This window comes from Streptomyces sp. NPDC002787 (assembly GCF_053592095.1).
This window is the reverse complement of record NZ_JBSFVC010000019.1, coordinates 1-57,671: the sequence shown is the minus strand read 5'-3', so window position 1 is coordinate 57,671 and position 57,671 is coordinate 1. Positions and strand designations below refer to the sequence as shown.

General features: G+C 70.9%; 45 protein-coding genes and 2 tRNA genes (1 of these 47 running past the window's edge). 38 read left to right on the top strand and 9 right to left on the bottom strand.

The genetic code is table 11. The features are described 5' to 3' along the window. From ACWD26_RS26060 to obgE, 4 genes are all read left to right on the top strand, one after another. Nucleotides 1-1,191 carry the 3' portion of a phospholipase D-like domain-containing protein gene (locus tag ACWD26_RS26060; RefSeq protein ID WP_451274017.1) on the top strand. It extends 111 nt beyond the left edge of the window, so the window shows 1,191 of its 1,302 coding nt (coding positions 112-1,302); its start codon lies beyond the left edge, outside the window; the stop codon is at nucleotides 1,189-1,191. Between the two features lie 212 nt (nucleotides 1,192-1,403). Then, nucleotides 1,404-1,724, top strand: coding sequence for a 50S ribosomal protein L21 (rplU, locus tag ACWD26_RS26055; RefSeq protein WP_007449531.1), 321 nt, complete (start codon nucleotides 1,404-1,406; stop codon nucleotides 1,722-1,724). Between the two features lie 14 nt (nucleotides 1,725-1,738). Then, nucleotides 1,739-1,993, top strand: a complete 255-nt coding sequence (rpmA, locus tag ACWD26_RS26050) for a 50S ribosomal protein L27 (RefSeq protein ID WP_033525817.1) — start codon at nucleotides 1,739-1,741, stop codon at nucleotides 1,991-1,993. 118 nt (nucleotides 1,994-2,111) lie between these two features. Further along, nucleotides 2,112-3,548, top strand: a complete 1,437-nt coding sequence (gene obgE, locus ACWD26_RS26045; protein ID WP_451274015.1) for a GTPase ObgE — start codon at nucleotides 2,112-2,114, stop codon at nucleotides 3,546-3,548. Between the two features lie 166 nt (nucleotides 3,549-3,714). Here obgE and ACWD26_RS26040 read toward each other — a convergent pair whose 3' ends face one another. Then, nucleotides 3,715-5,775 (bottom strand): hypothetical protein, encoded by a 2,061-nt coding sequence (locus ACWD26_RS26040; protein WP_451274013.1) that lies wholly within the window; start codon nucleotides 5,773-5,775, stop codon nucleotides 3,715-3,717. A gap of 325 nt (nucleotides 5,776-6,100) precedes the next feature. On the opposite strand from ACWD26_RS26040, the gene proB reads away from it, so the two are divergent. The 5 genes from proB (at nucleotide 6,101) to ACWD26_RS26015 (ending at nucleotide 11,107) form a co-directional block, all read left to right on the top strand. Further along, nucleotides 6,101-7,207, top strand: coding sequence for a glutamate 5-kinase (gene proB, locus ACWD26_RS26035; RefSeq protein WP_451274011.1), 1,107 nt, complete (start codon nucleotides 6,101-6,103; stop codon nucleotides 7,205-7,207). 159 nt (nucleotides 7,208-7,366) lie between these two features. After that, nucleotides 7,367-7,834: a hypothetical protein gene (locus ACWD26_RS26030; protein WP_451274221.1), complete on the top strand. Its 468-nt coding sequence runs from the start codon at nucleotides 7,367-7,369 to the stop codon at nucleotides 7,832-7,834. Nucleotides 7,835-7,900: 66 nt separating this feature from the next. Further along, nucleotides 7,901-9,187 carry a glutamate-5-semialdehyde dehydrogenase gene (locus ACWD26_RS26025; RefSeq protein ID WP_451274009.1) on the top strand — a complete coding sequence of 429 codons (1,287 nt, stop codon included), beginning with the start codon at nucleotides 7,901-7,903 and terminating at the stop codon, nucleotides 9,185-9,187. Between the two features lie 121 nt (nucleotides 9,188-9,308). Further along, entirely contained in the window at nucleotides 9,309-9,911 is a 603-nt protein-coding gene (locus tag ACWD26_RS26020; protein WP_451274007.1) for an SCO2584 family spore wall biosynthesis protein, read from the top strand. Nucleotides 9,912-10,033: 122 nt separating this feature from the next. Beyond that, nucleotides 10,034-11,107 carry an SCO2583 family membrane protein gene (locus ACWD26_RS26015; protein WP_451274005.1) on the top strand — a complete coding sequence of 358 codons (1,074 nt, stop codon included), beginning with the start codon at nucleotides 10,034-10,036 and terminating at the stop codon, nucleotides 11,105-11,107. 111 nt (nucleotides 11,108-11,218) lie between these two features. Here ACWD26_RS26015 and ACWD26_RS26010 read toward each other — a convergent pair whose 3' ends face one another. Then, on the bottom strand, nucleotides 11,219-12,340 hold the full coding sequence (locus tag ACWD26_RS26010; RefSeq protein WP_451274003.1) for a M48 family metallopeptidase: 1,122 nt from the start codon (nucleotides 12,338-12,340) through the stop codon (nucleotides 11,219-11,221). A gap of 99 nt (nucleotides 12,341-12,439) precedes the next feature. Here ACWD26_RS26010 and ACWD26_RS26005 point away from each other — a divergent pair, with 99 nt between their 5' ends. The 10 genes from ACWD26_RS26005 to ACWD26_RS25960 all read left to right on the top strand — a co-directional run bounded on the left by ACWD26_RS26005 (nucleotide 12,440) and on the right by ACWD26_RS25960 (nucleotide 17,997). Next, complete coding sequence (locus ACWD26_RS26005) at nucleotides 12,440-12,610, top strand: hypothetical protein (protein WP_451274002.1); 171 nt, start codon at nucleotides 12,440-12,442, stop codon at nucleotides 12,608-12,610. Nucleotides 12,611-12,788: 178 nt separating this feature from the next. Beyond that, nucleotides 12,789-12,956: a hypothetical protein gene (locus ACWD26_RS26000; RefSeq protein WP_451274000.1), complete on the top strand. Its 168-nt coding sequence runs from the start codon at nucleotides 12,789-12,791 to the stop codon at nucleotides 12,954-12,956. 83 nt (nucleotides 12,957-13,039) lie between these two features. Next, entirely contained in the window at nucleotides 13,040-13,750 is a 711-nt protein-coding gene (gene nadD / locus ACWD26_RS25995) for a nicotinate-nucleotide adenylyltransferase (protein WP_451273998.1), read from the top strand. A 16-nt stretch (nucleotides 13,751-13,766) separates the two neighbouring features. After that, on the top strand, nucleotides 13,767-15,512 hold the full coding sequence (locus ACWD26_RS25990) for a LytR C-terminal domain-containing protein (protein WP_451273996.1): 1,746 nt from the start codon (nucleotides 13,767-13,769) through the stop codon (nucleotides 15,510-15,512). Nucleotides 15,513-15,664: 152 nt separating this feature from the next. Next, a complete protein-coding gene (rsfS, locus tag ACWD26_RS25985; protein WP_451273994.1) occupies nucleotides 15,665-16,111 on the top strand; it encodes a ribosome silencing factor in 447 nt (148 codons plus the stop codon). Beyond that, the gene (locus ACWD26_RS25980) at nucleotides 16,108-16,776 is read left to right on the top strand and encodes a histidine phosphatase family protein (protein ID WP_451273992.1); all 669 of its coding nucleotides are present in this window, start codon (nucleotides 16,108-16,110) and stop codon (nucleotides 16,774-16,776) included. The genes rsfS and ACWD26_RS25980 overlap by 4 nt, the downstream gene beginning before the upstream one ends. Before the next feature lie 131 nt (nucleotides 16,777-16,907). Continuing rightward, nucleotides 16,908-16,980, top strand: a tRNA-Ala gene (locus ACWD26_RS25975). A gap of 225 nt (nucleotides 16,981-17,205) precedes the next feature. Then, entirely contained in the window at nucleotides 17,206-17,376 is a 171-nt protein-coding gene (locus ACWD26_RS25970; RefSeq protein ID WP_451273990.1) for a hypothetical protein, read from the top strand. 3 nt (nucleotides 17,377-17,379) lie between these two features. Continuing rightward, nucleotides 17,380-17,613 (top strand): hypothetical protein, encoded by a 234-nt coding sequence (locus tag ACWD26_RS25965; RefSeq protein WP_005479297.1) that lies wholly within the window; start codon nucleotides 17,380-17,382, stop codon nucleotides 17,611-17,613. A gap of 311 nt (nucleotides 17,614-17,924) precedes the next feature. Continuing rightward, a tRNA-Ala gene (locus ACWD26_RS25960) sits at nucleotides 17,925-17,997 on the top strand. 150 nt (nucleotides 17,998-18,147) lie between these two features. Here ACWD26_RS25960 and ACWD26_RS25955 read toward each other — a convergent pair. Both ACWD26_RS25955 and ACWD26_RS25950 read right to left on the bottom strand, forming a co-directional pair. Continuing rightward, a complete protein-coding gene (locus ACWD26_RS25955) occupies nucleotides 18,148-19,764 on the bottom strand; it encodes an NADH-ubiquinone oxidoreductase-F iron-sulfur binding region domain-containing protein (protein ID WP_451273988.1) in 1,617 nt (538 codons plus the stop codon). Then, entirely contained in the window at nucleotides 19,761-21,101 is a 1,341-nt protein-coding gene (locus tag ACWD26_RS25950) for a cytochrome b/b6 domain-containing protein (protein ID WP_451273986.1), read from the bottom strand. The genes ACWD26_RS25955 and ACWD26_RS25950 overlap by 4 nt, the downstream gene beginning before the upstream one ends. A 516-nt stretch (nucleotides 21,102-21,617) precedes the next feature. Between ACWD26_RS25950 and leuS the strand changes: the two genes are divergently transcribed. The 8 genes from leuS to holA all read left to right on the top strand — a co-directional run bounded on the left by leuS (nucleotide 21,618) and on the right by holA (nucleotide 33,120). Then, the gene (leuS, locus tag ACWD26_RS25945; RefSeq protein ID WP_451273984.1) at nucleotides 21,618-24,488 is read left to right on the top strand and encodes a leucine--tRNA ligase; all 2,871 of its coding nucleotides are present in this window, start codon (nucleotides 21,618-21,620) and stop codon (nucleotides 24,486-24,488) included. Nucleotides 24,489-24,721: 233 nt separating this feature from the next. Next, nucleotides 24,722-25,498 (top strand): hypothetical protein, encoded by a 777-nt coding sequence (locus tag ACWD26_RS25940; RefSeq protein ID WP_451273982.1) that lies wholly within the window; start codon nucleotides 24,722-24,724, stop codon nucleotides 25,496-25,498. 96 nt (nucleotides 25,499-25,594) lie between these two features. Next, nucleotides 25,595-26,440: a DegV family protein gene (locus ACWD26_RS25935; protein ID WP_451273980.1), complete on the top strand. Its 846-nt coding sequence runs from the start codon at nucleotides 25,595-25,597 to the stop codon at nucleotides 26,438-26,440. Between the two features lie 480 nt (nucleotides 26,441-26,920). Further along, the gene (locus ACWD26_RS25930) at nucleotides 26,921-27,976 is read left to right on the top strand and encodes a helix-hairpin-helix domain-containing protein (RefSeq protein ID WP_451274219.1); all 1,056 of its coding nucleotides are present in this window, start codon (nucleotides 26,921-26,923) and stop codon (nucleotides 27,974-27,976) included. Between the two features lie 86 nt (nucleotides 27,977-28,062). Further along, on the top strand, nucleotides 28,063-30,714 hold the full coding sequence (locus tag ACWD26_RS25925; RefSeq protein WP_451273978.1) for a ComEC/Rec2 family competence protein: 2,652 nt from the start codon (nucleotides 28,063-28,065) through the stop codon (nucleotides 30,712-30,714). 4 nt (nucleotides 30,715-30,718) lie between these two features. Then, entirely contained in the window at nucleotides 30,719-31,540 is an 822-nt protein-coding gene (locus tag ACWD26_RS25920; protein WP_451273976.1) for an arylamine N-acetyltransferase family protein, read from the top strand. 182 nt (nucleotides 31,541-31,722) lie between these two features. Next, on the top strand, nucleotides 31,723-31,968 hold the full coding sequence (locus tag ACWD26_RS25915; protein ID WP_451273974.1) for a hypothetical protein: 246 nt from the start codon (nucleotides 31,723-31,725) through the stop codon (nucleotides 31,966-31,968). A gap of 165 nt (nucleotides 31,969-32,133) precedes the next feature. After that, complete coding sequence (gene holA, locus ACWD26_RS25910; protein WP_451273972.1) at nucleotides 32,134-33,120, top strand: DNA polymerase III subunit delta; 987 nt, start codon at nucleotides 32,134-32,136, stop codon at nucleotides 33,118-33,120. Nucleotides 33,121-33,503: 383 nt separating this feature from the next. Here the strand turns inward: holA and rpsT are convergent, their stop codons facing one another. After that, on the bottom strand, nucleotides 33,504-33,770 hold the full coding sequence (rpsT, locus tag ACWD26_RS25905; protein WP_326582844.1) for a 30S ribosomal protein S20: 267 nt from the start codon (nucleotides 33,768-33,770) through the stop codon (nucleotides 33,504-33,506). A gap of 263 nt (nucleotides 33,771-34,033) precedes the next feature. Here rpsT and lepA point away from each other — a divergent pair, with 263 nt between their 5' ends. After that, entirely contained in the window at nucleotides 34,034-35,902 is a 1,869-nt protein-coding gene (gene lepA, locus ACWD26_RS25900; RefSeq protein ID WP_451273969.1) for a translation elongation factor 4, read from the top strand. A 300-nt stretch (nucleotides 35,903-36,202) separates the two neighbouring features. Then, the gene (locus tag ACWD26_RS25895) at nucleotides 36,203-38,080 is read left to right on the top strand and encodes an AMP-dependent synthetase/ligase (RefSeq protein ID WP_451273967.1); all 1,878 of its coding nucleotides are present in this window, start codon (nucleotides 36,203-36,205) and stop codon (nucleotides 38,078-38,080) included. 83 nt (nucleotides 38,081-38,163) lie between these two features. Here the strand turns inward: ACWD26_RS25895 and ACWD26_RS25890 are convergent, their stop codons facing one another. Both ACWD26_RS25890 and ACWD26_RS25885 read right to left on the bottom strand, forming a co-directional pair. Continuing rightward, the gene (locus tag ACWD26_RS25890) at nucleotides 38,164-38,736 is read right to left on the bottom strand and encodes a response regulator (RefSeq protein WP_451273965.1); all 573 of its coding nucleotides are present in this window, start codon (nucleotides 38,734-38,736) and stop codon (nucleotides 38,164-38,166) included. Beyond that, on the bottom strand, nucleotides 38,733-42,902 hold the full coding sequence (locus tag ACWD26_RS25885; RefSeq protein WP_451273963.1) for a HAMP domain-containing protein: 4,170 nt from the start codon (nucleotides 42,900-42,902) through the stop codon (nucleotides 38,733-38,735). Before ACWD26_RS25885 ends, ACWD26_RS25890 begins: the two co-directional genes overlap by 4 nt. A gap of 103 nt (nucleotides 42,903-43,005) precedes the next feature. Here ACWD26_RS25885 and ACWD26_RS25880 point away from each other — a divergent pair, with 103 nt between their 5' ends. From ACWD26_RS25880 to ACWD26_RS25870, 3 genes are all read left to right on the top strand, one after another. Beyond that, complete coding sequence (locus tag ACWD26_RS25880) at nucleotides 43,006-45,255, top strand: SpoIIE family protein phosphatase (protein WP_451273961.1); 2,250 nt, start codon at nucleotides 43,006-43,008, stop codon at nucleotides 45,253-45,255. Nucleotides 45,256-45,308: 53 nt separating this feature from the next. After that, complete coding sequence (hemW, locus tag ACWD26_RS25875; protein ID WP_451273959.1) at nucleotides 45,309-46,541, top strand: radical SAM family heme chaperone HemW; 1,233 nt, start codon at nucleotides 45,309-45,311, stop codon at nucleotides 46,539-46,541. A 104-nt stretch (nucleotides 46,542-46,645) separates the two neighbouring features. Next, a complete protein-coding gene (locus ACWD26_RS25870; RefSeq protein ID WP_451273957.1) occupies nucleotides 46,646-47,236 on the top strand; it encodes a Uma2 family endonuclease in 591 nt (196 codons plus the stop codon). On the opposite strand, the gene ACWD26_RS25865 is transcribed toward ACWD26_RS25870, so the two are convergent. Continuing rightward, nucleotides 47,214-48,029, bottom strand: coding sequence for a DUF3097 domain-containing protein (locus tag ACWD26_RS25865; RefSeq protein WP_451273955.1), 816 nt, complete (start codon nucleotides 48,027-48,029; stop codon nucleotides 47,214-47,216). The two genes, ACWD26_RS25870 and ACWD26_RS25865, sit on opposite strands and share 23 nt — an antisense overlap. Nucleotides 48,030-48,071: 42 nt before the next feature. Next, the gene (locus ACWD26_RS25860; protein WP_451273953.1) at nucleotides 48,072-48,848 is read right to left on the bottom strand and encodes an MBL fold metallo-hydrolase; all 777 of its coding nucleotides are present in this window, start codon (nucleotides 48,846-48,848) and stop codon (nucleotides 48,072-48,074) included. 308 nt (nucleotides 48,849-49,156) lie between these two features. On the opposite strand from ACWD26_RS25860, the gene hrcA reads away from it, so the two are divergent. The 6 genes from hrcA to ACWD26_RS25830 all read left to right on the top strand — a co-directional run bounded on the left by hrcA (nucleotide 49,157) and on the right by ACWD26_RS25830 (nucleotide 57,453). Further along, nucleotides 49,157-50,173, top strand: a complete 1,017-nt coding sequence (gene hrcA / locus ACWD26_RS25855; RefSeq protein WP_451274218.1) for a heat-inducible transcriptional repressor HrcA — start codon at nucleotides 49,157-49,159, stop codon at nucleotides 50,171-50,173. Next, the gene (gene dnaJ, locus ACWD26_RS25850; protein WP_319099581.1) at nucleotides 50,174-51,310 is read left to right on the top strand and encodes a molecular chaperone DnaJ; all 1,137 of its coding nucleotides are present in this window, start codon (nucleotides 50,174-50,176) and stop codon (nucleotides 51,308-51,310) included. Between the two features lie 289 nt (nucleotides 51,311-51,599). Next, the gene (locus ACWD26_RS25845; protein WP_451273951.1) at nucleotides 51,600-52,709 is read left to right on the top strand and encodes a nitronate monooxygenase; all 1,110 of its coding nucleotides are present in this window, start codon (nucleotides 51,600-51,602) and stop codon (nucleotides 52,707-52,709) included. After that, entirely contained in the window at nucleotides 52,706-53,455 is a 750-nt protein-coding gene (locus ACWD26_RS25840) for a 16S rRNA (uracil(1498)-N(3))-methyltransferase (protein ID WP_451273950.1), read from the top strand. Before ACWD26_RS25845 ends, ACWD26_RS25840 begins: the two co-directional genes overlap by 4 nt. A 134-nt stretch (nucleotides 53,456-53,589) precedes the next feature. Then, entirely contained in the window at nucleotides 53,590-54,159 is a 570-nt protein-coding gene (locus ACWD26_RS25835; protein WP_451273948.1) for a hypothetical protein, read from the top strand. A 66-nt stretch (nucleotides 54,160-54,225) separates the two neighbouring features. Then, nucleotides 54,226-57,453 (top strand): S41 family peptidase, encoded by a 3,228-nt coding sequence (locus ACWD26_RS25830; RefSeq protein ID WP_451273946.1) that lies wholly within the window; start codon nucleotides 54,226-54,228, stop codon nucleotides 57,451-57,453. Nucleotides 57,454-57,671 lie beyond the last annotated feature (218 nt).

Here is a 57,671-nt window from a genome sequence, read left to right as displayed (position 1 = left end):
GAAGGCCCCATCTTCAACGACCCGTTGGGCGAGGAGAGCGCGCAGCTCGCGATACGCACCCGGCTGATCGAGCTGACGGCCGCCGCACTGCCCGGCTCCACCATCAAGGTCGCCGTCTACCACGTGTGGGAGGCGTCCGTCGTCAACGCCCTGGTCGCCGCCAAGGACCGGGGCGTGAACGTCCGGATCCTGCTGGACGAGTCGAGCATCAGCGACCGCCCGACCAACACCGCGTACGGCACGCTCGCCGCCGCGCTCGGCACCGACCGTACGAAGGGCTCGTACATAGCGACCTGCCCCGTCGACAGGTCCTGCCTCGGCGACCCGAAGTACGGGCAGTCGATCATGCACAACAAGTTCTGGCTGTTCTCGGCGGTCGAGGGCGCCACGAACGTGGTCGTGCAGACGACGTCGAACTCGACGCCGTCGGCGCACACCAAGTTCTTCAACGACGCGCTGCTGCTGCCGAACAACCCGACGATGTACGACGCGTACGCGGACTACTTCGACACGATGGTCGCCCGGGACTGGGCGTCCTGGGAGTACCGGACCGTCAGCAACGGCCTCTACAAGGCGTACCTCTTCCCCCGGGCCGGCAACACGCGGGCCACCGACACCGTGTACTCGGTGCTCAACAACGTGCAGTGCTCGTACGAGGACGGCGCGGGCGGGACGCGGAAGACCTGGGTGCGGGTCGCGATCTTCAAGATCACACGGCTGGCGATCGCCGAGAAGCTGGTCGCGTTGAAGAAGTCCGGCTGCAACGTGAGCATCGTGTACGCCGAGTCCGACAGCGCCAAGAGCAGCGGCGGGACCAAGGGGACGTGGGAGAAGATGCACACGTCCGGCGGGCCGACGGTCCGCTGCTACAACGACGACCGGGACCCGCTGAACCCCGGGCAGAAGCTGACCACGCCGTACATCATCCACACCAAGTACATCCTCGTCGACGGCAGGTACGACGGGGTGCGCAACAAGATCAGCTTCACCGGCTCGGGCAACTACACCGGCCCCGCGCTGCGCGAGAACGACGAGTCGATCGTCAAGGTCGACGACGACGCCGTGCACGACATGTACCGGGCACACTTCGACAAGGTGATCGCCGTCGCCCATCCGGGCAAGGCGGACACCACGGACCTTTGCAAGGGCGTGAAGCCGCTGCCGGCGGACGGCGAGAAGCCGACCACCTAGCGGGCGAGGGGCTCGGTTTGACCCTTTCGGGCGTGGCCCCGTAACCTTGACCGTCGGCGTGTCCATAGGTATCCGTCCGGATGCCGCCTCGGACGCGCCACATCCCCGTAAACCTCATCCTTCCGGGCGCCGGGCGCCGTGGAAGAGGCCGTTCGCGTGTCGGGCGGCTGGACTGCGGGGGTGCCGTTCCCGAGCGAGAGAGTGAGATCCGCGTGTACGCCATCGTGCGCAGCGGTGGTCGCCAGCACAAGGTTGCTGTCGGCGACATCGTTGAGGTTGACAAGATTTCCACTGCCCAGGTTGGCGACACGGTCGAGCTCTCGACCCTGCTCGTTGTCGACGGCGACGCTGTGACCAGTGACCCGTGGGTGCTGGCCGGCATCAAGGTCCAGGCCGAGGTCGTGGACCACCACAAGGGCCAGAAGATCGACATTCTGCGCTACAAGAACAAGACCGGCTACCGCCGTCGTCAGGGCCACCGCCAGCAGTACACGGCGATCAAGGTCACTGAGATCCCCGCGGCTGCGAAGTAAGGGACTGAGGAGAGATGGCACACAAGAAGGGCGCATCGTCCACCCGTAACGGTCGTGACTCCAACGCTCAGCGCCTCGGCGTGAAGCGTTTCGGCGGTCAGGTCGTCAACGCGGGTGAGATCCTGGTCCGCCAGCGCGGCACGCACTTCCACCCGGGCTCGGGTGTCGGCCGCGGCAAGGACGACACGCTGTTCGCGCTGAACGCCGGTGCGGTCGAGTTCGGTACCGCCCGTGGCCGCAAGGTCGTGAACATCGTTCCGGTCGGCTGATCGGAAAGTCTTCGGACAGTCTTTCGCGAGGCGGACCTCACTTCCCGTTCGGGAAGGCGGGTCCGCCTTTCGCGTGTTAACCAATAACTGAACCCGTACGTTTCTGGAGGCCCCCACCATGACCACCTTCGTGGACCGCGTCGAGCTGCATGTCGCCGCGGGTAACGGAGGCCACGGCTGCGCCTCCGTCCACCGGGAGAAGTTCAAGCCGCTCGGCGGCCCCGACGGCGGCAACGGCGGCCGGGGCGGCGACGTCATCCTGACCGTCGACCAGTCCGTGACGACCCTCCTCGACTACCACCACTCCCCGCACCGCAAGGCCACCAACGGCAAGCCGGGCGAGGGCGGCAACCGCTCCGGGAAGGACGGCCAGGACCTCGTCCTGCCGGTCCCGGACGGCACGGTCGTGCTCGACAAGCACGGGAACGTCCTCGCCGACCTCGTCGGCCAAGGCACCTCCTTCGTCGCCGCGCAGGGCGGCCGGGGCGGCCTCGGCAACGCGGCCCTCGCCTCCGCCCGCCGCAAGGCGCCCGGCTTCGCGCTGCTCGGCGTGCCGGGGGACATGGGCGACATCGTCCTGGAGCTCAAGACGGTCGCCGATGTGGCGCTCGTCGGCTACCCGAGCGCGGGCAAGTCCTCGCTGATCTCGGTCCTCTCCGCCGCCAAGCCGAAGATCGCGGACTACCCGTTCACGACGCTCGTCCCGAACCTGGGCGTGGTCACGGCCGGCGAGACGGTCTACACGATCGCCGACGTGCCGGGCCTGATCCCGGGCGCCAGCCAGGGCAAGGGCCTCGGCCTCGAGTTCCTCCGCCACGTCGAGCGCTGCAGCGTCCTCGTCCACGTCCTCGACACGGCGACGCTGGAATCGGACCGCGACCCCGTCTCCGACCTCGACATCATCGAGGAGGAGCTGCGGCAGTACGGCGGGCTCGACAACCGGCCCCGGATCGTCGTCCTCAACAAGATCGACGTACCCGACGGCAAGGACCTCGCCGAGATGGTGCGGCCGGACCTGGAAGCTCGGGGCTACCGGGTCTTCGAGGTGTCCGCCGTCGCCCACATGGGGCTGAAGGAGCTGTCCTTCGCCCTCGCCGACTTCGTGGGCAGGGCGCGCGCCGCCAAGCCGAAGGAGGAGGCGACGCGGATCGTCATCCGGCCGAAGGCCGTCGACGACGCGGGCTTCACGGTCGTGCAGGAGGAGGACGGTCTCTTCCGCGTACGCGGCGAGAAGCCGGAGCGCTGGGTCCGCCAGACCGACTTCAACAACGACGAAGCCGTGGGCTACCTCGCCGACCGTCTCAACCGCCTCGGTGTCGAGGAGGAGCTGATGAAGGCGGGCGCCCGCTCCGGCGACGGCGTCGCCATCGGCCCCGAGGACAACGCGGTCGTCTTCGACTGGGAGCCGACCGTCATGGCCGGCGCGGAGATGCTCGGCCGCCGTGGCGAGGACCACCGCTTCGAGGCGCCCCGCCCCGCCGTCCAACGCCGCCGCGACCGCCAGGCGGAGCGAGACGAGGTCGAGAAGGCGTACGACGACTTCGAGCCGTTCTAAAAGGGGCGCAAGGGGCGCAGCCTCTTCAGGGGCGCGGGGAACCGCGCGACCAGCCGAGCACCCGCGCAGTCGCCGTACCAGCCGGCCACCCCGAGCTCCCAGGCGCATCCGCCCGAACAAAAAGAAGGGCCCCGGAGGTAACCACCCCCGGGGCCCTTCCCCGTTCCTAGTGGAGCGAATCGCTCGGCTCGCCCTCAGACACCTCGTCCCGCGCCTCCCGAGGCGAGGGAATCTCGTTGGCGAGGCGGGACTCCATCCGTACACGCCGCTCGTCGGCCTTGGCGCACAACGCCTTGACGGCCGAGTCGAAGCGGACGAGGGAGGGCGGGTCCGAGGGCCCGAGAAGCTGTTCCTTCAGCTCCGCGCGGGCCTTGGTGAACTGGTCCTTCTCGGGGTTGCGGACCGCGTCGAGGAGGGCCGGGACACCGCCCGCCTTCGGCGTGAGGACGACACCGGCGGACACCGTCGGGAACGCCGCCCGGAACGCCGCCTCCGGCAGCCCGCACGTGTTGGCGACCGAGTACGGCTTCTCACTGGACAGCCAGTCGGAGACCACCGACGAGACATCGCTGATCAGCAGGTCGGACACGTTGAAGCAGGCGAAGATCGCGGGCCGCGCCTCGGTGACGATCAGGTGCTCCCACTCCGGGAACGACGCCCAGTACGCCCTCTCCCATGCCAGCGTCGCCTCGGAGATGGCCGCCTCACGGTCCCCGCTCGGCGTGCCCTGCAGCAGCATCCGCTCCATCTCGTCCGCGCTGGTCCGGAAGGAGGCCGAGGTCAGCCTGTCCAGCTCGGCCGTACGGCGGGTCAGCTCGGCGGCGGCCTCGGGACCGGGGCGAGCCCCGGACCGCTTCGTGTTGGCCTCCCGGATCATCGCCTTGATCCGCTCGTTCGCGGCGCCCGCGCGCGGGTCGACCGAGCCCGTCATCGGGTGCGGCTTGTACAGCAGCCGTACCTTGTCGTCGGCGAGCAGCTTGCGGACGATGTTCTCGCCGGCCAGGACCACGGACGTGTTGCCGGGGTTGCCGTCCCAGCCCTCCCAGGTGGGGGCGTAGAGGACGGTCGTGTACGTGCCGGTCGGCGGGCCCGCGTAGGGGCGGATCGGCGCCAGCTGCGGGCGGCCGACCTCGACGATGTCCTTGTCCTCGACGCCGACCTCGGCGAGCGCGTACCGCTCGCGCGCGGCGGGACCGGCGACCCACACCTCGTCGTACGCCTTCGCGTACGGGTTGCAGGAGGACAGCTTGTCGCTCTCCCCGTGGTTGATGAAGGCGTGCTTGATCGTGGGGATGCGCAGCACCTGGGAGGTCTTCGCGGCGTTGGCGGGGTGCAGCATCATCTTCAGCGTCGAGTTCTCCAGGGAGAACATCGTCGTCACCTTCGGGAAGCAGATGACGGGGACGTCCGTCGCGTCGATCTTCTGCACCATGAAGCGCTCACGCAGCACGATCAGCGGCTTCTCCAGCTGGGAGAGCGTGGAGAGCCACATGTTCGCCTGGTACGCCGAGGTCGTACCGCCGGAGAAGTACATGGCGGTGGTCGGCTGGTACCGCGCCAGCCACCTGTCCAGCCACTCCATGACCTGCTGCTCGCTCTTCGCCCGCTTCTTCGGCAGCAGCCATGTCGCCAGGTACGCGGTGCCCAGGACGAGGGCGATGAGGCCGGTGCCGAGGCCGACGGCGCCCCAGACAACGTCCTGCGTCGCCGCGGTCAGCACCAGGCCGGCCGTGATCGGCAGGGAGAACGTGAGCAGACGGTGGGCCTGGCGGCGGGCCAGGACGCGCGGCGGGGCCGCGGTCAGGCGCAGCTCGGAGGCGTCGATGTTGCGGGTGACGATGGGCAGCGTCCGGGTGCGGCGGACCAGCACGGAGACGGCCTGGCAGGCGAAGTGCACCGCGTAGAAGAGGACGAGGCCGACCAGGAGCGGGGCCTGCTCACGCAGCGGATCGATGCCGTCGATGCGCAGAAGCCCCACCAGGACCAGCATGTCGCGCAGCAACTGGCGCACCAGCGCGTCGAAGCGGACCTTGCCCAGCGTCGCGAGCAGCCCGGGGTCCCGGTACTGCAGATACGTGTCCAGGACGAGGCCCGCCGCACTGGCGGCGACGAACACCGGAATGTTCGGCAGCAGTGCGGAGACGATCTGGGCCGTGAAGAGCGCGAACATCGCGAGCAGCGCTGAGAGCTGCGCGATGCGGCGGGGTGCGAGGCCTGCGGAGGGCACGGGCTGGGCTCCTGCGGAGGGTGCGACGGACGGAGGGGGGAAGGTAGGTCTGGGGGTGGCCTGAGGAAGGCCGATCCCTGACCGTATGACCTAGGGAGGTCGAGGAGCAATCTTCCGAGGGAGCAATCGCCAATAGTCGGACATAACACCTGGGGCGTCCAGGGTGGTTTCACCAACTCCTCATAAAGGCTTCAGAGGCGGCCCGGTGCCGTCCGCCCCTCGAAATGAAGACGCGTCCGGCCCGTCCGCTCCCGTAGATTGCGGACTGCACACACCGGGCTGGTTCGGAACATTGGGGATACAGGTGTCAGCGGCAAGGCAGGGCGTGGCGGAAGCGCACCGGATCGTCGTGAAGGTGGGCTCCTCGTCGCTGACGACGGCCTCCGGGGGCCTCGACGCGGACCGGGTGGACGCCCTGGTGGACGTCCTAGCCAAGGCCCGCAGCGGGGGAGAGCGGGAGATCGTGCTGGTCTCGTCCGGCGCCATCGCCGCCGGGCTCGCGCCGCTGGGCCTGCGCCGCCGCCCCAAGGACCTCGCCCGGCAGCAGGCGGCCGCCAGCGTCGGCCAGGGCCTGCTGGTGGCCCGCTACACGGCCTCCTTCGCCCGCTACGGCATCCGCGTCGGCCAGGTACTCCTCACCTCCGACGACATGAGCCGCCGCGCCCACCACCGCAACGCCTCCCGCACCCTCGACAAGCTCCTCGCGATGGGCGCCCTGCCGGTCGTCAACGAGAACGACACCGTCGCCACGGACGAGATCCGCTTCGGTGACAACGACCGCCTCGCCGCCCTCGTCGCCCACCTCGTCCGCGCGGATCTGCTGGTCCTGCTGTCGGACGTGGACGGCGTGTACGACGGCGACCCCAGCAAGCCCGGCACGTCGCGGATAGCGGAGGTACGGGGCCCCGAGGACCTCGCGCACGTGGAGATCGGCAGCGCGGGCAAGGCGGGCGTCGGCACCGGCGGCATGGTCACCAAGGTCGAGGCCGCCGGGATCGCCACCGGAGCGGGCATCCCCGTCGTCCTGACCAGCGCCGTCCACGCGGCGGACGCCCTCACCGGCGGTGACACCGGCACGTACTTCCACCCCACCGGCAAGCGATCCGCCGACCGGCTGCTGTGGCTCCAGCACGCCTCCACCCCGCAGGGCGCGCTCACCCTGGACGACGGCGCCGTGCGCGCGGTCGTCGAGCGCCGCAAGTCGCTGCTTCCCGCCGGCATCGCCGCCGTCGAGGGCGACTTCGTCGCGGGTGACCCCGTGGAACTGCGGGACGCCACGGGCCGGGCCGTCGCGCGCGGGCTCGTGAACTTCGACGCCAAGGAGATCCCCCAGCTGATCGGCCGCTCGACCCGGGAACTGGCGCGCGAGCTGGGTCCCGCGTACGAACGAGAGGTCGTACACAGGGACGACCTCGTCCTCCTGCACCCCTGACCAGCGGCCCCGTGGAGGGGCGAAAGCACGGCCCCGGCGGTGCGCGTTCCGTAAAACCGCCACGCGAAGCCCCTGAGCCTGCTCAACTTTGTCTCGGGGAGATTCCGCACGACCCATTGCGAAGCACGAATCGTTGCGAAGGAGGCCGTCGTGAGACGAGTGCGCCCCGGGGCCGCCGCGTCCCGTGGTGGTGGTACCTCCCGTGCGGCCGGCGAGGAGCGGGCGCTCACCAGCGTCGCCGCCTCGGACACGTACGAGGGCGACAGCGTCGAGGAGCCACAGGACCTGCCCCGGCTGTGGCACGTCACGCTGAGCGTCTCCGGACCCGAGGCCCCCCTCAAGGAGGTGCGGCGCGGCCTCGAACAGCTCGCCCACGACCATCCCTTTCTGCTGACCAGCCGCTACGCCAACGACCACGCCGAGATCCGCTACTGGGAGGAGGCCCGCGACCTCCACGACGCCGCCGCCGTCGCCCTGCGCCTGTGGGGCGAGCACCGCCGGACGGCCGGACTGCCACCCTGGGAGATCGTCGGCCTGGAGGTCATCGACCGCCAGACGTACCACCTGCGCATCGCGGAGGGATTCGGACCGCCCCCGGCCGCACGGGTGGGGGTCCACCCGTTCTGAGCGAGCCCGTCTCGGCTTGTGGGACAGCGGCTGGGGCGGTCTCCCCAGGAGCACTACCCTTCCCTTATGACCTCGCTCTCGCCGTACGACTCCATGACCCCGGTCACCCGGGCCGCCTACCGTGCCAAGGCCGCAGCCGCCGACCTCGCGCCGCTCCCGCGCGCCGTCAAGGACGACGCGCTGCTCGCCATCGCCGACGCGCTGGAAGTCCGTACGAGTGACATCGTCGAGGCCAACGCCAAGGACATCGACAAGGCCCGCGAGGCCGGCACCAGTGAGGCGATCGTCGACCGGCTGACGCTGACCCCGGAGCGGGTCCGGGCGATCGCCGCCGACGTCCGTGACGTGGCCGCGCTGCCCGACCCGGTCGGCGAGGTCGTCCGGGGCTCCACCCTTCCGAACGGCATCGACCTGCGCCAGGTCCGCGTCCCGCTCGGTGTCGTCGGCATCATCTACGAGGCCCGCCCGAACGTGACCGTGGACGCCGCCGCCCTCTGCCTGAAGTCAGGCAACGCGGTCCTGCTGCGCGGCTCGTCCTCCGCCTACGAGTCCAACACCGCCCTCGTACGGGTCCTGCGGGACGCCGTCGGCGGCGCCGGGCTGCCCGCCGACGCCGTCCAGCTGGTCCCCGGCGAGAGCCGCGAGTCCGTACGCGAGCTGATGCGCGCCCGCGGCCTGGTCGACGTGCTCATCCCGCGTGGCGGCGCCTCCCTGATCCGTACGGTCGTGGAGGAGTCCACCGTCCCGGTGATCGAGACCGGCACGGGCAACTGCCACGTCTACGTCGACGCGAACGCCGACCTGGACACGGCGATCGAGATCCTGATCAACTCCAAGGCCCACCGGGTCAGCGTCTGCAACGCCGCCGAGACCCTCCTCGTCCACCAGGACATCGCCCCCGAGTTCCTGCCCCGTGCCCTCGACGCCCTCGCCGACGCCGGGGTCACGGTCCACGCCGACGAGCGGGTCCTCGCGTTCGCCAAGGAGAGCCGGGCCACGGTCGTCGAGGCCACCACGGACGACTGGGAGGCCGAGTACCTCTCGTACGACATCGCCGCGGCCGTCGTCGACTCGCTCGACCGGGCCGTGGAGCACATCCGGCTGTGGAGCTCCGGCCACACCGAGGCGATCGTGACGACCTCCCAGCAGGCCGCCCGCCGCTTCACGCAGCTCGTCGACTCCACCACGGTCGCCGTCAACGCCTCGACGCGCTTCACCGACGGCGGACAGTTCGGCTTCGGCGCCGAGATCGGCATCTCCACCCAGAAGCTGCACGCCCGAGGCCCGATGGGCCTGCCCGAGCTGACCAGCACGAAGTACATCGTCACGGGCGACGGGCACGTACGGCGCTGAGCCGTCGCGGGTCTCGTGGGGCGCCGGCCCGTTCCTGTGAACAGGCTGGCGCCCAGCTGGCAAAACGGATGAATTTCCTTACCGTCTGCCCAAATTGACCACCCCGGTCTACTCTGGATCCGTGCCGGAGGACGTGGGGGGCACGCCGTTCCCTGACGGCTGGGAGCCCGACGACGACCGCGACCGCGGGGGTATGGACGAAGAGTTCGCCTCCGTGGTCTTCGACGAGGCCTTCGTACGGGCGGCCGTGGTCCACGAGCCGACAGCGGTCGAGCGGCTGCTCGCGGCGGCGGAGGCCCGTGCCGCGGCCCAGGAGGCCGAAGCCCGCCGGACCCACTCCAGAGGCCCACGCGACGACGACCGTTACGACGACGGTTTCGGACCGGACGGCCCCTATTTCGGCCACGGCCGTGACGACGAGCTGGACGATCTCGACGACGCCGAGATCCTGGAGGACCGCTACGCCGCCGACAACCCCTATGGCAGGCCGTACGGCAAGCAGACCCGCTGGCACCGACCGGTCGCCTGGATCCTCGCCCTGGTCATGGGCATCGGCATGGTCGCACTGGCCTTCACCGCGGTCTACCGGGGCGCCTCCTCCGGCCGTGGCGAACAGATCCGGCCCCCCGCCACCACCGGCGTCGAGCAAGGCCTCCCGACGGGCCCCTCCGCCTCCGCCGACTACTCCCAGCCGGCGGTGTCGGCGGACCCCCGGACGCCCTGAGAGGGCCCCCGAAGGGCCTCCGCGGGCAGTTCGACAGCTGTTCGAAAACCTGGTGAGGACCTGTCAGAACTTGCCGTGAGGCGGCGCGTTTACCGAGGCCCCCCGAGACCTACTCTGAAGGTATGGGCGGGCCTGGAAACCCACCTGAGGGCAGTCCCGAGGGCGCCCCCGGCGGTGGAGAGGACGAATACCGATCCGTCGTCTTCGACGAGTCGTTCGTCCGCGCTGCCCGCCTCCAGGAGTTCTCCGCGCGGGAGCGCCTCACCGACCACGCCCCGGCCGTGCGCCGCCGCCCGCCCCTGCGCCGGGGCGGCCTCTCCCGGCAGGCGCTGATCCTCGTCCTGCTGATCGCCCTGGCCTTCGGCACCGCCATCTACATGGGCGTCCGCCACCCCTACGACACCCGGGCCGCCAAGCCCACCGAGCCGCTCAGGATGACGGTGATCCCGCTGTCCCCGCAGTCCGCGGTGCCCGGCGCCGAGGAGCCCGAGACGCTGTACGCGCGCAGCCCGGCCGCCCAGTTCCGGATCGGTGCCGAGGGCATCACCATGCCGGCCACCCGGCGTACCGAGCACTTCACCGACGGTCAGGTCGTCTCCGCGCTGACCATCGCCAAGGAGTACCTGGTCGCCTCCGCGCTCGACCCGGAGGTGCTCGGCGGCACCACCGTCCAGCCCGTACGGCGGCTGCTCGACTCGGAACAGCTCGACCAGTTCGAGCAGAGTTTCGACCATCCGGCCGCGGACGGGCGGCACGCCCCCACCGGCTGGCTGGTCCGCTTCGACCCGTCACAGGCGGAGCTCGCCGACCGCAAGATCCGCGTCCAGGGCACCCTCCAGGCCGCCGAGTTCGACTCCGGCACCCTGGAGGTCGTCGCCGCCCACACCTTCGTGTACGCGCTGCGACCGCCGGGCGACAAGGCGGAGGCCGAGGCCTCGCTGTTCACCGTCCGACGCGAACTGCACTTCCGCTTCGACCAGGACGACCTGCGCACCCACCAGGCGGAGGTCGTCGTCTCCTACGTCCAGGCCGGGCCGCTGGCCTGCGCCGACGACGCCGCGAACCATCTGCGCCCGCTCCTCGCCGGCCAGACCGCCAAGGCGGGCGGCCCGGCCGCCGGCACCGACCCGTACAGCACCGGCGCGGCCACCGCCCTGTGCGGCTCCCTCGCGGAGAGCGCCCAGCCGAAGGTGTGACGCGCCGGGCCCCGCCGTAGCCTCGCCCGGCCGTCCCGAAACGACGAGCGCCCGGCCCGGAGGTCTTGCCTCCGGCCGGGCGCTCGTCATGTCAGTGGCGGTCGCCGTACGTCACTCGTCGTCCGGGCGCCTGTCCTGGGCGGTGTCCGTGCCACCGCCCGAGGTGTCGCCGGAGCCCGAGCCGCTGCCGCCGTTGGCGAAGCCGCCGAAGCCGCGCCGCACCCGGCCGCCGAGGTCGCCCGCGCCGCCCGCGATGTCGGTGACCAGCTTCATCAGCGGGTCCTTGGAGCTCTTGACGCTGCTCGTGTAGTGCGTGGCCGACTCACGGAAGGAGTCGGTCACCGAGGTGTCCTTGTCCTCGCTGCGCCGCGGGTAGTGCCCGTCCATGATCCGCTGGTAGTCGCGGGACTCGGCCCACTTCTTCAGCTCGGCCGCGCGCACGGTGGTGAAGGGGTGCGAGCGGGGCAGCACATTGAGGATCTTGAGCACGGAGTCGCGCAGGTCGCCCCCGGCCTCGTACTCCTCGGCCTGCGCGAGGAACGCGTCCACGTTCATCTCGTGCAGGTGGTTGCCGCCCGCGATCTTCATCAGACCGCGCATCGAGGCCTGGACGTCCTGGCCGACCAGCAGGCCCGCGCGGTCGGCGGACAGCTCCGACTTGCGGAACCACTCGCGCAGCGCGGTCACGATCGCCATGATCGCGAGGTTCCCCAGCGGGATCCAGGCGATCTTCAGGGCGAGGCTCGTCAGGAACAGCAGTATCGTCCGGTACACCGAGTGGCCGGAGAGCGCGTGGCCCACCTCGTGACCGATGACGGCCCGCATCTCCTCCTCGTCGAGCAGCTCGACGAGCCCGGTGGTCACGACGATGATCGGTTCGTCCAGGCCGATGCACATCGCGTTGGGCTGCGGGTCCTGGTTCACGTACATCGGCGGGACCTTCTCCAGGTCCAGGATGTAGCACGCGTCCCGCAGCATGTCGTTGAGGTGGGCGAACTGCTGGTCCGAGACCCGTACGGAGTCGGACAGGAACAGCAGCCGCAGGCTGCGTTCCGGCAGCAGCCCGCTGAGTGCCTTGAACACCGTGTCGAAGCCGCTGAGCTTGCGCAGCGCCACCAGCGCCGAGCGGTCCGCGGGGTGTTCGTACGCCCGCGAGGAGATTCCCTCGAAGCGCCTGCGCTGCCTGCTCGGCACGTTCTCGTGCCCGTTCTGCTCGTGGCTGTCGTCCGGCATGAATCCCCCATGCGTCTGTTTGCCCATGTTGCCCCCGAAGCGAGGTCCAGCCTAGGCGGAGTTACCGTGGCAGGGCATCAACCGTAAGGAGCGATCTCCATGGGACATCTCCCGCACCCGCCGGCGTCCGCCTTGCTCTCCGAGGCCGCGGACGCCGCAGCGAAGGAACAGGGAGCGGGCAACCTGCTGCGTGTGGTGCTCATCGTGATGGTCCTCGGCTCCGTCCTGACGGCGTGGTTCCTTCTGCGGGGTTACAAGCGGGACGAATGACGCCCGCCGAGGGGAAGGACGTACGGCGCACGCGAACGGTTGTCTCGCAGGAGAAGTACGCGCGCGACGGCGCCCGCGTTCACCCCTGGGCGGAGTCGGCGTGATCGCCGGTGAGGCCCCCGCATACGATGGCCCCAGTCTTTATCCCGATCCCACACCCGGATAGGTCACGCCGACGATGAGCTTCCACAGCACCGCTGCCGACTTGGTCACTCTCGCCGCCGAGGGCGGCGGGGAGCACAGCGGCAACCACGAGAGCCTCAGCCCCTACCTGACCGGCGGCGGAGCCTTCGTCGCCCTGATGCTGCTGCTGTGGATCACCACCCGCTTCAACCGGGACCGCTAGGCCTGAACCGCCGGGTTGGGCCCAATCCGCGCAAAAGGACGTTCGAGTCGGGCGCGTCGGCCGGGCCGGTAGGCTCTCCACGCATGGGAGAGCAGGAAATGCCTACCGGTCCGGAGCACGACCAGGCGAAGGACCAGGCACACGACACCACCGACGGCCGGGGTGACAGCACCGCCGGCGCACCGGGAAACCGCCCGTCGGAGCCCGTCCGGCGCCGCCTCGGCGTCATGGGCGGAACGTTCGACCCGATCCACCACGGGCACCTCGTGGCGGCCCAGGAGGTCGCCGCGCAGTTCGGGCTCGACGAGGTCGTGTTCGTGCCGACCGGACAGCCCTGGCAGAAGTCCCACCGCTCGGTCTCGGCGGCCGAGGACCGCTATCTGATGACGGTCATCGCCACGGCGGAGAACCCCCACTTCTCCGTGAGCCGCATCGACATCGACCGCAAGGGCCTCACCTACACCATCGACACCCTGCGCGAACTGCACGAGCTCAACCCCGAGTCGGACCTCTTCTTCATCACCGGCGCCGACGCGCTCGCCCAGATCCTCACCTGGCGCGACGCGGACGAACTGTTCTCCCTGGCACACTTCATCGGGGTCACCCGTCCGGGTCACACCCTGGCCGACCCCGGCCTGCCCGCGGGCGGGGTCTCGCTGGTCGAGGTCCCGGCGCTCGCCATCTCCTCCACGGACTGCCGTGCGAGAGTCGCCAAGGGCGATCCCGTCTGGTACCTGGTGCCGGACGGCGTGGTGCGCTACATCGACAAGCGGCAGCTGTACCGCGGCGAGTGAGCCGAGAGGGGCACCGGTGAACGACCGATACGACGCTGGCCACGGGGGCGACCAGCAGTACGAACTCGTGGGCTACGACGAGTACGGGCAGCCGGTGTACCGACAGGTGCCCCAGCAGCAGGCCCACGACCCGTACTGGACGCAGCAACAGCAGCCCCAGGGCTACGCCTACGACCCGTACGCGACCGGTCAGCAGCAACCGGTGCCGTCCTACGACACGAGTCAGCAGACGCCCGCCCCGTCGTACGACACCTACGGCTCCTACGACCCCTACGGGCAGACCGCGGCCACCGTCCACCAGACCCATGTCGCCGAGCAGACCGCCTACATCCCGCAGCAGACGGGGCCGCAGCAGACCGTCGACGAGAGCGCGCCCCGCGCCGGTGACGCCACCCCCGAGCGGGACTTCGACGAACGGGAGTACCGCACCGAGCAGTTCGCCTTCGTCGAGGAGCCCGACGGCGACTCCGAGGACGTCATCGACTGGCTGAACTTCACGGAGAACCGCACCGAGCGCCGCGAGGAGGCCAAGCGGCGGGCCAGGAGCCGGATGACGGCCCTGGTGGTGGTCCTCGCCCTGGTCGCGGTCGGCGGCGTCGGTTACCTGTGGTGGGCGGACATGCTGCCCGGGGCGTCCTCCAACGAGCGGACCGGCACCACGACCTCGGCGGCCGCCCAGAAGCGGGACGTGATCGTCGTCCACCTGCACGACACCAAGAAGGGCGGCACCTCCACGGCGCTGCTCGTGAACAACACCACCACCGGGCGGGGCGCCACCGTCCTCATCCCCAACGCCCTCGCCCTGACCGGCGACGACGGCACCACGACCACCCTCGCCAAGTCCGTCGAGGACGACGGCTCCTCCGGGACCCGTGACGCCCTCGACACCGTCCTGGGCACCGACATCGAGGGCACCTGGCGGCTGGACACTCCGTACCTGAACTACCTCGTCGAACTCGTCGGCAACATCGACGTCGACACGAACACCGACGTGCCCGACCCCGAGGCCGAGAAGAAGACCGCCGCCCCCCTCGTCAACAAGGGCAAGGCGCAGACCCTCAGCGGCAAGATGGCCGTCGCCTACGCCACCTACCGGGCCTCCGGCGAGTCGCAGAACGCGCAGCTTGAGCGGTTCGGGCAGGTCATGCAGGGCGTGCTGCGCAAGCTGTCCTCCGACGCCGGGGCCGCCACGACCACCGTGCAGACGCTGGCCCAGATCCTCGACCCCTCGCTCACCGACAAGGACCTCGGCGCGTTCCTCGCCAAGCTCGCCGACCACGCCAAGGGCGGCGACTACGAGACCGAGCCGCTGCCCGTCCAGCAGGACGGCACGCTCAGCGCCGAGGACTCCGACAGCGTCGTCAAGGACCTGCTCGGCGGCGCCGCGAAGAGCCCCGACGCCGGGGACGCGGTCCGCGTCGGCATCCGGAACGCCACCGGCGAGAAGGACGCCACCGAACAGGCCCGCGTGGCCGTCCTCAACGGCGGCTACACCTTCCTGGACGCCGGGACCACCGGCACCGCCCAGGCCACCTCCCAGGTCACCTACTCCGACGCGGCCCGCAAGCAGGACGCCGTCGAGGTCGCCAAGACCCTCGGCCTCCCCACCAGCGCCGTCAAGAAGGGCGAGACCACGTCCAACGCCGACGTCTCCGTCGTGCTCGGCCAGAACTACGAGACGACCGACTCCACCGGCACGACGGGCACGACCGGCACGACCGGCACGACCGGAACCGCGGGCACGACCGGAACCACGGGCTGACCGAGCCGGGTGTGACCTTCGTCAGGCCCCGGAGCCGCCGCGACGGCGGTGCTCCGGGGCCTGATGGATTAACCCGTGGGGCGGTGTCGGTGGGCCGTGAGACCCTTGGGGTAGCCCGTGAGGGTTCCTGACCGACGACCGAAAGCCGCGTAGTGACCGCCACTGACCGCTCCCTCGAGCTCATCAACACCGCCGCGCAGGCGGCCGCCGACAAGCTCGCACACGACGTCATCGCGTACGACGTCAGCGATGTGCTGTCCATCACGGACGCCTTCCTGCTCGCCTCCGCGCCCAACGACCGCCAGGTCAAGTCGATCGTCGACGAGATCGAGGAGCGCCTGAACAAGGAGCTCGGCGCCAAGCCGGTCCGCCGCGAGGGCGACCGCGAGGCCCGCTGGGTGCTGCTGGACTACGTCGACATCGTCGTCCACGTCCAGCACAGCGAGGAGCGGGTCTTCTACGCCCTGGAGCGGCTCTGGAAGGACTGCCCCGAGCTGGAGCTGCCCGCCGACGCCAAGGCCACCCGGGGCAAGGGCGAGGAGCACGCCAAGCTGCGCGCCGCCGAGGAGGCCGCCGAGCTGGGCGGAGAGCTGCGGTGACCGCCGGCATCGACGCCGCCGACAGGAAGGGCCGGGGCCGCCGGCTCATCCTGTGGCGGCACGGCCAGACCTCGTGGAACGTGGAGCGCCGCTTCCAGGGCACCACGGACGTCGAGCTGACCGAGACCGGCCTCGGCCAGGCCCGCCGCGCCGCCCGGCTGCTCGCCTCCCTGGCGCCCGACGCGATCGTCGCCTCCGACCTGAGGCGCGCCGCGAACACGGCCGCCGAGCTGGCCGCGCTCACCGGGCTGGAGGTCAGCCACGACGAGGGCCTGCGCGAGACCTACGCGGGCGTCTGGCAGGGCCTCACGCACGACGAGATCATCGCCCGGCACGGCGAGGAGTACGCCGCGTGGAAGCGCGGCGAGCCCGTCCGGCGCGGCGGCGGCGAACTGGAGACCGAGGTCGCCGACCGTGCCGCCCCCGTGGTCCTCCGGCACGCCGACAAGCTTCCGGAGAACGGCACCCTCGTCGTCGCCAGCCACGGCGGCACCATCCGCACCACCATCGGGCGCCTCCTCGGTCTGGAGCCCCAGCACTGGGAAAGCCTCGGCGGCCTCTCCAACTGCTGCTGGTCCGTCCTCGGCGAAGGCGCCCGCGGCTGGCGGCTGCTGGAGCACAACGCCGGCACGCTGCCCGAGCCGGTGCTCGGCGACGACGACTGAGCCTCCCAAGAGGCCTGGTCACGCGGCCCGGGACCCGGATTTCACTTTCCGGCTGCTCGCAGGCTAAAGTTCTTCTTGTTCGCCCCGCCGAGCGGGGCGAAACACCATACGGCTCCGGCCGCGTGGCACAAGGGGCTATAGCTCAGTTGGTAGAGCGCCTGCATGGCATGCAGGAGGTCAGGAGTTCAATTCTCCTTAGCTCCACAGATCGGTACAGAAGATCCCGTTCCCGCAAGGGAGCGGGATTTTTCGTGTGTGACCTGCGTCCCTTCTTGAGCACTCACGGCCCCGCAGGCGTATACCTCTGCGGACGGCCTTCTTTCCTGCCGCGTGTCCGGACTGGTACGAAGGCGTCGCTGACCGTATTGGTCCGGCCGTGGCAGAATCAAACGGCCGGAAGGGGGCGCGGCCCGACGGGAGGGAGAAGCGATGCCTGCGAGCATCCGCGGGGAGGTCCACGACCTTCCCGCAGCGGTGGTGATGCGGAGCAAGACCACCCTCCTCTGCCCTTCCTGCGGCTCGCTCCACGTGGCCCAAGTCCTCGGTGACAACGGAGGGATCTCCTACGTGTGCACGGCCTGCGGCCACATCTGGAGCTGATCGATGGGTGCACACAGGAGGAAATGCGACTGGTGCGGCAGCGGTACGCCCATCGTCCGTGACATGGAGCCCGTCAACGCCGACTACCAGTACTGGTGCGAGGAATGCGCCCGGGCGCTGATCATAAAAGGCGACCCCATCGAGACCTACCGTGAGCTGGAGGGCGAGCCGATCTACGGCCGCCTTCTCGAAGAGCACTGCACGCTCAAGCGTTTCTATTCGTTCGTGACGGCCTGAGCGTCAACTCGACGCCCGTACACGGCCGCCGCCCGCCTCCGGGCCACCACGGCCGCCACAGCGTCTCGTGGCGGCCGCCGTCGGCGGGGCGTGAACGGCTGGTCGTGAACGGCGGGTCCTGAACGGTGGGTCGTGAACGGTGGGTCGTGAACGGTGGGAGCCCGGTGGGTGGTTCGGGGACCGGCGTTCGACCGACATTCACCCCCAAAACCACCCCTGATCCGCACTCGACGGAATCGATTTGGTGGTGCGTGCGGGAGACCGGTAATGTTGGCGTCGTCGCCAGGGAAACCCGGCGGACAACACAGCAAGGGGCTATAGCTCAGTTGGTAGAGCGCCTGCATGGCATGCAGGAGGTCAGGAGTTCAATTCTCCTTAGCTCCACAGAAAAGACCCCGTCCAAGTGGACGGGGTCTTCGCGTTGTTGGCGACGAGCGTGACGTGGTTGGCGACGAGCGCGACGGAGGCGTAACGAAGGCGGGCGGAACGACAGAGGCGGGTCACCCCCTCGGGATGACCCGCCCTTCGCGTGCTTCAGCGACCGCTGCCCAGGGCCCGGCGGCCACGGCCCTGGGAGAGGACCGGGAGGTTGCGGGACGGGGCGGAGGCACGGTTGTCCTCCTCCAGGCGCAGGGCCAGCGCGGGGCAGCGGCGCACCGCGCGGAGCGCCTTGGCCTCGGCGTACTGCGGGACCTTCGCCTGGGCGACGGTGGGGAAGCCGTCGGCGCCCAGCTGGAAGACCTCCGGGAGGATGTCGGCGCACAGGCCGTGGCCCCGGCAGAGCGTCCAGTCGACGTAGATCTTCTGGCGGCTGGCGCCGCTCTCCTCCTCGGCGGAGCCGCCCGGGATGCCGGTCGGCATCCGGCCGCCCTCGAAGAGCGGCAGCACGCCCTCCACCGGCCGACCGCAGCCGTTGCCGAGGACGTGTGCGGCGAGGTCGTCGGTGAACGCCTTGATCGTCGATTCCAGGAACATCGCGGAGCCGTCCGGGTGCGAGCACGCGCCGCGCCGCTTGACGTTCTTCGCGACCTGCTTGAGGGCCTCCAGGGCGGCCGGGCCGCCGCCGTTGAGGATGTCCTCCATGCCGCGCGCGGCGGCCGGCAGACCGAGGTAGCAGGGACCGCACTGCCCCGCGCTCTCCTCGGCGAGCCACTTGGCGACCTGGAGGGACTCGCCGAGCGGGCAGGTGTCCTGGCTGATCGGCAGGATCGCGCCGGCGCCGAGCGCACCGCCCACCGCGTCCAGCGAGTTGCGTGAGACGACCGCCTCGTTGACGGTCGCCGCGTCGATCCACTTGCCGTGGTAGCCGCCGGTCAGCACGCCCTGCGGGACCGGCGGGGCGCCGGCGAGCTGCAGGATGTAGCGCAGCGGGACGCCGGTGGGGGCCTCGATCACCATGGGGCGGGCGACCGCGCCGGAGACGGTGAGCATGACGGTGCCCGGCTCGTCGTACAGGCCGGTGTTGCCGTAGCGCTCGGCGCCGATGCGGGCGCCGATGGCGAGCTGAGCGAAGGTTTCGGCGTTGGAGAGCAGGGTCGGCGCGCCACCGACACCGCTCTTGGAGGCGCTGGTCTTGCGGCCCGGCGGGATGGCCGGACCGCCGTCGATCGAACGGATCAGCGACGCGGCGGCGCCGGTGACCATGCGGACGGGGTTGCGCTGCACGCTCGCGCGGATGGCGGCGCCGCGCCGGTTGCTCAGGCCGCGCTCGGCGAGCGCGGCCTCCATCGAGCGCTGGGTGGATTCACGTGTCACCCCGACGACCAGCTGGCGGGCGCCCAGCGCCTCCGCGACCAGCAGGGCGCCGTCCAGGATGAGGTGCGGGGCACGGTTGATCAGCACCGTGTCCTTGCGGCAGGCGGGTTCGTCCTCGCTGCCGTTGACGACCACGACGGGCCGGATACCGCGCTTGATCGCCGACTCGGCGACCGAGCGCAGCTTCTTGTGGAACGGGAAGCCCGCGCCTCCCCTGCCCTTCAGGTTGATCCGCTCGGACAGTTGGGCGAGTTGCTCGCCGCCCATCGGCTCGAGCGGACCGTGCACCTTCAGGTGCATGGGGAGGTCGAGTCTCTCGACGAGATCGAAGCCCGAGGTGAGCTGGGGGAGCCCCACCACACGGACTTCGGGGACGTCGGGAAGGGCCTCGTTCACTTAAAGCCTCCGGAAGGCGCGTTCCAGGGTTCGCCTGAGCTCGGCGGGTCGTAGTCGTAGCCGGGCAGGGTTTCAGTGGCGGGACCGCTGTTGTACGTGTCGTTCGGGTTGTACGTGCCGTAGGGGGCGTTCGTCTCAGCGGTTCCGTAGGAAGTTTCGGAAACCCCGGTGTTGTACGTCTCGCCCTGGTAGGTCTGGCCCGGGTACGCCTGGCCCTGGTACGACTGCCCGCCCAGCGGCTGTCCGGCGAAGGTGTCCTGCATCGGGTCGTACGCCGACGGGGGCGCCTCACCGACCGGCGGCGGGGACGGGGCCGGCCAGCGGGTGCTCCCCGTGGTCGAGCCGTCGTCCAGCCGGGGCATGGCCTGCGTGGGCTGCATGTCCAGCGGCTGCTGCTGGGTCAGGTAGGGCGCCGTGGGCTCCGGGGAGCGCGGGGTCATCGACACCGCGCGGTACGCGGCCGCGAAGCCGGGGCCGCTGTCGGCCGAGGCGGCCGCCGCGCGCTGCGGGGGGACCAGCGGGTCGCCGAGCGCGGGGTTCGGGCCCTGTCCGCCGCCGAAGCCGGGCAGCGGGAACTGGCCGGTGTCGCGCATCTGGTCGCGCTGGCCGCCTTCGCGCCGACCGCCCTCACGTCGTCCGCCGGGCTCCTCCAGGCCCTGCAGGGCCGAACGGGACTTCACGAGTTCGTCGACCTCGGGGGGCCGCTGGCCGTCGGTGCCCAGGATCGCGGTGATCCGGTCGACGACCTCGCGCTTGACCGAGCGCGGGGCGGACCGCAGCAGCAGCGCGACGGCGACGGCGACGAGGGCGAGGGAGTAGAGGATCACGAAGATCGGCTTCGCCTCGCGACCCGCGTAGAGTCCGTGCACCAGAGCGAAACACCAGGCCGGGTAGGCCATCATGTGCATCGCGCGCCAGCGGGCCGCGACCGGCGCGGGGGACGCGAAGTTGCTGCGCAGCGCGCCGGTGATGGCGACGAAGACCATCATGGCCCCGGCGGTCGCGCCGAAACCGATGAGCGCGCCCGTGCCCGTCACGCCGAGGGCGAAGGGGAACAGGGCGATCGCGGAGACGTGGTTCAGCGCCAGCTTCACCGTGACGTGCAGGAAGAGGAACGCGACCGAGGCGATGGCGGTCGTCCGGTGGACGGCCTGGCCGATGATCCGCTGGCGCACGGTGAGCAGGGTCCGGTCCTGGGCGACGAGTCCCCAGAGCACCGAGCACGTCAGCGAGACGAGCGAGAGAACACCCGCACCGAAGTCGAGGAACTCCCGGTACGCGTCACCTCCGACCAGCACACTTACGGGTATCAGCAGCAGAGCGGCAGCTGTGGCCATCCCATAGGCCGAGCGGCCTGCTTGGGGCAGCGAGCTGTTACTGCGACGAGGGTTCATGGGGGCAACTCCGAACAGTTCGGGAAAGCGGTCCCGTCGTCGAACTGTAAGTGGTGCCAAACCGAGCGGTACGAGGTTTGAGTTATTGCGTTGTTATCAAGGGGCAATCTCACATCTGTGATGTCCCTTAGTGGTTGTTACGCGAAGTAAGATTTGAATAAAGTTCAACTTTTTTGGCTGGATTCCGTGGCTGACACACCGCTGGTCCGTGTCCAGGTGGATGGCTCGCCCGTGGCCGGTCGGCGGCCCGGAACCTCGTCGCGGCGGCTGTCGGGGCTGCGGTACCCTGACCCCATGCGTGCCGTACGCCTTCTGCTTAGCGAGCCGCGCTGATCAGTCCCGACCGCCGATGAACGGCACGGTCGGAATCGGCGCGGCGTCCCCTCCTGTGCGAGGGGATTTTTCGTTTCCTGGACGAACAGCCCGCTGGCAGAGACGATCGATGGAGCTTTGAGGATCATGAGCGAGACGAACCCCGCTGCCGCCGAGGTGGCCGCGCCGCACCGCTACACGGCCGCCGTCGCGGCCGAGATCGAGGCACGCTGGCAGGACTTCTGGGACGCCGAGGGCACCTACGCGGCGCCGAACCCCAAGGGTGACCTGGCGGGCGACGCGGAGCTGGCCGCCCGGCCCAAGAAGTTCATCATGGACATGTTCCCGTACCCGTCCGGCGCGGGCCTGCACGTCGGTCACCCCCTGGGGTACATCGCCACCGACGTCTCCGCCCGCTATCAGCGCATGACCGGCCACAACGTCCTGCACACCCTGGGCTTCGACGCCTTCGGCCTGCCCGCCGAGCAGCACGCCGTGGCCACCGGCGAGCACCCCCGGGTCACCACCGAGGCCGCCATCACCAACATGAAGTCCCAGCTGCGCCGGCTGGGCCTGGGCCACGACAAGCGCCGGTCGTTCGCCACGATCGACCCGGACTACTACAAGTGGACCCAGTGGATCTTCCTGCAGATCTTCAACTCCTGGTACGACGACGAGGCGAGGAAGGCCCGACCGATCGCCGAACTGGTCGCCCAGTTCGAGTCCGGTGAGCGCGCGGTGCCCGGCGCTCGCACCTGGAGCGCGCTGAGCACCGCCGAACGCGCCGACGTCCTGGGCGAGTACCGCCTGGCGTACGCCTCCGACGCACCGGTCAACTGGTGCCCCGGCCTGGGCACCGTACTGGCCAACGAGGAGGTCACCGCCGACGGCCGCTCCGAGCGCGGCAACTTCCCCGTCTTCAAGGCCAAGCTGCGCCAGTGGAACATGCGGATCACGGCCTACGCCGACCGCCTGCTGGACGACCTGAACGAGCTGGACTGGCCCGAGGCCATCAAGCTGCAGCAGCGCAACTGGATCGGCCGCTCCGAGGGCGCCCGCGTCGACTTCCCGATCGACGGCGAGCGCATCACGGTCTTCACCACGCGCCCCGACACCCTGTTCGGCGCGACCTACATGGTCCTGGCGCCCGAGCACCCGCTGGTCGACAAGTTCACCCCGGCCGCCTGGCCCGAGGGCACCCACGAGGTGTGGACCGGCGGCCACGCGACCCCGGCCGACGCCGTCACCGCCTACCGCGCGCAGGCCGCCTCCAAGTCCGACGTCGAGCGGCAGGCCGAGGCCAAGGACAAGACCGGCGTCTTCATCGGCTCGTACGCGACCAACCCGGTCAACGGCGAGAAGATCCCCGCCTTCATCGCCGACTACGTCCTGATGGGCTACGGCACCGGCGCGATCATGGCCGTCCCGGCGCACGACACGCGAGACTTCGACTTCGCCCGCGCCTTCGAGCTGCCGATCGCCTGCGTGGTCGAGCCGACGGACGGCCGGGGCACCGACACCTCCACCTGGGACGACGCCTTCGTGTCGTACGACGCGAAGATCGTCAACTCCGTCGGCGAGGGCGTCTCACTGGACGGCCTGGGCGTCGCCGACGCCAAGGCGCGCATCACCGAGTGGCTGGAGCGGTCCGGCATCGGCGAGGGCACCGTCAACTTCCGGCTGCGCGACTGGCTGTTCAGCCGCCAGCGGTACTGGGGCGAGCCCTTCCCGATCGTCTACGACGAGGACGGCGTCGCCCACGCGCTGCCCGAGTCGATGCTGCCGCTGGAGCTGCCCGAGGTCGAGGACTACTCGCCGCGCACCTTCGACCCGGACGACGCCGACACCCAGCCCGAGCCGCCGCTGTCGCGCAACGAGGACTGGGTCAACGTCACGCTGGACCTGGGCGACGGCCGCGGCCCGCGCCCGTACCGGCGTGAGACCAACACCATGCCCAACTGGGCCGGTTCCTGCTGGTACGAGCTGCGCTACCTGGACCCGCACAACTCGGAGAAGCTGGTCGACCCGGAGATCGAGCGGTACTGGATGGGCCCGCGCGAGGGCCAGCCGCACGGCGGTGTCGACCTGTACGTCGGCGGCGCCGAGCACGCCGTGCTGCACCTGCTGTACGCGCGCTTCTGGTCCAAGGTCCTGTTCGACCTGGGCCATGTCTCCTCGGCCGAGCCGTTCCACAAGCTGTTCAACCAGGGCATGATCCAGGCCTTCGTCTACCGCGACAGCCGTGGCTTCGCGGTGCCGGCCGCCGAGGTGGAGGAGCGCGACGGCGCCTACTACTACCAGGGCGAGAAGGTCAGCCGCCTGCTGGGCAAGATGGGCAAGTCCCTGAAGAACGCGGTCACTCCGGAGTCCATCTGCGAGGAGTACGGCGCCGACACACTGCGGCTGTACGAGATGGCGATGGGCCCGCTGGACGTCTCCCGGCCGTGGGACACGCGCGCGGTGGTCGGCCAGTTCCGGCTGCTGCAGCGGCTGTGGCGCAACGTCGTCGACGAGGCCACCGGTGAGGTCACCGTGGTGGACACCGAGCCCGGCGAGGAGACCCTGCGGGCGCTGCACAAGGCCATCGACGGCGTACGGCAGGACCTGGAGGGCCTGCGGTTCAACACCGCGATCGCCAAGGTCACCGAGCTGAACAACCACCTGACCAAGGTGGGCGGCCCGGTCTCCCGCCCCGTCGCCGAGGCACTGGTGCTGCTGGTCGCGCCGCTGGCCCCGCACATCGCCGAGGAGCTGTGGCGCAAGCTGGGGCACGCGGATTCGGTGGTCCACCAGGACTTCCCGGTCGCCGATCCCGCGTATGTCGTCGACGAGGCCGTCACCTGCGTCGTCCAGATCAAGGGCAAGGTCAAGGCCCGTCTGGAGGTGCCGCCGACGATCTCCGAGGAGGAGCTGGAGAAGGTGGCCCTGGGCGACGAGAAGGTGATCGCGGCGCTGGCCGGGGCACCGATCCGGAAGGTGATCGTGAGGGCGCCGAAGCTGGTGAACATCGTCGTTTAGCTGGCGGCTGGCGGCTGGCGGCTGGCGGCTGGCGGCTGGCGGCTGGCGGCTGGCGGCTGGCGGCCAGCGGCTGCCGCTGTGGCTGTGGCGGTCCTCACCGCTGGTGCGGGGTGAGTGCGGGTCGTCCCCTACGGGCAGGTTCCGGGTTCCGATGGAACTAGGAACCTGCCCATTGCGTTTACCGTGGAAGAGCGCCGCAGCACACACCGTGCCGGTTGAAGGAGGAGCGCGTCGTGGAAGCCGTCATCGCAGTCGTCGCCCTGCTCTTCGTGCTGCTCGTGGTCCTGGGTGCGTACGCCACGGTGAAGGCGGTCGGCGCGGCCAAGCGCGGCGTGGACCGCACGATCACACAGGCTAAGCGGACCGTCGAGGACACGACACTGCGTGCCAGAAGCCTGGCCCAGCCGGGCCCCGTGGGACAATTGGCCGATCTGCGGCTGAAGTTGCGGACGTCCATGCGGGCCACCCAGGAGGCGCTGCGGGCGGGCGTGGGCGAGGACGAGTCCCTGAAGGAGTCGCTGGCCCTCTTCGAGCAGCTCAGCAAGCACGGCCGGGAGCTGGACGACGAGCTCCGGCGCCTGGAGCCCGAGCCGGACCGCGCCAAGCTGGTCCAGCGGCTGCCCGCGCTGCGCGAGCGTACGGAGCGGATCATCAAGTCCGCCGACTCACTGCGCTGGGCGGCGCACGACCGGGCCCGCAAGTTCGCGGAGGACGACCTGGACACGCTCAGCGCGCAGATCGACGTGGAGGCGGGCGCGCTGCGGCACTGGACGACGGAGCCCGCGTCGGTCTGGCCCGAGGCGCCCAAGGCCGAGCCCACACCGGCCTGGCCCGAGGCGCCGAAGCCCGAGCCCGCCGCCTCCACCGGGCAGACGTGGCAGGAGACCCCCGGGTCCCGCGCCGCCGACCCCCGCGCGGGTGGGGAGCCGCCCAAGCCGGCGATCACCCCGCCGGCAGCGCGGCCGACGTACCCGTGGCAGAAGAAGCCCCGCCCGGAGAGCACGACTTGAGCCGGGCGGATCGGTCGGCCCGGTCGGCTCGTTCCGCGCGGCAGGTGGGAGGGGCCGGGCTGCCGTCGGCGGGGCTTGGCGGGTAACCTCCAGCTCATGTCCCGCCATGTCGCGATCGTCACCGATTCAACGGCCTACCTGCCGCCGCCGGCGATGGAGCGTCACGGCATCATCGCGGTGCCGTTGACCGTGGTCCTGGGCGACCAGGCGCTGGAGGAGGGCACCGAGATCTCGGCGCGGTCCCTGGCCCAGGCGCTGCAGAAGCGACGGTCCGTCACCACCTCCCGCCCCAGCCCCGACCTGTTCGCGGAGACCTACCGCAGGGTCGCGGAGTCGGGCGCCACGGGCATCGTCTCCCTCCACCTGTCCGCCGAGTTCTCGGGCACGTACGACGCGGCCGTCCTCGCGGCACGCGAGGCACCCGTACCGGTACGCGTGGTGGACACCGGGATGGTCGCGATGGCCCTCGGGTTCTGCGCCCTGGCAGCCGCCGAGACCGCGGAGGCGGGCGGCACGGTCGACGAGGCCGTCACGGCCGCCGAGAAGCGGGCGGCGGGGACGTCCGCGTTCTTCTACGTCGACACCCTGGACTACCTGCGCCGGGGCGGGCGGATCGGCGCGGCACAGGCGCTGTTCGGCTCCGCGCTGGCGGTCAAGCCGCTGCTGCAGCTGGACGGCGGCCGCATCGAGATGCTGGAGAAGGTCCGTACGGCGTCCAAGGCGATCGCCCGCCTTGAGGAGATCGTCGCCGAGCGGGCCGGGGGTGCGCCGGTCGACATCGCCGTGCATCACCTCGCCGCGCCCGAGCGGGCCTCGACGCTCGCGGAGCGGCTGCGGGACCGGGTGCCCGGGCTGGCCGATCTGCATGTCAGCGAGGTCGGGGCGGTGATCGGGGCGCATACGGGGCCCGGATTGCTGGGGGTTGTCGTCTCACCTCGGTGAGGTGACCGGGGCTCGGCGCCCGGCGAGGCTGGCATGGGCTGGCATGGGCTGCTGTGGTGTCTGTCGCTCGTGTGGGTGACAGAGTTATCCACAACTGGGTGGTAATTCACGAGAATTGAGCAAGATCATCGCGAGTGGGTGAGCTTGCCCGATCCTCGTCGCATGGCACTTCGATCACGTTCACGTACCGCGACAGTCACCAGTGGCCCGGGCCGGGGCCCGAGCTCCGACGGACGCGCCCGACACCGTCCCCGGCGGCCCCGGGGCAGGGCCGGCCGCCGCCAGGCCTCGGCGGAGACGCTACGCCTGCGCGCGGAGGCGCTCTTTCCGGAAACGGCGGGGCAGACCCCGGAGTTGGGGCACGGGCCGCCGGGAGGGCCCAGGGGGAGGACGGGGGTCGGGGTCGGTGTTGCCTGGGCGGGGGAGGCCGGGAGCGCCGGCGTGCTGCCCAGGGCGGCGGCCGGTGACGTCGACGAGCCTGTGGGCTGGGCTGAGCACGATCGTCCGGGCGGTGGCCCGAGTGGTCGTCCGACTGGTCGCCCGGGCGGTCGTCGAAGTGGTCGTCCAAGCGGTCGTCCGAGTGGTGGTCTCGTTGATGAGAGCGCGGGGGATGGGCGGGTTGTCCGCGACGGGTCCTACGAGTCCGACCGGCCCTATGAGGCGTACGAGTCCGGCGAGCCTTACGAGCCCCACAAGTCCGGCGGCCCTCACGGGCCCCACAAGTCCGGCGAGTCCGGCGAGGACGCTGTCGGTCACGAGGTGGCGGGGGCGTGGCGGGAGCGGGTCGGGCCGGCCGTGCGGGAGCGGTTGCCGTTGTGGTTGCAGGTGCGGTGCGGCGTCGAGCGGAAAAGTGTCGTCGCGCTGAGTGTGGTGCTGGTCGTCGCGGCGGTGTTCGCGGCACAGCACTTCTGGGCGGGCCGGACACAGCCGGTGAGCGCGCCCGAGGTGGTGCGGGCCGGGGCTCCGGCAGCACCGGGGGCTTCGGGGGGTCCGGCGGCAGCGTTCGGTGAAGCCGGTGGCGGCCGGGCCGCGGCGCCGGGCGGGCCGGCCGGGGTGGTGGGTTCCACGGCAGGGCCCTCGATCGTGGTGGACGTCAGCGGGAAGGTGCGCAGACCGGGGATCCAACACCTGCCTGCCGGCTCCCGGGTAGCCGACGCGTTGCGCGCGGCGGGCGGTGTGCGGCCGGGGGCCGACACCGACGGACTCAACCGCGCCCGTCTCCTCGTCGACGGCGAACAGGTCCTGGTGGGGAGTCCCGCGCCGGTGGCGGGGCCTGGCGCGGCGCCGGGCGGCGGTGTGAGCGGCGGGGGTGGTGGTGCGGCCGGGAACCGGGCGGCACCCGCGGCACCCGTCTCCCTCAACACAGCCACCGTCGACCAGTTGGACACACTGCCCGGCGTCGGGCCTGTCCTCGCCCAGCACATCATCGACTACCGCACCCAGCACGGCGGCTTCCGCTCGGTCGACGAACTGCGCGAGGTCAACGGCATCGGAGACCGCCGATTCGCCGACCTTCGGAACCTCGTACGGCCATGAGGACGACGGAAGAGGAAGTGGTCGGATCCGGAGTCGGAGTCGGAGCGGCGGCGGTCGGGGCAGAGGGGGCTGCGGAGCGTCCCGCCGTGCACGCGGCCTCAGGGACCCGGCTCGGCGACGCGCACCCGAGGCAGGAGGGGCCGACGGACCTGCGTCTCGTGCCGCCGGCGCTGACCGCCTGGGGGACGGCGGCGCTGACGGTGCACGCCTCGCCGGGATGGGTCACGGGCGTGGTCGTGGTCTGCGTGGCCGTGGGCGTGGCCTTGCTCATCACTGGGCGAGGACGGGGGCGAGGAGGAGCGCGAGAGGAGGGGGTGCGAGAGGAAGGGGTGCGAACGCGAGAACGGGGATGCGGGCGAGGGAGCGTGCGGCGTGGGGCCGGATCGTGGACGAGGGTGTCCGTCGCCGCCGTGCTGCTGTGTGCCGGCGCGGCTGCCGCCTCCGCCGGGCTGCACGGGGCGGATCTGCGGCGTGGTCCTGTCCCTGAGCTGGCCGAGCAGTACGCCCGGGTGACCGCGGATGTCGAGCTCACCTCCGACCCGCGCCTCACCCGCCCCCGGATCAAGGGCCCCCACGCGGTCCCGACCGCCGTGCTCCTCCAGGCCGAGGTACGCCGAGTGAGGGGTCCGGACGGGACGGTAGTGGACACGCGGACGCCGGTGCTGGTCATCGTCGATGTGGAGAGGCGGTCGCACACGGGCACCGGCAGCAGCACGGGCACGAGCACTGGCTCGGGCACCGGTATGGGGCGGGCCCAGGGCACGGCTGGGGGCGATGACGGCATCGGCGGCCGGGGCCCCGGCACTGGATCGCCCTGGTTGTCGCTGCTGCCGTCGGCGCGGGTGCGGGTGGCGGCGCAGGTCGTGCCGGCCATGGTCGGGGGAGACCGGGCGGCGGCCGTGCTACGGGTGCGGGGTGGTGGACCGCCGGAGGTGGTGGAGGAGGCCAGTGCGGCGCAGCGGCTCGCGGGGCGGCTGCGTGCGGGGCTTCGGGAGGCGACGGACGGGCTGGACGCGGACGCGCGGGCGTTGTTGCCGGGGTTCGTCGTCGGGGACACCTCGCGGGTTCCGGCCGAACTGGACGAGGCGTTCAAGGCGACCGACCTCACGCACCTGCTGGCCGTCAGCGGTGCGAACTTCACGATCTTGCTGGCCCTGTTCATCGGGCCGCCGGGGCTGGCGCAGCGGGCCGAGCGACGGGGGCTGGCGCCCCGGCTCGGGATCCCGTTGCGGGCGACCGCGCTGGCCGGTGGTGCGCTGACCCTGGGCTTCGTGATCGTGTGCCGGCCGGACCCGAGCGTGGTGCGGGCCGCGGCCTGCGGTTCGATCGCGCTGCTGGCCATCGCGACGGGGCGGCGCAGGTCCCTCATCCCCGCGCTGGCGACGGCGGTCCTGCTGCTGGTGCTGTACGACCCGTGGTTGGCCCGTAGTTACGGCTTCCTGCTGTCCGTCCTCGCGACCGGTGCCCTGCTCACCCTCGCTCCGCGCTGGAGTGCGGCGCTCCAGCGGCGCCGGGTGCCACCGCGCCCGGCCGAGGCACTGGCTGCGGCGGGAGCCGCGCAGGCGGTGTGCGCGCCGGTCGTGGCCGTGCTGTCGGCCAAGGTGAGCCTGGTGGCGGTCCCGTGCAATCTGCTGGCGGAGTTCGCGGTGGCCCCGGCCACGGTGCTGGGGTTCGCCACGCTGGCGACGGCCCCGTTGGCGATGCCCGTTGCCGAGTGCCTTGCCTGGTGCGCGAGTTGGCCCGCGGGCTGGATCGCGGACATCGCCCGCACGGGGGCGTCCCTGCCCGGAGCGGGAGTGGACTGGCCGGGCGGCTGGACGGGCGCGCTGCTGCTCGCCCTCCTCACCGTGGTCGCCGTGTTCGTCGCGCGGCGCCTCCTGAGCCATCCGTGGCTGGTCGGGCTCTGCTTGCTGGTCTTCCTGCTGGTCGTGGTGCAGCCGCCGCCTCTGACCAGGGTGATCACGGGGTGGCCGCCGCCCGGCTGGAAGTTCGTGATGTGTGATGTGGGACAAGGAGACGCGACCGTCCTCGCGGCGGGTGACGGTGCCGGGGTGGTCGTGGACGCCGGTCCCGATCCGGTGCTGGTCGACCGCTGTCTGACGACACTGGGCATCACCGAGGTCCCGCTCGTCGTCCTCACACACTTCCACGCCGACCATGTGGCGGGGCTGCCGGGAGTGCTGCGGGGGCGTTCGGTGGGGGCGATCTCGACGACGGGGTTCGAGGAGCCGGCGGATCAGGCCGATCTCGTGCGCAGGGAGGCGGCGGCCCGGCGCATTCCGGTGACACGGGCCGTGGCCGGGGAGGAGCGGCGCGCCGGGAGCCTCGCGTGGCGGGTGCTGTGGCCGCCTGCCGACGCGACCGCACCGGACGGGCCGAACGACGCCAGCGTCACCATGCTCGTCCGCTCGGCCGGGCTGAGCCTGCTGCTCCTCGGGGACCTGGAACCACCCGCCCAGCGGGAACTGTCGAGATCCCCCGAGGCGGCGGCCCTGGGTGCGGTGGACGTGGTGAAGGTCGCCCACCACGGTTCGGCCTACCAGGACCCCGACCTGATACGGGCGATGGCCCCGAGGCTGGCGCTCATCTCGGTCGGTGCGGACAATTCGTACGGCCATCCGGCGCCCAGTACGGTCGCGGCGCTGCGGGCCGGCGGTGCCACGGTGCTGCGTACGGACGAGGACGGGGCGATCGCCGTCGCGGGTACGGCCGAGGAGCTGCTGGTGGCGAGAGACTGAGGTCATGGATACCGCAGAGATGGACACCTACCTTCGCCGCCTCGGAGCCGAACACCCGGCCTGGCCCACCGTCGACGTACTGCGTGAACTGCAGCTGCGTCATCTGCGGGCGGTGCCGTTCGAGAACCTGTCGATCCACCTCGGAGAGGAGATCGTCCTGGAGGAGAAGCGGCTGCTCGACAAGGTCGTCGGGGAGCGCAGGGGCGGCTTCTGCTTCGAACTGAACGGGTTGTTCGGCGCGCTGCTCGCGGCACTGGGCTACGACGTGACACTGCTGGCGGCGCGGGTGTACGGCGAGGAGGGGCGGCTCGGCATCCCGTACGACCATCTCGCGCTGCGGGTGCGGACGGTGGACGGGGGTGACTGGCTGGTCGACGTCGGGTTCGGGACGAACAGTCACTGTCCGCTGGAGTTCGGGAACCGGGGGGAGCAGGAGGATCCGGGCGGTACGTTCCGGGTGGTCGAGGCGGACCGGGAGAGCGGGGGGCGGGAGTTCGGGGACCTGGACGTGTTCCGGGACGGCAAGCCGCAGTACCGGCTGGAACTGCGGCCGAGGGCGCTCGGGGACTTCGTGGCTGGGGCCTGGTGGCACAGCACCTCACCGGCCTCCCACTTCACCCGGTCCCTCGTCTGCTCCCGGGTGGCCGAGGACGGCGGCCGGATCACCCTCAGCGGCCGCACCCTCACGGTGACGTCGGCGGAAGGGGACCGGGAGGTGACCGAGCTGACGACGGACGGGGAGGTGCTGGCGGCGTACCGGGAGCGGTTCGGCATGGAGTTGGGGCGGGTGCCGGAGGTGGGGGCCGGGGGAAGGGTGCGGTGGTGATGTGACCGCATGGGTGAGCCGAGGGGTTCACCGGCTCGGTGGACTGTCGGTCGCGTGGGCCGGGTTCTCGGCATGAACGATGCTCAACTCGCCTCGGTCCTGTCCAGATGTGCCGACTGCCCGTGGTGAGCGTGTGACCACGGGGCCCTCGTCAAGTGGTGGGCGTAGCGGAAGATGGGGGTGTGAGTGATGTGAGACATGTGCTGGTGCTGCCCGACCGTGACGCAGCGGAGGAGGCGGTGGTCGAGCTCGGGGAGCGGTTCGGGCTGGACGAGGAGCCGCAGCTGGTGCGGGACGCGTTGGCTGGGGAGGACGACGCGGAGGACGCGCAGTGGTTGGTGGTGCTGCGGGACGAGCGGGGGCGGCTCGATCCGGTGGTGTTGGACGAGTTCGCGGGGGAGTGGGAGGGGTGGCGGGAGGAACCGTAGGGCTCCGCTGGGGCGCGGGCTGACTGTCGGGTCGTTCGTCGGTGGTGGGCCGGTGGGTGTTGCTCGTGGCCGCGGCGGGGCCGCACATGTCACGGCCCCGGGTCCCTTCGGGGCGTGGCTGCCGCTCGGGTCGGGTTGTCAGTGGGCCGTGGGATGCTGTGGGGGATGGCCAAGAAGACTGCGCATGATGATCCCCTCGCTCCTGTGACGCTTGCCGTGGGACAGGAGGAGCTGCTGCTGGACCGTGCCGTGCAGGAGGTGGTGGCGGCTGCCAGGGCCGCTGATGCCGACACGGACGTGCGGGATCTGTCCTCGGACCAGGTGCAGCCCGGCACGCTCGCCGAGCTGACGAGTCCGTCTCTGTTCGCGGAGCGGAAGGTCGTGGTCGTACGCAATGCGCAGGATCTGTCGGCCGACACGATCAAGGACGTGAAGGCGTATCTGGGGGCTCCCGCCGAGGAGATCACCCTGGTGTTGTTGCACGCGGGCGCGGCCAAGGGGAAGGGGCTGCTGGACGCGGCGCGCAAGGCGGGCGCGCGGGAGGTGGCGTGCCCCAAGATGACGAAGCCGGGGGATCGGCTGGCGTTCGTGCGGGGGGAGTTCCGGGCGCTCGGGCGGTCCGCCACGTCCGAGGCGTGCCAGGCGCTCGTCGACGCGATCGGGAGTGATCTGCGGGAGCTGGCGTCCGCGGCGTCGCAGCTGGTCGCGGATGTCGAGGGCACGATCGACGAGGCGGTGGTGGGCCGGTACTACACGGGGCGGGCCGAGGCGTCGAGCTTCGAGGTGGCCGATCGGGCTGTCGAGGGGCGGGCGGCGGAGGCGTTGGAGGCGCTTCGGTGGTCGTTGTCCACGGGAGTGGCGCCGGTGTTGATCACCAGTGCGTTGGCTCAGGGGGTGCGGGCGATCGGGAAGCTGTCGTCGGCGCGGGGTGGGCGGCCGGCGGATCTCGCGCGGGAGTTGGGGATGCCGCCGTGGAAGATCGATCGGGTGCGGCAGCAGATGCGGGGGTGGACGCCGGACGGGGTTGCTGTGGCGCTGCGGGCGGTGGCTGAGGCTGATGCGGGGGTCAAGGGCGGGGGGGATGACCCTGAGTACGCGTTGGAGAAGGCGGTTGTGGTGATCGCTCGGGCGGCTCGGTCTCGGCGGGGCTGAGTTCTCTAGCCCCGCCGCTCCTACCCGTCCCGTCACCAGGGGCGCTGCCCCTTCGACCCCGAGGGTCTCGGGTGGAGTGGGTTTGTCGGGTGCGGGCGGGTGCGGGTGGGCGCGGGTAGGTGGGGGCTTGTCGCGCAGTTCCCCGCGCCCCTGGGAGGACGGCGGCCCTTCGGGCCTGTCCTCCCCGCGCCGGTCACCTCTTCACATGCCGAAGGCCCCGTCTTCCACCCTGGGGAAGGGGGAGGACGGGGCCTCGGTTCACGATGGTGGACCTGTACCCGCGTGGCGAACGCAGGCCGCGTACGGGTCCGGGGGTGCCGGGTGGGAGCGGATGAGAGAGGGCCCGCTCTGGGTCCAGCCGGCGGTCAGATCAAAGAAGGAGCTCAGCCCTTGAGCGCAGCGACCTTGGAAGCAAGCGCCGACTTCTTGTTGGCGGCCTGGTTCTTGTGGATGACGCCCTTGGAGACGGCCTTGTCGAGCTGACGCGCGGCAGCGCGCTGGTACTCGGTGGCCTTCTCGGCGTCACCCGCGGCAGCGGCCTCTCGGGCCTTGCGGATCGCGGTCTTGAGCGACGACTTGACGGCCTTGTTGCGAAGGCGCGCCTTCTCGTTGGTCTTGTTCCGCTTGATCTGGGACTTGATGTTCGCCACGAATGAGCCTTTTCAGCTACAGGTGTACGAGAACATGCGAGCTAGGCAGGACATGCCTCGGGCACCGTTTGATTTCCTTGGGATGTGCCTCCTGCTGAGAGGGCATGAGACACAGCTGTCCACGCTACCAGCAGCCCCCCGGTCGGCCCAAACCGGTCGCAGTTCTCCACCCGTGGGACGATGGTGCCTACGTATAGACCGCTAGATCCGATCCGACCCGAGACCGCAGACGGCTGCGGACGCCTCAAGAATCAGGACCCTGCGTGCCCGCGATCCCTAGCCATGTGCCCGAGCCGAGCCGTACCGACCCGGCTCTGATCCGCAATTTCTGCATCATCGCGCACATCGACCACGGCAAGTCCACGCTCGCCGACCGGATGCTCCAGCTGACCGGTGTGGTCGAGCAGCGGCAGATGCGTGCTCAGTACCTCGACCGCATGGACATCGAGCGTGAGCGCGGAATCACGATCAAGTCCCAGGCGGTGCGTCTGCCCTGGGCGCCGACCGACGATCCGGGCACCACGCACATCCTCAACATGATCGACACCCCCGGGCACGTCGACTTCACGTACGAGGTGTCGCGATCGCTGGCGGCCTGTGAGGGGACCGTCCTCCTGGTCGACGCGGCCCAGGGCATCGAGGCGCAGACCCTCGCCAACCTGTACCTGGCGATGGAGAACGACCTCAAGATCATCCCCGTACTGAACAAGATCGACCTGCCGGCCGCCCAGCCGGAGAAGTTCTCCGAGGAGCTGGCCAACCTCATCGGCTGTGACCCCGAGGACGTCCTCAAGGTCTCCGCCAAGACGGGTGTGGGTGTCGACGCGCTGCTCGACCGTGTCGTGGCGGAGGTGCCGGCGCCCGTCGGAGTCAAGGACGCGCCCGCCCGCGCGATGATCTTCGACTCGGTCTACGACTCGTACCGGGGCGTGGTCACCTACGTCCGTGTCATCGACGGGCAGCTCAACAAGCGTGAGCGGATCCGGATGATGTCCACCAACGCCACGCACGAGCTGCTGGAGATCGGGACCAACTCGCCCGAGATGCTCCCGGCGGACGGTCTGGGCGTCGGTGAGGTGGGCTACCTGATCACCGGTGTGAAGGACGTCCGCCAGTCCAAGGTCGGTGACACCATCACCAGCCAGGCCAAGGGCGCGACCGAGGCGCTGGGCGGCTACAAGGACCCCAAGCCGATGGTCTTCTCGGGGCTGTATCCGCTGGACGGGTCGGACTACCCCGAGCTGCGTGACGCGCTCGACAAGCTCCAGCTCAACGACGCCGCGCTCGTCTACGAGCCGGAGACCTCGGCCGCGCTCGGGTTCGGGTTCCGTGTCGGGTTCCTCGGGCTGCTGCACCTCGACGTCATCCGGGAGCGGCTGGAGCGCGAGTTCGGGCTCGACCTCATCGCCACCGCGCCGAACGTCGTGTACCGCGTCGTCATGGAGGACGGCAGCGAGCACACGGTCACCAACCCGAGCGAGTTCCCCGAGGGCAAGATCGGGGAGGTGTACGAGCCCGTCGTACGCGCCACGATCCTGGCGCCCAGCGAGTTCATCGGGTCGATCATGGAGCTCTGCCAGACCCGGCGCGGCGTCCTGCTCGGCATGGACTACCTCTCCGAGGACCGGGTCGAGATCCGGTACACGCTGCCGCTCGCCGAGATCGTCTTCGACTTCTTCGACCAGCTGAAGTCGAAGACGCGCGGTTACGCGTCGCTCGACTACGAGCCCACCGGCGAGCAGACCTCCAGCCTCGTCAAGGTCGACATCCTGTTGCACGGCGACAAGGTGGACGCCTTCTCGGCGATCACCCACAAGGACGCGGCGTACGCGTACGGGGTGCGGCTCGTCGCCAAGCTGCGCGAGCTGATCCCCCGGCAGGCCTTCGAGGTGCCCATCCAGGCCGCCATCGGCTCGCGTGTCATCGCCCGCGAGACCATCCGCGCCATCCGCAAGGACGTCCTCGCCAAGTGCTACGGCGGTGACATCTCCCGTAAGCGGAAGCTGCTGGAGAAGCAGAAGGAAGGCAAGAAGCGGATGAAGATGGTGGGCTCCGTGGAGGTTCCGCAGGAGGCCTTCATCGCCGTCCTGTCCAGCGACGACAGCGCCGGCGGCGGCAAGGGCAAGAAGTAGCCAACGGCGAGGCCGGTCGCCGACCGCGGGAGCAGTCACTGTTACCCCCGGGAACTAGGGCAGAATGCGGGCCCGTCGCGTTTCGGCGCGGCGGGCCCGCGCGTCGTCGAGGAGGCGCCGGTGCGTGTTCGTACGGTCGTTCTCGGTGGAAAGTGACGGCCCGCCGCCCCTTACGAACCGGCCGACCTCGCTCTACCCTGATCACCACTCGATGGTTACTCGCGAGTTAAACAACAGCCGCTTTGAGCCAGCCGCACAGTCCATGAGCCAGCTGTACTGTCGCGTGCCCCGGAGGATGTCGTGAGCGACACACAGACCCTGATCGAGAACCGTCCGCCCTCCATGGCGGCCCTCTTCCTGGAGCGTGTGGCGGCCACGCCGGACGCCGAGGCGTTCCGCTATCCCGTGCCCCCCGCCTCCGGTGAGGGCCCCTCGGAGTGGAAGTCGATGAGCTGGGCGCAGGCGGCCGAACGGGTCAACGCCATCGCGGCCGGGCTCGTCGAGCTGGGCGTGCAGCCGGAGCAGCGCATCGCCCTGTCCTCCGCCACCAGGATCGAGTGGATCCTGTGCGACCTCGGCATCATGTGCGCGGGCGCGGCCAACACCACGGTCTACCCGCAGACCAACGCCGAGGAGTCCGCGTACATCCTGTCCGACTCCGGCAGCCGGGTGCTCATCGCCGAGAACGCCGCGCAGCTCGCCAAGGCCCGTGAGAAGAAGGCCGAGCTGCCCGAGCTGACGCATGTCGTCGTCATCGACCCCGAGGGCGCGGACCTCTCGGAGGACTGGATCCTCTCCCTGGCCGAGCTGGAGAAGCGCGGCGCCGCCCACCTGGAGAAGAAGCCCGACCTGATCAAGGACAAGGTCGGCGCGATCACCAAGGACCAGCTCGCCACCCTCATCTACACCTCGGGCACCACCGGCCGCCCCAAGGGCGTGCGCCTGCCGCACGACAACTGGGCGTACATGGCGAAGGCCATCGGCGCGACCGGCCTGCTCGAACCGGCGGACGTGCAGTACCTGTGGCTGCCGCTCGCGCACGTCATGGGCAAGGTGCTCCTCGCGGGCCACATCGAGGTCGGGCACATCACCGCCGTCGACGGCCGCGTCGACAAGATCATCGAGAACCTTCCGGTCGTGCAGCCGACGTACATGGCCGCCGTGCCGCGCATCTTCGAGAAGGTCTACAACGGTGTCGTCGCCAAGGCGCGCGCGGGCGGTCCGGCCAAGTACAAGATCTTCCAGTGGGCGGCGGAGGTCGCCCGGGAGTACGCCAAGGTCAGCCAGGAGAACTTCCGGCGCACCGGGACCGCGTCCGTGCCGTTCGGGCTGGGGGCCAAGCACAAGGTCGCCGACGCGCTGGTCTACAAGAAGCTGCGCGAGGCGTTCGGTGGCCGGCTGCGCGCCTGCGTCTCCGGCTCGGTCGCGCTGGCGCCCGAGATCGGCTTCTTCTTCGCCGGCGCCGGCATCCCCATCCTGGAGGGCTACGGCCTCACCGAGTCCTCCGCGGCCTCCTTCCTCAACCCGGGCGAGGCCTTCCGCACCGGCACGGTGGGAAAGCCGCTGCCCGGCACGGAGGTGCGCATCGCGGACGACGGCGAGATCCTGCTGCGCGGCCCCGGCATCATGGAGGGCTACCACAAGCTGCCCGAGAAGACCGCGGAGGTCCTGGAGGCCGACGGGTGGTTCCACACCGGGGACATCGGGGAGCTGTCGCCCGACGGCTACCTGCGGATCACCGACCGCAAGAAGGACCTGTTCAAGACGTCCGGCGGCAAGTACATCGCGCCGACCGAGATCGAGGGACAGTTCAAGGCGCTGTGCCCGTTCACGTCCAACGTCATGGTGATCGGCGCCGACCGTAACTTCTGCACGGCCCTGATCGCCCTCGACGAGCCGTCCATCCAGGGGTGGGCCGCGGAGAACGGGCTGGAGGGGAAGTCGTACGAGGAGGTCATCTCGGCGCCGACGACGGTGGAGATGATCGAGGGGTACATCAAGCAGCTCAACGAGGGGCTGCAGCGCTGGCAGACGATCAAGAAGTTCCGGTTGTTGCCGCGGGATCTCGATGTCGAGCACGGTGAGCTGACGCCGAGCCTGAAGTTGAAGCGGCCGGTGGTGGAGAAGGAGTACCAGCACCTCATCGATGACATGTACGCCGGTACGCGCGAGGCGTAGCGCCCCGCTGGGAGGCCGGGGAACTGCGGGCCGTATGCCAGCAGTGGGTTCGTTGTGGCTTGTCGCGCAGTTCCCCGCGCCCCTTACGGGGCGCGGTTGCCCGCCACCAATGTGCGGAGTTCCCGTATCTGTATGCGTAGCTCGGCCAAGTCGGGTGAGGCGGCGGCCAGTTGCTTATCCAGAGTCGCCAACCGCGAGTTGACCTGTTCCGCGTGCTCCCGCTGTCGTGCCAGCAGGCTCTCCAGTTGTCGCGTCTTGCGGTGCAGGTCCAGGAACACGCTCACCTTCGCCCGTAACACCCAGGGGTCGAAGGGCTTGGTCAGGTAGTCCGCGGCGCCGGTGGCGTAGCCGCGGAAGGCGTAGCCCGCGTCCGAGTCCGTGCCGGTGAGGAAGATGACCGGGACGTCCTTGGTCTGGTCGAGGCGCTTGATGTTGGCGGCGGTCTCGAAGCCGTCCATACCGGGCATGCGGATGTCGAGGAGGACGACGGCGAAGCGGCGCCGGAGGAGGGCCTTCATGGCCTCCTCGCCGGAACGGGCGCGCACGAGCGGCTCGTTGAGGGATGCCAGGACGGCCTCCAGGGCGATCAGGTTGTCCTCCATGTCGTCGACGAGGAGGATGCCCGCGCCCGCGTCGGTCCGGTCCTGAGTGGTCATGGTGAGGGTGCCTCGTTCTCGTCGGTGCGTTTCTCGGGCGACTGCTCAGCGCCCTCCGGGTCCAGGACCGCGCAGACCACCGTGAGCAGTTGGTCGACGTCCACCGGCTTCGGTACGTAGTCGTTGGCGCCCCGGGCGATGGACTTCTCGCGGTCGCCGGGCATCGCCTTGGCGGTGAGCGCGACGATGGGCAGGCCCGCCCAGCGGGGGGTGCGGCGGATGGCGGAGATCGTCTCGTAGCCGTCCATCTCCGGCATCATGATGTCCATCAGGACGAGTTCGACGTCGGGGTTGCGCTCCAGGGTCTCGATGCCCTCACGGCCGTTCTCCGCGTAGAGCACGGGCATGCCGACGCGGCCCAGGACATGGGTGAGCGCGAAGACGTTGCGGATGTCGTCGTCCACGATCAGCACCCGGCGGCCGGGCAGGACCTGGCCCGCGCGGCCCACCTTCCACGCCTCCAGCTTGGTGGGCGCGGGCCAGGTGTCGTCGCTGTCGTGTGCGGAGCTGTCGTGTACGGAGCTGTCGTGCGCGGCCGGGTACGGCTCGGTGGTCAGCTGCTCGGGTACGAGGCTGCCGCGCTCCTCGGCGGCGGAGCCCGTCACCCCGTGGCCGGGGCTGAAGACGGGGACGTACAGCGTGAAGGTCGAGCCCTTGCCGGGGACGCTCTCGGCGATGATGCGGCCGCCCAGGAGCCCGGCGATCTCGCGGCTGATGGACAGACCGAGGCCGGTGCCGCCGTACTTGCGGTTGGTGGTGCCGTCTGCCTGCTGGAACGCCTCGAAGATCACCGGGAGCTTCTCGGGCGCGATGCCGATGCCGGTGTCGGAGACCGCGAAGGCGATCACCTCGTCGTGGTCCTCGCGGGTGAAGCGGTGGTCGGGGTCCTTGACCCGGTTGACCTTCAGCTCGACCCGGCCGGACGCGGTGAACTTGATCGCGTTGGACAGGAGGTTGCGCAGGATCTGCTGCAGGCGCTGCTCGTCCGAGTACATCTCGCGCGGCACGTTCTCGCCGACCGCGACCTCGAAGGCCAGGCCCCGGTCGAGGGTGAGCGGGCGGAAGGTGGCGTGGACGTAGTCGAGGAGCTTGATCAGGGGGAGACGCTTCGGGCGTACGTCCATCCGGCCCGCCTCGATCTTGGAGAGGTCCAGGATGTCGTTGATCAGCTGCAGCAGATCCGACCCCGAGCGGTGGATCGTGGCCGCGAACTGCACCTCCTGGTCGGTGAGATGGCCGTCCGGGTTGTCGGAGAGCAGCCGGGCCAGGATCAGCAACGAGTTCAGCGGGGTGCGGAGCTCGTGGGACATGTTCGCCAGGAACTCCGACTTGTACTGGGAGGAGGTGGCCAGCAGGGCGGCCTTCTCCTCCAGTTCGGCGTTCGAGCGCTGCAACTCCGCCTGCTGTTTCTGGAGTTCGTCGGAGCGTTCCTGGAGCTGCATGGCGAGGCGCTGGGACTCGCCCAGCAGCGACTCCGTGCGGGAGTTGGCGATGATGGTGTTGATGGCGACGCCGATGGTGTTCACGAACTGGTCGAAGAAGGCCAGGTGGACATCGGAGAAGCGGGAGAACGAGGCGAGCTCGATCACACCGAGGAGCTTGTCCTCGAAGAGGATCGGGATGATCACGACGCTGGACGGGGAGGCCTCGCCGAGACCGCTGTTGATCTTGATGTAGTCCGGCGGGGCCTCCTCCACCAGGATCCGCTTCTTCTCGCGGGCCGCCTGCGCGACGAGGCCGTGCACGGGCAGGCCGCCGGTCTCGACGGTCGCGCCCTGAGCCGAGCCGTAGCCCGCGATGAAGGCGAGGCCCTTGCTCGGTGCGACCGGGCGCAGGGCCGCGCCGTCCTCGTCGGGGTCGGCCAGGTAGAAGGCGCCGTACTGGGCGTTCACCAGCGGGGTCAGCTCGCGCAGGATCAGGTCGGCGACCTCCATCAGGTCGCGGTGGCCCTGCATCAGGGCGGCGAGGCGGGCCAGGTTGGACTCCAGCCAGTCCTTCGCCCGGGTGGTCTCGCGCAGGTTGGCCACCATCAGGTTGATGTTGTCCTTCAGCTCGGCGACCTCGCCGCGCGCCTCCACCGTGATCGAGCGGGACATGTCGCCCTGGGCCACGGCCGAGGCGACCTCGGCGATCGCGCGGACCTGGGTGGTCAGGTTCAGGGCGAGCTCGTTCACGTTCGTCGTCAGGCGCTTCCAGGTGCCGTAGACGCCCTCGACCCTCGCCTGGCCGCCGAGTTGGCCCTCGGAGCCGACCTCGCGGGCGACCCGGGTGACCTCGGAGGAGAAGGAGGAGAGGGTGTCGACCATCGTGTTGATGGCGGTCTTCAGCTCCAGGATCTCGCCGCGCGCGTCCACGTCGATCTTCTTGGAGAGGTCGCCGTTGGCCACGGCCGTGGTGACCTGGGCGATGTTCCTGACCTGGGAAGTGAGGTTGTCCGCCATGTAGTTGACGTTGTCGGTGAGGTCCCGCCACACCCCGGACACGCCCAGCACCTGGGCCCGGCCGCCGAGCGCGCCGTCCGTGCCGACCTCGCGGGCCACCCTCGTCACCTCGTCGGCGAAGGCGCGCAACTGCTCCACCATCGTGTTGACGGTGTCCTTCAGTTCGAGGATCTCGCCGCGCGCGTCGACGGTGATCTTCTTGGAGAGGTCGCCGTTGGCGACGGCCGTAGTCACCTGGGCGATGTTGCGGACCTGGGAGGTCAGGTTCAGCGCCATGAAGTTGACGTTGTCGGTGAGGTCCTTCCAGACGCCGCTCACGCCCCGGACCTGCGCCTGGCCGCCGAGGTTGCCTTCCGTACCGACCTCGCGGGCCACGCGGGTGACCTCGTCGGCGAAGGCGGAGAGCTGGTCGACCATCGTGTTGATGGTGGACTTCAGCTCCAGGATCTCGCCCTTCGCCTCGACGGTGATCTTCTTGCCGAGGTCGCCCTGGGCCACCGCCGTGGAGACGAGGGCGATGTTCCTGACCTGGGACGTCAGGTTGTCGGCCATGAAGTTGACGTTGTCGGTGAGGTCTTTCCAGACCCCGGAGACGCCCCGGACCTGGGCCCGGCCGCCGAGGTTGCCTTCCGTGCCGACCTCGCGGGCCACGCGGGTGACCTCGTCGGCGAAGGCGGAGAGCTGGTCGACCATCGTGTTGATGGTGGACTTCAGCTCCAGGATCTCGCCCTGCGCGTCGACCGTGATCTTCTGGCTGAGATCGCCGTTGGCGACGGCGGTGGTGACCTGGGCGATGTTGCGGACCTGCGAGGTCAGGTTCGACGCCATGAAGTTGACGTTGTCGGTGAGGTCCTTCCAGACGCCGGAGACACCCCGGACCTGGGCCCGCCCGCCCAACTGCCCCTCGGTGCCGACCTCGCGGGCGACGCGGGTCACCTCATCCGCGAACGCGGAGAGCTGGTCGACCATCGTGTTCACGGTGAGCTTCAGTTCCAGCAGCTCGCCGGTCGCCTCGACGGTCACCGTACGGGTGAGGTCACCACGTGCCACGGCGGTGGTCACCAGCGCGATGTCACGTACCTGGGCGGTCAGCCGGGACGCCATCGTGTTGACCGCCTCGGTCACGTCCCGCCAACTGCCCGACAGCCCGCGGACCTTGGCGCGGCCCCCGAGCCGCCCCTCCGTGCCTACCTCACGGGCGACCCGGGTCACCTCGCCGGTGAACAGCGACAACTGGTCGACCATCTTGTTCACGGCACGGCCCAACCGCCTCAGGTCACCCCGGAGTTGACGGTTGCCGTCGTGCAGGTCGACGCGCTGGGTCAGGTCGCCGCCAGCCACCGCGTCCAGCACCCGGGTGGCGTTCGCGGCGGGGGCGACCAGGGCGTCGAGCGTCTGGTTCACGTCGTCGACACGGGTCGCCCAGGCGCCCTGGCCCGGACTGGCCGAGAGCCGCTCGTCGAGCCGGCCATGCCGGACCAGCTCCCGCCGTACGCGCTGCACTTCGCTGCCGAAGTGCGTACTGCGGTCGATGATCTGGTTGAAGAGGGCGCACAGCTCCGCGACCGGTGCGGGGCCCGTCTCCGGGATCTTCGTGAAGCTGCCGTCACGGGCGGCGGTCATGGCCGCGGTCAGCGCACGCAGATCGGATGCCCGGATCAATCCGTCCGTTCGGCTGTCTTTTTGACCGTCTTCGAGCACCCGCGTAGCACTGTTCTCACTCATGGTGGCCCACTTCGGTAACTCGGCGCTTATGGGCGTGGCCAGTCTGTCACTCTGTCCGTGCCGCCTGAGGCCTATTCGTCCGAACTTCTCAGGGAGCCGCTCAGTGGGGGCCATTCCGACGCAACGGGAGACCGTGTCCTGCGCTCCTGGCACGCCGGCGCACGCGGGGGCAGGGGCCCTGGCGGGTGCGGGGGTGCACGCGGGCGCCGACCGGCGCGCGGTGGCGCACGTGTCGCTTCCCGGGGGTCCGCTCGCGCCGGGAGCCGCCCGGCGCTTCGTCGGCGCAGCGCTCGCCGAGTGGGCCGAGCTCGACCTGCCGGGCGCCGCCGCCCTCCCCGCCCGTCTCGTCGAGGACGTGCTCGTCGTGGTCAGCGAGCTGGTCACCAACGCCGTCGTCCACGCGGGCACGACCGTCGAACTGCTCTGCCGGCTCGGCCACGACGACCCCACCGGCTCCGGCCGACTGCTCGTCGAGGTCTCCGACCACCATCCCTCCCGGGCGGTACGGGGAGAGGGCGCCGAGCGTCCTTACCTCGTCGAACGGCCTTACGGGGCAGCCGAGTACGGGCGCGGGCTGCGTCTCGTCGCCGCGCTCTCCGAAGCCTGGGGCATCACCTACCGCACGGGCATGAAGACCGTCTGGGCCCGGCTGTCGGTCGACGGGGCGATGGCGGTGGAGGACGCGATCGAGACGTTCGGCGGTGACCAGGGGGATGTGGACTGGGATGCGCGGGCGTACGCCGGTGCCGACGCGGAGCTGGAAGAGGCAAGTGCGCGGGCGTACGCCGGTGAGGCCGGCCTCGAACACGGTCGAGGCCCCGTCGACCTGGTGCTCCCCGGCCCGCGGCGCGGCGGGGAGCACGACCGGCAGTGGCTGAACCGGGGCGCCCTCTCCTTCCTCGCGGAGGCGTCCGATCTGCTCGCCGGGCAGCTGGACGAGGACCTGGTCGCCGCGCTCGCCGGACAGCTGCTGGTGCCGAGGCTGGCCGACTGGTGCGCGGTGTGGCTGGAGGACGAGGGGATGGGCTGGCGTGGCGGCGACGGTTCGCTCGGCCCCGCGCCCCGGCTCGCCCGCGTCTGGCACGGCAGCGAGAACCGCATCGAGGAACTGCGCCGAGCCCTGGAGCAGGACCCGCCGAGGCTCCCGGAGTCGGTGCGCTCCCGGGCGGTGCCTGTGCCGTGGCCGGGGACTGGGACGGGGCCTGGGACTGGGACGGGTTCGGGGCTGGGGTCGGCCTCGGGAACTGGAAGCGGGAGCGGGACGCCTGAGGGCGTAGGCCAGGGCGAGGGTGAGAGCGGACCGGTGGACGCGGGCGGGGAGGGCCGGCCCGAGGAGTACGACGCCGGCTCCCTGGGGGCCCGTGGAGGCGGGCCCCGGACACCGGACGAAGGCGGGGCCGCGCTCGCCTATCGGCTGATCGCCGGTGGGCGGCCGCTCGGCACGCTCGTCATCGGCCGGGCCGGACTGCTCCGGTTCCCGGACGAGGTGACCGGGCTGGTCGAGGACCTCAGCCGACGGATCGCGCTGTCCATCGGGGCGGCCCGGCAGTACGCCCGCCAGGCCACCATCAGCCGGGTCCTGCAACGCGGGCTGCTGCCGGGCGCGGTCGCCGAGATCCCCGGCGTGTCGAGCGCCCTCGTGTACGAGCCGTGCGACCAGGGCGGACCCAGCGGCGACTTCTACGACCTGTTCCCGGCGGGCCACGGCCGCTGGTGCTTCGCGATCGGCGACGTCCAGGGCAAGGGCCCCGAGGCGGCGGTGGTCATCGGCCTCGCCCGCCCCTGGCTGCGGCTGCTGGCCCGCGAGGGCTACGGCGTGGCCGACGTGCTCGACCGCCTCAACCAGCTCCTCCTCGACGACGCGACGGAGGCGGCGGACGCGGCCGCCCGCGCCCTCGTCACGGCCGGCGACCCCGGCCTCGTCGACCCCGACGGCCCGCAGACCCGCTTCCTCTCCCTCCTCTACGGCGAACTCGTCCCCGTCGCCGGCGGCGTCCGCTGCACCCTCGCTTCCGCCGGACACCCGCTGCCGCTGCTCCTCGGCCCCGACGGCGACGTACGGACCGTGGCCGAGCCGCAGACGCTGCTCGGGGTGATCGAGGACACCGAGTACGTCTCCGAGACGTTCGAGCTGCGCACCGGCGACACCCTGCTGTGCGTGACCGACGGGGTCACCGAGCGGCGGAGCGGCCCCCGCATGTTCGACGACGGGGACGGCCTCGCCGGCGCGCTCGTCGGCTGCGCAGGACTCGACGCCCAGCTGATCGCCGAACGCATCCGACGCCTCGTCCACGAGTTCGGGGAACGGCCGCCGGACGACGACCTGGCGCTGCTGGTGCTGCAGGCGGAGTGAGGGCGGAACCGGTCCTGAACGAGAACCGGCGGGCGTGCTGGACAATGGAAGGCATGCCTTCCGCACTCCCCGACGGTGAGCCCGTCCCCGACGACGGGGCGCTCCCCGCGCACGCCCTGGCCGGCGCGGCCGAGCGTCCCCTCGGGTTCTATCTGCACGTCCCGTACTGCGCGACCCGCTGCGGCTACTGCGACTTCAACACCTACACCGCGACCGAGCTGCGTGGCACGGGCGGCGTCCTCGCCTCCCGCGACAACTACGCGGACACCGTGATCGACGAGATCCGCCTCGCCCGCAAGATCCTCGGCGACGACCCGAGGACCGTCGAGACCGTCTTCGTGGGCGGCGGCACGCCCACGCTGCTGGCCGCCGACGACCTCGTACGGATGCTGGGGGCGATCCGCGACGAGTTCGGCCTCGCGGACGACGCGGAGGTGACGACGGAGGCGAACCCGGAGTCGGTCGACCCCGCCTATCTGGAGACCCTCCGCGCCGGCGGCTTCAACCGCCTCTCGTTCGGGATGCAGAGCGCGCGGCAGCACGTCCTGAAGGTGCTCGACCGTACGCACACGCCGGGACGCCCGGAGGCGTGCGTCGCGGAGGCGCGCGCGGCCGGCTTCGACCACGTCAACCTCGACCTGATCTACGGCACGCCGGGGGAGTCCGACGACGACTGGCGGGCCTCCCTGGATGCCGCGCTCGGCGCCGGGCCGGATCACATCTCGGCGTACGCGCTGATCGTCGAGGAGGGCACCCAGCTCGCGCGGCGCATCCGCCGGGGCGAGGTGCCCATGACGGACGACGACGTCCATGCCGACCGCTACCTCATCGCCGAGGAGACGCTCTCGGCGGCCGGCTTCGACTGGTACGAGGTCTCCAACTGGGCCACCTCGGATGCGGGCCGCTGCCTCCACAACGAGCTGTACTGGCGCGGTGCCGACTGGTGGGGAGCGGGGCCGGGGGCGCACAGCCACGTGGGCGGCGTGCGCTGGTGGAACGTCAAGCATCCGGGGGCGTACGCGGGGGCGCTGGCGGCGGGGAAGTCACCGGGAGCCGGGCGTGAGCTGCTGGCGGACGAGGACCGGCGGGTCGAGCGCATCCTGCTGGAGCTGAGGCTGCGGGAGGGGTGCCCGTTGTCCCTGCTGCGCGAGGAGGGGCTCGCTGCGGCGGCTCGTGCGCTGGCCGACGGGCTGCTGGAGGCGGGGCCGTACGAGGAGGGGCGAGCGGTGCTCACGCTGCGGGGGCGGTTGCTGGCGGACGCGGTGGTGCGGGACCTGGTCGACTGATCACCCTGGCGGGTGAATCAGTGCGGAACGCGGGTTCGGTACCTAACCTGGTTCGTAGGCTGCCGCCGTAATTGCACGGTGGCGGAAACCGGAGGACTGCGGAGATGACCGCTGTGGACGACCGACCGATGACCACCGGCATCGTGAAGGTCTTCGAGAACCTTGAGGTTCCCGAAGGCTTCAAAGTCGAACTCCTCCGGGGGGTAATTGTGATGACGGCGGGGCCAGACGTGGCCCACAACGACATCGTGGAGGCGGTGCAGGACCAGATCCCCCGGCGGTATTGGCGGCGACTTCAGACCCAGGACATCGCCATCCTCGAAGAGACCAGTGAGCCGCAGCCTGACCTTGTGGTGATCGAGCGAGGGGCCGGACCCGGTCACGGAAGGCTGATGCCCTCCGAGGTCATCACCTTGTTGGTGGAGGTCGTTTCCAAGACAAGCGTGGACCGGGACTACACGGTCAAACGGTCGATCTACGCAGCGGCCAAGATCCCTGCCTACTTCATCATCGACCCCATCATGGGCCAGTGTGTGCTCCTCACCGAGCCGACGGGTGAGGGAGAAGACGCGGACTACCGGTGCCAACGGATCACCAAGTTCGGCGACCTCACCCCGCTGGAGCACATCGGCATTGAGCTGGACACCAGCGAATTCGCCGCGTACGAGAAGGTCAGGCCTCACCGCTACCCGTGACGAAGTCGATCAACTCCTCCACCCTCCCCAGCAACTCCGGCTCCAGGTCCTTGTAAGACCCCACCCGCCCCAGAATCGCCTGCCACACCGCCCCCGTGTTCTCCGCGGGCCACCCCAGCGCCCGGCACACCCCCGTCTTCCAGTCCTGCCCGCGCGGCACGCGCGGCCACGCCGTGATGCCCACCGCCGACGGCTTCACGGCCTCCCAGATGTCGATGTACGGGTGGCCCACGACGAGCGCGTGCTCGCTGGTCACCGACGCGGCGATCCGGGACTCCTTGCTGCCGGGGACCAGGTGGTCGACCAGGACCCCGAGACGCGCGTCGGGCCCCGGGGCGAAGTCCGCGACGATCGACGGGAGATCGTCCACGCCCTCCAGGTACTCCACCACCACGCCCTCGATGCGCAGATCGTCGCCCCACACCTTCTCGACGAGTTCGGCGTCATGGCGGCCCTCGACGTAGATGCGGCCGGCGCGGGCCACGCGGGCGCGGGCGCCCGGGACGGCCACCGAGCCCGAGGCCGTGCGGGAGGGGCGGACCGGGGCCGACGACGAGGGGCGGACCAGCGTCACCACCCGGCCCTCCAGGAGGAAGCCACGGGGTTCCAGCGGGAACACCCGGTGCTTGCCGAAGCGGTCCTCCAACGTCACCGTGCCCGCCTCGCAGCGGATGACGGCGCCGCAGAAGCCGGTGGTGGGTTCCTCGACGACCAGACCGGGGTCGGCCGGGACCTCGGGGGCCGGCTTGGGCTTCTTCCAGGGAGGGGTCAGGTCGGGTGAGTACTGGCGCATCCGGATGACGATAGGAGAAGCCGCGCCCGGAAGCTCCAGGGGTCAGCGCGACACGCCGAAGCGGCGGGCCAGCGCGTCGCGTTGGGCCCGTACGAAGGCCGCGTCCACCACCGCCCCGTGCCCGGGGACGTAGAGCGCGTCCTCGCCGCCCAGGGACAGGAGGCGGTCCAGCGCGGCCGGCCAGCGGGCGGGGACGGCGTCGGGACCGGCCTGGGGCTCGCCGGACTCCTCGACCAGATCCCCGCAGAAGACGACCTCCGGAGCACCCGCCCCTGCCGACCCCTGAGCACCCGCCCCTGCCGACCCCGGAGTCCCCGGAACCAGCACCGCGAGGTCATGGCCCGTGTGGCCGGGGCCGACGTTCGCCAGCAGCACCTGGACGCCGCCGCCCAGGTCGAGGGTCCACTCGCCGGAGACATGGTGGCGGGGCGGGACGAGGAGGTCGGCGGCCTCGGAAGCCGCCGCCGGATCGAGACCGTGGCGTACGGCGTCCGTGCGGAGAACATCACGTTCGCGGGTCAGCACCCCGCCCAGGCCGACCGCGCCGAAGACCTCCACCCCGGCGAAGGCGGCCGCCCCGAAGACATGGTCGAAGTGGGGGTGGGTGAGCGCGAGATGTGTCACACGGGCGCCGCCGAGCAGTTGACGCGCCTCGGCGCGCAACCGCGCGCCCTCTCGCAGGCTCGAACCCGCGTCGATCATGAGGGCCGCACCGTCCCCGACCACCAGCCCGACCGTGCAGTCCCAGCCGGGCAGGCGGCACCGGCCGACACCAGGCGCCAATCCCTCCCACCCGAGCTCTTCCCAAGTCACCGTCATGAGCCGACGCTAGCTGTAGCTCCCCGGGCGAAGTGTTCCGGGGAGGGCACCCGCCCGGTCGGAAAAGCGTCACCATCGCCCCGCCCCCGTCCGTCGACGACGCGTACCCGTCAGTAGAAATCGGTCCGGCGCCGCCGGTGAAAGCGACCCGACATCGCCGGACAGGTCGGTACACGTCGGCATGACGTGGCTGGACCGGCCTTGCCGGGGGCGTACCCCACCGCCGTACACTGGGCGGGGAGTGTTGGCACTCGCCCGGGGTGAGTGCCAAGGGGGAGTCACAGGAGAGCGAGCTGGAGGTGTGCGCGATGCTCAGTGAACGCAGGCTCCAGGTGCTGCGCGCCATCGTCCAGGACTACGTGGGCACCGAGGAGCCGGTCGGTTCCAAGGCGCTGACGGAGCGGCACAACCTCGGCGTCTCCCCGGCGACCGTCCGCAACGACATGGCGGCGCTGGAGGACGAGGGCTTCATCGCCCAGCCCCACACCAGCGCGGGCCGCATCCCCACCGACAAGGGGTACCGGCTCTTCGTCGACAAGCTGGCCGGCGTCAAGCCCATGACCCCGCCCGAGCGGCGCGCCATCCAGAACTTCCTGGACGGCGCGGTCGATCTCGACGACGTGGTGGCGCGGACCGTGCGGCTGCTGGCGCAGCTCACGCGGCAGGTCGCCGTCGTGCAGTACCCGTCGCTCACGCGGTCGACGGTGCGGCACGTGGAGCTGTTGTCGCTGGCGCCCGCCCGGCTGATGCTCGTGTTGATCACGGACACGGGACGGGTGGAGCAGCGGCTGGTGGACTGCCCGGCGCCCTTCGGAGAAACGTCACTCGCCGATCTGCGCGCCCGGCTGAACAGCAAGGTCGCGGGCCGCCGGTTCACCGACGTTCCCCGGCTGGTCGAGGACCTGCCGGAGGCGTTCGACGTCGAGGACCGGGGCACGGTCACGACGGTGCTCTCCACCCTCCTCGAAACCCTCGTCGAGGAGAACGAGGAGCGGCTGATGATCGGCGGCACCGCCAATCTCACCCGCTTCGGACATGACTTCCCCCTCACCATCCGGCCCGTTCTGGAAGCCTTGGAGGAGCAGGTCGTCCTCCTCAAGTTGCTTGGCGAGGCCGGGGATTCGGGCATGACCGTACGCATCGGTCACGAGAACGCCTATGAGGGACTCAACTCCACGTCCGTCGTCTCCGTCGGTTACGGTTCGGGCGGCGAGGCAGTAGCGAAGCTGGGCGTGGTCGGACCTACGCGCATGGACTATCCGGGAACGATGGGAGCGGTACGAGCGGTGGCACGGTACGTCGGACAGATCCTGGCGGAGTCTTAAGTGGCCACGGACTACTACGCCGTGCTCGGCGTGCGCCGCGACGCGTCTCAGGACGAGATCAAGAAGGCGTTCCGGAGGCTCGCGCGCGAGCTGCATCCGGACGTCAATCCCGATCCGAAGACCCAGGAGCGGTTCAAGGAGATCAACGCCGCCTACGAGGTGCTCTCGGACCCGCAGAAGAAGCAGGTCTACGACCTCGGCGGCGACCCCCTGTCCCAGGCGGGCGGCGGAGGCGCGGGCGGCTTCGGCGCCGGCGGCTTCGGGAACTTCTCGGACATCATGGACGCCTTCTTCGGTACGGCGTCCCAGCGTGGTCCTCGGTCGCGTACGCGCCGGGGCCAGGACGCGATGATCCGGCTGGAGATCGACCTCGACGAGGCGGCCTTCGGCACGACGAAGGACATCCAGGTCGACACGGCCGTCGTCTGCACCACGTGCAGTGGTGAGGGCGCGGCTCCGGGCACGACCGCCCAGACCTGTGACATGTGCCGTGGTCGTGGTGAGGTCTCGCAGGTCACGCGGTCCTTCCTCGGCCAGGTCATGACCTCCCGGCCCTGTCCGCAGTGCCAGGGCTTCGGCACGATCGTCCCGAACCCGTGCCCCGAGTGCGCGGGCGACGGGCGCGTGCGGTCGCGCCGGACGCTCACGGTCAAGATTCCGGCCGGTGTCGACAACGGCACGCGGATCCAGCTGGCCGGTGAGGGCGAGGTCGGGCCCGGTGGCGGTCCCGCCGGTGACCTCTACGTCGAGATCCACGAGCTGCCGCATCCGATGTTCCAGCGGCGCGGCGACGATCTGCACTGCACGGTGACGATCCCGATGACGGCGGCGGCGCTCGGCACGAAGGTGCCGCTGGAGACGCTGGACGGTCTTGAGGAGGTCGACATCCGACCCGGGACCCAGTCCGGGCAGTCGATTCCGCTGCACGGGCGGGGTGTCACGCATCTGCGCGGTGGCGGGCGTGGGGATCTGATCGTCCACGTCGAGGTGCAGACGCCGACGAAGCTCGACCCCGAGCAGGAGGGGTTGCTGCGGCAGCTCGCCGCGCTGCGGGGGGAGGAACGGCCTACGGGGCAGTTCCAGCCGGGGCAGCAGGGCTTGTTCTCTCGGCTGAAGGACGCGTTCAACGGGCGGTGAGTGGGGTGCGTTGTCGGGTGCGGGCCCGGTGGGGCTTCTCGCGCAGTTCCCCGCGCCCTTGAAAGATCAGGCCCCTGCGGGCCTGAAGGACCAGCCACCCGTCGGCCTGAAAGACCAGCCGCCCGCAGGCATGAAAGGCAACCGGCGGCGCCCCTGAAAAGCACGGGGCGCAGCCCCTGCTTTTCAGGGGCGCGGGGAACTGCGCGGCCCGCCCCCCACGCACCCGCACCCGACGACCACCGTCCGCCCCCGATTCGGCTGCGCCCAGAGCGCGTGGCACCATGCCGTCATGTCCTCCGCGCTGACCGATCTCGTCCCGCTCCCGATCGTGCAGGCCCCCATGGCCGGCGGCGTCTCCGTGCCCCGACTGGCCGCCGCCGTGTCCGAGGCGGGCGGGCTGGGGTTCCTCGCCGCCGGGTACAAGACGGCCGACGGGATGTACCAGGAGATCAAGGCGCTACGGGCGCTGACCGCGCGGCCGTTCGGCGTGAACCTCTTCATGCCGCAGCCCGAGTACGCCGAGCCCGCCGCCGTCGAGGTGTACGCGGAGCAGCTGGCCGGTGAGGCCACCTGGTACGACGCCGAGCTGGGCGACCCCGACAGCGGGCGCGACGACGGCTACGAGGCCAAGCTCGCCGTGCTCCTCGACAACCCGGTGCCGGTGGTGTCGTTCCACTTCGGCTGCCCGACCCCCGAGGTCATCGAGTCCCTCGCCCGCAAGGGCACGCTCACCCTGGTCACCGCGACCTCGGCGGAGGAGGCCCAGGCCGTGGAGCGGTCCGGCGCCCACGCGGTGATCGTGCAGGGCGTCGAGGCGGGCGGCCACCAGGGGACCCACCGCGACGACCCCGAGCGGGACCGGGCCGGCATCGGACTGCTCTCGCTCGTCGCCCAGGTCCGCGAGGCCGTGGCACTGCCGATGGTCGCGGCCGGCGGCATCATGCGCGGCGGCCAGATCGCCGCGCTTCTCACGGCGGGCGTGAGCGCGGCCCAGCTCGGCACGGCGTTCCTGGCCACCGCCGAGTCCGGCGCGCACGCCGTGCACAAGCAGGCGCTGACCGACCCCCTCTTCGTCCGTACGGAGCTGACCCGCGCCTTCTCCGGGCGCCCGGCGCGCGGCCTGGTCAACCGGTTCCTGCGGGAGCACGGCCCGTACGCCCCCGTCGCCTACCCCGAGGTCCACCACCTCACCTCGCCGCTGCGCAAGGCCGCCGCGAAGGCCGGGGACGCGCAGGGCATGGCGCTGTGGGCCGGGCAGGGGCACCGGATGGCGCGGGAGCTGCCGGCCGGGGAGCTGGTCGAGGTGCTGGCCGCCGAGATCGCCGCCGCGCAGGCCGAGCAGGCCGCCGCGCGAGTCGGCAGCCAGGGCGGCGGCCGGGCCGGGAGCGAGGGCCGATGACCGCACCCGTGTTCGTGGTCGACTCGCTGGACCTGCCGGACGGCTGCGGCGGCGAGTTCGTCCTCGACGGCCCCGAGGGGCGGCACGCCGTCTCCGTGAAGCGGCTGCGGGCCGGCGAGGACGTCGTCCTCACGGACGGGCGCGGGCGGTGGGCGGAGGGGATCGTCAAGGCCGCCGAGGGCAAGGACCGGCTCGTTGTCAGGGGCCTGGACAGCGTCCACGAGGAGGCCCCCGAGCAGCCGCGTATCACCGTCGTCCAGGCGCTGCCCAAGGGGGACCGGGGGGAACTGGCCGTCGAGACCATGACCGAGGTCGGGGTCGACGCGATCGTGCCGTGGGCCGCCTCGCGCTGCATCACGCAGTGGAAGGGCGAGCGGGGGGTGAAGGCTCTCGCGAAGTGGCGGGCGACCGCGCGGGAGGCGGGGAAGCAGTCGCGGCGGGTGCGGTTTCCCGAGGTCGGGGAGTTGGCGAGCAGCAAGCAGGTCGCCGGGGTTCTCGCCGGGGCGGATTTCGCGGCCGTGCTGCACGAGAGCGGGGAGGAGACCCTGGCCACCGCCGAGTTGCCCTCGACCGGGGAGATCGTGCTTGTCGTGGGGCCCGAAGGGGGTGTGTCCCCGGAGGAGTTGGCACTCTTCCGGGAGGCGGGGGCCGGGGCGTACCGGCTGGGGCCGAGTGTGTTGCGTACGTCTACTGCCGGGACGGCGGCGGGGGCGTTGTTGTTGGGGCGGACGGGGCGGTGGTCCTGAGGGTGCGGGTGCCGGTTGTTCGTGGTTGCTCGCGCAGTTCCCCGCGCCCCGGAAGGGCCTGAGGCCCTTCAACGCCCCCACTCGGCCGTATGCGGTCTTTCGTCTCGCGGCGGGTGGTGGCAGGCTGCCGTGCCATGGGGGCATCGAGGCGTATCAGGGCGTATCGGGCGGGTGGGCGTCGGCTCCTGGTGGGGGTCGGGCTCGGGGTGAGCGCGGTCGTGGGGCTCACGGCGTGCGAGATGGGCGACGGGCTCAACACCGGCGCCGTCGCGTACACGACCGATCAGACGGGGACCAAGGAGCTGGAGCGGCAGGGCGTCGACGTCCAGTGGTTGAACTGCACGGCGTCGTACGACAGGGACGGCGACGGCGAGAAGTCCTCGTCGCCCTCCGTGTCCGTCAACACCGTCGCGGACGTCGACTGCACGGGTGAGGACAAGGAAGGCCGGGACATCAGCCTCACCGGGAAGGTGACGAAAGAGGTCGACGGCAGGTGCGTGCGCGGGGATCTGACCGCGAAGGTCGACGGCAAGGAGTGGTTCCAGGTCGACGTGCTGGGCAACTGCGACGCCCCCGACCCGACTCCCGGCACCGGCTCGCCCCGGCCCGGTCAGCCGGATCAGCCCGGGCCGACCGTGACGGTCACCGTCACCCAGACCATCTGGTGCCACAAGGACCCGCAGTGCTGGCCGGAGGGCAAGTGAGGCCCGGTGCCAGGGACATGATCCAAACCCCTCCCAATCAGGCGGAACGCTGCTTACAGTGACCGGGTGACTCAGCTTGCGTATCTCCGGTATCCGCACCTGCACGGCGACCTGGTCGCCTTCACCGCCGAGGACGACGTGTGGGTCGCCCCTCTGGACGGCGGCCGTGCCTGGCGGGTCAGCGCGGACAACGTGCCCGTGAACCATCCGCGCATCTCCCCGGACGGCACGACCGTCGCGTGGACCTCCACGCGGGACGGCGCGCCCGAGGTGCATGTCGCGCCCGTCGACGGCGGGTCGGCCAAGCGCCTGACGTACTGGGGGAGTTGGCGCACCCAGGTGCGCGGCTGGACGCCCGACGGCCGGGTCCTCGCGCTCAGCACCTACGGCGAGGCCAGCCTCCGGCGCAGTTGGGCGCGGGCCGTTCCGCTCGACGGCGGCCCGGCCACCACCCTCCCGTACGGACCGGTCGGCGATGTCGCCCACGGCCCCGCCACCGTGCTGCTGTCCGCGCCGATGGGGCGCGAGGCCGCCTGGTGGAAGCGGTACCGGGGCGGCACGGCGGGCAAGTTGTGGATCGACCGCGCGGGCGGGTCCGGCGAGGGCGCCGGAGAATTCGCGCGGCTGCACGCCGAGTTGGACGGGAACCTCGAATACCCGCTGTGGGTCGGGGACCGGATCGCGTTCCTGTCCGACCACGAGGGCGTCGGGGCGCTGTACTCCTCCCTCGCCGACGGCTCGGACCTACGCCGCCACACCCCCGTCGACGGCTTCTACGCCCGGCACGCGGCCACCGACGGCACCCGCGTCGTGTACAGCTCCGCCGGCGAACTGTGGCTGCTGGACGACCTGGACGGCGCCGAACCGCGCAGGCTCGACATCCGGCTGGGCGGACAGCGCGTGGACCTCCAGCCGTTCCCGGTGAACGCCTCCCGCTGGTTCGGCTCCGCCTCGCCCGACCACACGGCCCGGGGCAGCGCGGTCTCCGTACGCGGCTCCGTCCACTGGATCACCCACCGCTCCGGCCCCGCCCGGGCGCTCGCCGCCGAGCCCGGCGTACGGGCCCGGCTGCCGCGCACCTTCCGGGTGGAGGGCGAGGAGTGGGTCGTGTGGGTGACGGACGCGGAGGGCGACGACGGGCTGGAGTTCGCCCCGGCGACCGGTGTCGGACCGGGCGCCACCCCGCGTCGGCTCGCCGCCGGGCAGTTGGGCCGTGTCCTCGGGCTCGCCGTGGCACCCGACGGCAGCCGGGTCGCGGTCGCCGCGCACGACGGCCGGGTACTGCTCGTCGAAAGGGAGACCGGAGAGGTCCGCGAGGTCGACCGCAGCGAGGACGGGGAGGTGACCGGGCTGGTCTTCTCGCCGGACTCGGCCTGGCTCGCCTGGTCGCACCCCGGCCCGCGCCCCCTGCGCCACCTCAAGCTCGCCAACACCGCCGACCTGTCCGTCACCGAGGCGACCCCGCTGCGCTTCCAGGACTTCTCGCCGACGTTCACGCTCGACGGCAAGCACCTCGCCTTCCTCTCCGCCCGCGCCTTCGACCCGGTCTACGACGAACACGTCTTCGATCTCCATTTCGTCAGCGGTGCTCGTCCGCATCTGATCACCCTGGCCGCGACCACCCCGTCGCCCTTCGGGCCGCAGCGCCACGGGCGGCCGTTCGAGGCGCCCGAGAAGGACGAGACCCCGGACAGCGAGGGCACCCCCGCGACCCGTATCGACCTCGAAGGGCTCGCCGACCGGATCGTGCCCTTCCCGGTCGAGGCCGCCCGCTACTCGACGCTCCGCGCCGCCAAGGACGGCGTGCTGTGGCTGCGCCACCCGGTCACCGGCGTCCTCGGCCACTCCCGGGCCACGCCCGACGACCCCGACCCGAAGACCTCCCTGGAGCGTTACGACCTCGCCCAGCGGCGCCTCGAGTACCTCGCCTCCGACGCCGACCACTTCGCCGTCAGCGGCGACGGCAAGCGCGTCCTGCTGTGGACCGACGACAAGCTGAAGGTCGTACCGAGCGACCGTCGTGCCTCCAACGACGACGAGAGCGACAGCAACATCACCGTCGACCTCTCGCGCGTCCGGCAGACCGTCGACCCGGCCGCCGAATGGCACCAGATGTTCGACGAGACCGGCCGCCTCATGCGGGACAACTTCTGGCGCCCCGACCTGGGCGGAGTGGACTGGGGCGGCGTACTGGACCGGTACCGCCCGGTGGTGGACCGGCTGGCCACCCACGACGACCTGGTCGACCTGCTGTGGGAGGTGCAGGGCGAACTGGGCACCTCCCACGCGTACGTCACCCCGCGCGGCCGGGGTGGCTCCGCCGACCGGCGGCAGGGGCTGCTCGGGGCGGACATCTCCCGGCACGAGGACGGCCCGCAGGGCTCCGCGCTGTGGCGGATCGACCGGGTGCTGCCGTCGGAGACCTCCGACCCGGACGCGCACTCGCCGCTCGCCGCGCCCGGTGTCGCCGTCCGGGCCGGGGACGCGATCATCGCCGTCGGCGGGCAGCCGGTCGATCCCGTGGCCGGGCCCGGGCCGCTGCTCGTCGGTACGGCCGGCAAGGCGGTCGAGCTGACCGTCCTGCCGTCCGGCGGCGGGGACCTCCGGCATCCCGTCGTGGTGCCCATCTCCGACGAGGAGCCGCTGCGCTACCACGCGTGGGTGGCCGACCGGAGGGCCTACGTCCACGAGAAGTCCGGCGGGCGGCTCGGGTACCTCCATGTGCCCGACATGGTCGGCTCCGGCTGGGCCCAGCTCCATCGCGATCTGCGGGTCGAGGTCGCGCGGGAGGGGCTCGTCGTGGACGTCCGGGAGAACCGGGGCGGGCACACCTCGCAGCTCGTCGTGGAGAAGCTCGCGCGGCGGATCGTCGGCTGGGACCTGCCGCGCGGGATGCGGGCGACCAGTTATCCGGACGACGCGCCCCGGGGGCCCGTCGTCGCCGTCGCCAACGAGTTCTCCGGGTCGGACGGGGACATCGTCAACGCGGCGATCAAGGCGCTCGGGATCGGGCCGGTGGTGGGGACGCGGACGTGGGGCGGTGTCGTCGGGATCGACAGCCGGTATCGGCTGGTGGACGGGACGCTGGTGACCCAGCCGAAGTACGCCTTCTGGTTGGAGGGGTACGGGTGGGGGGTCGAGAACCACGGGGTCGATCCTGACGTGGAGGTCGTGCAGGCGCCTCAGGACTATGCGGCCGGGCGGGATCCTCAGCTGGACGAGGCGATCCGGATCGCGCTGGAGGGGTTGGAGTCGACGCCGGCGAAGGTGCCGCCCGCGTTGCCGGAGTCGTAGGCGGTTTTCCCTCGCCCCCGCCGCCCCTACCCGTCCCATCCCATCCCAGGGGCTGCGCCCCTTCGACCCCCAGCCGCGGGTCCGGTGGGGCTTCTCGCGCAGTTCCTCGCGCCCCTTTTCGGGGCGCGGGGAACTGCGCGAACGGGGGGCGGGGCGGAGGCCCCCGTGTTTTATGGGGGGGGGAGGGGGGGGCCGCCCCAGCGGCTTGGTACGGTATG

Bases quoted from the DNA above. Each gene is read 5' to 3' on its own strand.
- rpmA (WP_033525817.1), top strand. From the start codon at position 1,739: ATGGCACACAAGAAGGGCGCATCGTCCACCCGTAACGGTCGTGACTCC.
- obgE (WP_451274015.1), top strand. From the start codon at position 2,112: ATGACCACCTTCGTGGACCGCGTCGAGCTGCATGTCGCCGCGGGTAAC.
- ACWD26_RS26025 (WP_451274009.1), top strand. From the start codon at position 7,901: ATGACCTCGCTCTCGCCGTACGACTCCATGACCCCGGTCACCCGGGCC.
- ACWD26_RS26015 (WP_451274005.1), top strand. From the start codon at position 10,034: ATGGGCGGGCCTGGAAACCCACCTGAGGGCAGTCCCGAGGGCGCCCCC.
- ACWD26_RS26010 (WP_451274003.1), bottom strand. From the start codon at position 12,340: ATGCCGGACGACAGCCACGAGCAGAACGGGCACGAGAACGTGCCGAGC.
- ACWD26_RS26005 (WP_451274002.1), top strand. From the start codon at position 12,440: ATGGGACATCTCCCGCACCCGCCGGCGTCCGCCTTGCTCTCCGAGGCC.
- ACWD26_RS26000 (WP_451274000.1), top strand. From the start codon at position 12,789: ATGAGCTTCCACAGCACCGCTGCCGACTTGGTCACTCTCGCCGCCGAG.
- nadD (WP_451273998.1), top strand. From the start codon at position 13,040: ATGGGAGAGCAGGAAATGCCTACCGGTCCGGAGCACGACCAGGCGAAG.
- ACWD26_RS25970 (WP_451273990.1), top strand. From the start codon at position 17,206: ATGCCTGCGAGCATCCGCGGGGAGGTCCACGACCTTCCCGCAGCGGTG.
- ACWD26_RS25965 (WP_005479297.1), top strand. From the start codon at position 17,380: ATGGGTGCACACAGGAGGAAATGCGACTGGTGCGGCAGCGGTACGCCC.
- ACWD26_RS25950 (WP_451273986.1), bottom strand. From the start codon at position 21,101: ATGGCCACAGCTGCCGCTCTGCTGCTGATACCCGTAAGTGTGCTGGTC.
- leuS (WP_451273984.1), top strand. From the start codon at position 21,618: ATGAGCGAGACGAACCCCGCTGCCGCCGAGGTGGCCGCGCCGCACCGC.
- ACWD26_RS25935 (WP_451273980.1), top strand. From the start codon at position 25,595: ATGTCCCGCCATGTCGCGATCGTCACCGATTCAACGGCCTACCTGCCG.
- ACWD26_RS25920 (WP_451273976.1), top strand. From the start codon at position 30,719: ATGGATACCGCAGAGATGGACACCTACCTTCGCCGCCTCGGAGCCGAA.
- holA (WP_451273972.1), top strand. From the start codon at position 32,134: ATGGCCAAGAAGACTGCGCATGATGATCCCCTCGCTCCTGTGACGCTT.
- ACWD26_RS25890 (WP_451273965.1), bottom strand. From the start codon at position 38,736: ATGACCACTCAGGACCGGACCGACGCGGGCGCGGGCATCCTCCTCGTC.
- ACWD26_RS25885 (WP_451273963.1), bottom strand. From the start codon at position 42,902: ATGAGTGAGAACAGTGCTACGCGGGTGCTCGAAGACGGTCAAAAAGAC.
- hemW (WP_451273959.1), top strand. From the start codon at position 45,309: ATGCCTTCCGCACTCCCCGACGGTGAGCCCGTCCCCGACGACGGGGCG.
- ACWD26_RS25870 (WP_451273957.1), top strand. From the start codon at position 46,646: ATGACCGCTGTGGACGACCGACCGATGACCACCGGCATCGTGAAGGTC.
- ACWD26_RS25865 (WP_451273955.1), bottom strand. From the start codon at position 48,029: ATGCGCCAGTACTCACCCGACCTGACCCCTCCCTGGAAGAAGCCCAAG.
- ACWD26_RS25860 (WP_451273953.1), bottom strand. From the start codon at position 48,848: ATGACGGTGACTTGGGAAGAGCTCGGGTGGGAGGGATTGGCGCCTGGT.
- hrcA (WP_451274218.1), top strand. From the start codon at position 49,157: ATGCTCAGTGAACGCAGGCTCCAGGTGCTGCGCGCCATCGTCCAGGAC.
- ACWD26_RS25845 (WP_451273951.1), top strand. From the start codon at position 51,600: ATGTCCTCCGCGCTGACCGATCTCGTCCCGCTCCCGATCGTGCAGGCC.
- ACWD26_RS25840 (WP_451273950.1), top strand. From the start codon at position 52,706: ATGACCGCACCCGTGTTCGTGGTCGACTCGCTGGACCTGCCGGACGGC.
- ACWD26_RS25835 (WP_451273948.1), top strand. From the start codon at position 53,590: ATGGGGGCATCGAGGCGTATCAGGGCGTATCGGGCGGGTGGGCGTCGG.